Here is a 57,671-nt window from a genome sequence, read left to right on the forward strand (position 1 = left end):
GCTGATGATGACCGCCGTGCGCACCGCACTGCGCCTCCTGGCGCCATCGCACGATAGTCCGCGCGATATCCTGATTGCTCTGAACGACTTCATCGAGACACATCACGCCGGAGGACCATTCGTCACCGCCTGTTGCGGCGTGCTCGATCCGGATTCGGCACGGCTGACCGTCGCCTCGGCGGGACACACGCCGCTCTTGCATCGCCGAGGATCTGATCGTCCCGCGCGTCACATCCGACCCAAAGGCCGTCCCCTCGGCGTCGGGCTCAGCGGCAATGGCCACCACACCTTCGCCGACAGCTTGGAAGAAGAGGTCGTCGAACTGGGCGCGCATGATCTCTGCCTGCTCTACACCGATGGTCTCAGCGAAGCGACCGATGGCGAGGGGCGCGAGTTCGGGGCGGAAGGAATCGAAGGTTGCCTCGATGGAGTCCGAACCCAAACGGCCGCAGAAATTGTCGAATTGGTCATGGGACGGTCGGCAGACTTAGTCACCTCGGCGACCTTCACCGATGCCGCCTCCGCGACCGACGATGTGACCCTCGTTGTCCTGAAGCGTACCGCCACCCTTTTGGCCGCAGGTCGAACGGGGGAGAGTATCGATTCCAAATCCGTGCCCGGACGTTGAAGATGCCATATCGGCAGTCACAATCGCTTGCCCGACAATTTGATAGAATAAACTTGGCCGCCCATGACAGCCATGCCCGTTATCTAACAAACCCCAAGCCCCCATCCTCGTAAAACGATTAGCACTCAGGAAGTTGGAGTGCTAAGATGTAATGACAAGCCCCGGCGATCGAGTAGTGTGAGGTCACTCACCCGACACGATGCCGGCTCGCGTCTGTGAGGCAAATGCGTGGTCACCATGGATCAACTCAACGATCGTGAACGGCAGATTCTCCGCATGCTCATCGAGCATTTCGTGACGACGGCCGAGCCGGTCGGGTCACGCGTTTTGGCCATGCGCTACGGCCTTGGCATTTCGGCGGCGACCATTCGCAACACGATGCAGGACCTAGAAACGCGCGGGCTGATTCGTCAGCCGCATACCTCCGCCGGACGGGTGCCGACCGACGAGGGATACCGTCAGTATGTCGAGGACCTTCTCGACCCCAAGCCGGTGCCGAAACGTTTGGCTGAACGTTTACGCGACGAGATCGCGAATGTGCACAGCCGCGCGGTCGATGAGATTCTCGATCAGACCGCGCATGTCTTGGCGTCGGTGACGTCGCAGATCGGTGTCACCCTGGCGCCCAGTTTTGAGCAGGGCGTCATCTCGCGCATCGAACTGGTGCCGGTCGCCGAACGACGGATGCTCCTGGTTTTGGGAATCGAATCGGGGTTGGCGCGCACTATTTTATTGGAAGTGTCGGCGGAAATCGATCCCAAGTCGGTTGAGTCCACTGAACGCGCGCTCAACGACCGTCTCGTCGGCCAGCCGCTCAGTTCGTTGAAAACCAGCGCGCCGGATCGCCTGCGCGGCGACCAGCGCGCCGATGCGCGTCTCGTGAAAATGTTCTTCGATGCGGCCGATGATCTGACGACGCGTCCGCCGGGGGAATCGCTCCATGTCAACGGCACGAGCAATCTCTTCGCGCAGCCCGAATTCGCCGATCACGAAGCGCTCTCGGGTCTCTTGCGCGTCATCGAGCAGCGCACGCCCCTGATCGAGCTGCTTCAGCGCCAGGGCATGGGCGAGGGCATAGTCGTCACCATCGGACGCGAAGCCAAGCTGGCGGGCGCCGAGGGGTGCTCGCTCGTCTCGGCGAACTACACCGCCGGTCAGGTCAGCGGCACCATCGGCGTGGTCGGGCCGACGCGCATGGAGTACGCAAAACTGGTGTCAATCGTGGATTACGTAGCGAAACTGCTCTCTGAGCAGATGGAGTCATGAGCAAGGAGAAGGACCAGACGAAGGATGAACGAACTGTCGGCGTCGAACAGATCGACACCGAACACGAGGACCAGCATGTCGCCGCGAGTGAATCCGGCGATGGGACCGTGACGGTCAGGACATCCGGATCGCCGGCGGTCACGCCCGAACCGGAGTCGGTCGACTGGCAGGATCGCTACCTGCGGCTGGCCGCGGAATTCGACAATTTTCGGAAACGTTCGGCGCGTGAGTATGCGTCGATCATCGCCAATGCCGAGTGCGATCTCATCGCCGAATTGACCGAGGCGCTCGACAATCTCGAACGCGCCCGCACTGGCGATCATACCGGCGAAACAATCGACGAGTTTGTGCGCGGACTCGATCTGATCCGCGATCAAATCTGGGAAGCGCTCGCAGCGCGCGGATTGGAACGCATGACCGTTGTCGGCGAAAAGTTCGACCCCGGATTACATGACGCCATGATGCGCATGCCCTCGAATGAGTACGAAGAAGGAGTGATCGTACAGGAAGTGGCTCCGGGCTACCGCCTTAAGGACAAGGTCCTGCGCCACGCGCGCGTGATCGTGTCGCAAGGCAAACCGGAGGAGGGGAAGGAATCGTAGGGGCACCCGTTCGCTACGCTCAGGACAAGCGGCGTGCCGTGCCCAGTCAGCTCAAGAGTCGAAGATCCCGCACAGCCGGGCTGTCCCGCACAGATGAATTGCAAACGATGAAGAAAGGATAATGTCATAATGGCCAAAGTCATAGGAATCGATCTGGGAACGACCAACTCCTGCGTCGCCGTGATGGAAGGCGGGCAGCCGACGGTCATTCCCAATGCGGAAGGCGGACGGACCACACCGTCGATCGTCGCCTTCACCAAGGATGGCGAACGTTTGGTCGGACAGATCGCCAAACGTCAGGCGATCACCAACCCGGAGAACACCGTGTTCTCCATCAAACGGTTCATGGGACGCCGGCACTCCGAGGTCGGGTCCGAAGAAAAGATTGTGCCCTATCGCGTGACCGAGAACGCCTCAGGTGATGTGCGCGTGATTGCGGGCGGCAAGGAATACGCCCCGCCGGAAATCTCCGCTTACATCCTGCAGGAGCTGAAGAAAACGGCGGAGAACTATCTGGGCGGCCCCGTGACTCAGGCGGTGATCACGGTTCCCGCTTACTTCAACGATTCGCAGCGTCAGGCGACCAAGGATGCCGGACGCATCGCCGGTCTCGAAGTCCTGCGCATCATCAACGAGCCGACCGCGGCATCGTTGGCATACGGCCTGGACAAGAAGAAGGATGAAAAGATCGCGGTGTACGATCTGGGGGGCGGTACATTCGACATCTCGATTCTCGAATTGGGCGACGGCGTCTTCGAAGTGCGCTCCACCAACGGCGACACGCATCTGGGCGGCGACGATTTCGATCAGCGCATCATCGACTGGATGGCCGATGAATTCCGCAAGTCGTACACGATCGATCTGCGCAAGGATCGCATGGCACTGCAGCGTCTCAAAGAAGCGGCGGAGAAGGCCAAGATCGACCTGTCCTCGACGATGCAGACCGCGATCAATCTGCCGTTCATCACCGCCGATCAGACCGGACCCAAGCATCTGGAGCTGACACTGTCGCGCGCCAAATACGAATCACTGGTTGACGATCTGCTCCAGCGCACAGTCGGCCCGTGCCGGCAGGCGCTCAAGGATGCCGGCGTCGCGGCAGCCGACATCGATGAAGTCGTGCTGGTGGGCGGCATGACCCGCATGCCGAAGGTTCAGCAAATCGTCAAAGAACTCTTCGGCAAAGAGCCGCACCGTGGCGTCAACCCCGATGAAGTGGTCGCGATCGGCGCGGCGATTCAGGCCGGCGTGCTGGCGGGCGATGTCAAAGACGTGCTCCTGCTGGATGTCACGCCGCTGTCGCTCGGAATCGAGACGTTGGGCGGCGTGATGACCAAGCTCATCGAGCGCAACACCACGATCCCTACGAAGAAATCGCAAATCTTCTCGACTGCCACCGACAATCAGCCGGCGGTCTCAGTGCATGTCCTGCAGGGCGAACGCGAAATGGCGGTCGACAATCGCACGCTCGGGCGTTTCGATCTGGTCGGAATCCCGTCGGCGCCGCGCGGTGTGCCGCAGATTGAAGTGTCATTCGACATCGATGCCAACGGCATCGTCAATGTCTCCGCCAAGGATTTGGCGACCGGAAAAGAGCAGAAGATTAAAATCGAGTCGTCAAGCGGGCTGACCGAGCAGGAAATCAAGTCGATGGTCAAGGACGCCGAGGAGCACGCCGAGGACGACAAGAAGAAGAAGGCGTTGATCGAGGCGCGTAACAAAGCCGACCAAATGGTCTACACCACCGAGAAAACACTGAAAGATCACGGCGACAAAGTCGGCGCCGATGAACGCAAAAAGATCGAAGAGGCCATCGCCAAGGTGAAGTCGGTGCAGACCGGCAGCGATGCCAAAGCCATCGAGGACGCGGTCGAAGAGTTGATGCAGGCATCCCACAAGCTCGCCGAGGAGATGTACAAACAGGCATCGCAATCGCAGACCGCCGCCGGTGATGCAGGAAAACCGGATGCATCCGGCTCCGATACGAAACCGACGGGCGACGCCAAGGATGGCGGAGTAGTCGACGCCGATTACGAAGTGGTCGATGACAAGGGGAAGTAATCCCCGCGCATGGGATGCTGATGGGATGGTGATCTCAACTGGCTGTCGGCGTGGATAAACGCGACTACTATGAAATCCTGGGCGTCGGGCGTGATGCCGATGCCGAAGCGATCAAGCGCGCCTATCGCAAGCTGGCGGTAAAGTTTCACCCCGACAAAAACCCCGGTGACAAGGCCGCCGAAGACAAATTCAAAGAGGCGACCGAGGCCTACGAAGTTCTCAAGGACCCCAAGAAACGGCAAGTCTACGATCAATTCGGCCACACGGGATTGTCGGGTGCCGGGGCCGCAGGTACCGGCGGGTTCGGCGGGTTTGACATTAACGACGCGTTACGCGCCTTCATGCGCGACTTCGGCGGCGGCGCATTCGAGGATCTGTTCGGTGGATTGGGTGGTGGGTCGCGTCGCGGACGCAGCGGCCCGGTCGCCGGTGCCGATTTGCGCGTTCGCCTGAAACTGACGCTCGAAGAAATCGCGGCGGGTGTCGAAAAGAAAATTCGCATCAAGCGCAGGGTGACCTGCGAGACCTGCAACGGGAGCGGCGCCAAACCGGGCGCGGGAACGACCACTTGCCCGCAGTGCCGCGGAGCCGGTGAAGTGCGGCAGGTGTCCCGCTCGGTCTTCGGGCAGTTCGTCAACATCAGCACCTGTCCGCAATGCCGGGGCGCCGGCGAAATCATCGAGACACCGTGCGTGACCTGCCACGGCGACGGGCGCGTCGACGGCACCTCGACTATCACGGTCAAAGTCCCCCCCGGTGTTTCCGAGGGCAACTACATCACCGTGCGCGGCGCCGGCCATGCCGGACCGCGCGGCGGTCCCTCAGGCGACGCACAGGTTTTGATCGAGGAAACGCCGCACGAATACCTCGAGCGCCATGGCGACGACCTGCTCTATCGTTTGCCGTTGAGCTTTTCGCAGGCGGCGCTCGGCGATGCGGTGGTCGTACCGACGATCAATGGCTCGGTGAAACTGAAGATTCCCTCGGGCACGCAGTCGGGCAAGATGTTCCGCTTGCGCGGCAAAGGACTGCCGCACTTGCGCGGTTTCGGCACCGGCGATCAACTGGTTCAGGCGATCGTCTGGACGCCGACCGAACTGTCGCGCGAAGAGAAGGAACTGCTCGAACGCTTCTCGACGCTCAACGGCGGCCAGCCCCCCAAAGCCGACAAGAGTTTCTTCGACAAACTGCGCTCCACCTTCGGCGGCTGAGCGCGCGATAATCAGCCATCATGTCCCGCCATGTGCACGCCGCGCGTCCAGGCGAGGCGCATCCTGGCGCGGGCCGCCGGTCTTCGTCGGTATCCTCACTTGACGCTCCGGTCGAATCTGTCTTGCTTAAATGATCGATCGGTTGTGCTTGCCGGCACGCTGCGTGTCGAGCCGATGCCATGACGACGACCTACCAAGCGCGCCAACGTTTGGCCGATGCGCCGGGATTCTTTTGGACACCCCCCGATGAGATTCAAAACGGCTGCGTGCGGCTCTTCGGCGACGAGGCGCGCCACGCGCGGACTGTATGCCGCGTGACCGCGGGCGAAATGATCACCGTCTGTGACGGCGCCGGGAACGCTTACGACTGCGAAGTCGAGTCCAGCGGCACGCGCGAACTCTTCGCGCGCGTGATCCGTCAGCATCGGGCGCTCGGCGAGCCGATCGCGCAGGTGACGCTGGCGGCCGGTGTCGGACGTCCTGCCGTGTTCGACTGGATCGTCGAGAAAGCGGTCGAACTCGGAGCCGTGCGCATCATTCCGTTGCGCGCGCATCATTCGCCCTCGTCGCTGGGCGGACACGATGCCGCGAAACGTCGTGTCACGCGCTGGCGACGGCTGTCGCTGGCGGCGATGAAGCAGTCGCTGCGCACCGTATGGCCGCCGATCGAGGACATGCAAACACCGGATGAATTGGCCACGACACTCGGCCAATACCATTGGGTCTGGCTCGGCGATCCCGAGGGCGGCTCGATTACGGGAACTGACGATCGGCCGCCGGGGCGGCGTCAGGTCCTGCTGATTGTCGGCCCGGAGTCGGGCTTCACCGCCGACGAACGGCGCGTCTTCATCGATGCCGGAGCGCGGGCCATGTCGCTGGGCGAGCGACGCCTCCGTGCCGAGACCGCGGCGTTGGCGGCGTTGACGCTCGTCATGCACCGCCTGGGGGATATATGACAGACGAGAGACCGTACAACGAACACTGCATTTTCTGCCGCATCATCGCCAAAGAGATGCCCGCGAAGATCCGGTACGAGTCCGAACATGTCGTTGCCTTCGAAGACATCAATCCGCATGCGCCGACACATGTTCTCATCTGCCCCACGGGTCACTACCCCACATTCCTGGAATCGCCGCCGGATGTGCTCGCCCAATTGGACGCAGCAGTCAAGGGGATCGCAGAAGAACTCGGCTTCGGCGAACGTGGATTCCGTCTCGTGGTCAACAACGGGCCCGAATCGGGGCAGATCGTGTTTCACCTGCACTACCACTTTCTCGCCGGAAAAAAGATGGGCGGATTCTGACTCGATCAGTTAATCGAAGTCTGCATCTCGTCGGCTTCTCGATTGGCATGGCTGGTACTATCAAGGAGTCGATCGATCGAGTACCGTCCTGACCCAAGCCACATCAACGTGAAGTAGCAGAGCGCATAGAGCGTCGGCAGCTCCTGCCGTCGCCAGCCGTCGTCGGTGTGGACGATGATCGCCGCGACCAGCATCGTGACCAGCAGGGGTATGGCCGCCAGACGTGTCGTCAGCCCCAGCATCAACGCCACCGAGCAGAAAAACTCAGCGAAGACCGCCAAGGCCATGCTGACCTCGGGACCCACACCGATGGGGTTTCCGAAGCTCGATGCCCGCTCACCGAAGCCGGTCAGCTTTCCCCATCCATGAGTGAGCATCGTCGATCCCAGCCCGATGCGAAACACCAGCAAGGCGGCATCGACATGCCGACCGGAAGTCCTGGTACACACGACTACCCGCCACAGTTTTTTCATCATCGACTCCATTCGCTGAATTGTCGTGGCAAAAGTCGCCGGGATTGCGACTCGCGCTCATGGTAACAACAACCGACGGATGTCGGCGGCAGTTTCCACGATGACATCGGCGCGGGAGAAATCCAGCGCCCGCGTCGTGTCGTTGGGAAAGGCGATGACACTCATTCCTGCCGATTGGGCGGCTCCGACTCCCACATCGGTATCCTCGATGGCGACACAGAGCCCCGGTGACACTGCCAATCGGCGTGCCGCCTCCCGGTAAATGTCCGGTGCCGGTTTCGGCGCCCTGACATCATCGCCGGAAACGACGCTGTCAAAGTGTGAGACGATCCCGCCGTCAGCGAGAACTCGCGCGATGATCTGGCTGAGCGCGGATGAGCACACCGCCAGGCGATATCCGGTCTCTCGAAGGTCGGCGATGAGCTTGAGGATGCCGTCGCGCCAGGGCTGGCCCCGCTCGGCAATGATCTCTGTGTAGATCGCCTTACGCTCAGCCACAAGCTCCTCGACCGTCGACTCCAGAGCGCATCGATCCTTAAGAATCTCGAACATGCGGCGGTCGGTGGAACCGAGAAACTCGCGGTTGTCGTCCCGCGTGAACCCGATGCCCCGCCCGGCGAGCATACGGACAGCCGATTCAAAGTGGACCGGCTCCGAGTCGACGATGACGCCGTCCATATCAAAGATGACGGCCGTGAATCGAGTCTTTCCGATCATCAGCGCAAACGCCTCGTCAAACGGGGCTAACGGTATCTCGTAACATATTGATGGTTAATGAGATACGAAGGTCACGCAATCGATTTCGCGATCCGATTGACAAGGACCGGTCCCCATAGGATATTACTGTGCCGATCAATCAGAACAATGGGTGATCTGCGTAATTGTCTGTGGATGGATGATATGACACGACTTCACTCACCTATAAATGGGGCCGTTGCCCGGCGAAAGGGGTTGAACGGTTGAATGACGGGCGTTCGCGTACGCGACGATGAGTCGTTTGAACGCGCCTTGAAACGTTTCAAAAAAACGTGCGAAAAGGCCGGTATTCTGTCTGACATCAAAAAGCATCAGCACTTCGAGAAACCATCGGACCGGAAAAAGCGCAAGCTGAATCAGGCCAAGCGCCGCATGCGGAAGCGGCACTACAGTAACGAATAGTGTATCGCCTGCCGGGAAGGGGATTCGAGGCACAATAAGAGTGGGCCTCGCGAGGAACTGATTCGAATTGATTCGACTCTCTCCATCGTAACGGAGTGAGGTTCTCAACGTGCGGCACCGCCGTTCGCGGTGCAAGGGGGGCACATGAATCTCATCGACATTCTGCTGCTCATTGGCGTCGCCGCCTGCATGGGCTGGGGCGCCAAGAAGGGGTTCGTGCGGATGATCATGATCACCGCCGGGCTTGCCGCCGCCATTGTTCTGGCGGTGCACCACAACGATTCGTTCTCCACCCAACTGGCGGGGTTTCTGAATGCCTCGGCCATGTGGGTCACGATGGCGGCGTTCATCCTCTCGTCGATGCTGCTCTTCGCGTTGTTCCGCATCGCGGCCAAGATGTTTTACCGGGTCGCCAGCGTCCAGCAGCTCGGCAAGCAGGACCAATTCGGCGGAGCCCTGGTCGGCATCGTCTTCGGCTGGGTGATGATGGGATACCTTGTCTTCCTGGCGCTGTTTCTGCCGCTGCCGTATACCGTCGAGGGCAGCTTGGAGCAGAGTCTGCTGTCGTTGCGCATGGCGTCGGCGGTCCCTTTCCTCTATGAGACAACCGCCAAGCTGCACCCGTCCCAGGACAGCTTCGTCGTCAAGATGGAAGACTCGCTGGACGGAGCGATGCGCAGCGTCCGCAAGGATCGACCCGGACGCAAAGTCAACCGCGCCATTGAAGAGGCGCGGGTCGACGACTACCTCGACCGGATCGACCGCTATTTCAATTCCGACTATTGATCCGCTCCCGCGACCACGAGCTTCGAAGCCCTCGCCGGGATTCCGGCGGGGGCTTTTTGGTCGATCGGCCCCTTGCCCTGTGTCGACCGCCGGGCGCCATCATTTTTCTTCGCGTTGACGGCAACGCGGGCCGAGGCGATGTTATATTTTGACGCCATGAGTGATGCCGTCATTGCCGGCGCGCAGGATTGCGCCATCCTGGAGTTCGACAAGATTGTCAACGCCACACTGGCACTGTGCGCATCCACAATGGGGCGGGAATGGATCGCCCGTCGCCGGCCAACGGCGGACCTGCGGCTGCTGGATCGTCGGCGCGACGAACTGGCAGAAATGCTCACCGTGCTGCGGTCCGGAACATTCCCGAGTCTGGGTCTGCCCGACCTTCGCCCGTCTCTGGAAAAAGCCGCACGGGAGGGATCGTTCCTCGATGCCCCCGAATTTCTGATCGTTCTGGAGTTTCTAACCGGCATCGACACGCTCCTGCGTTTCACCAAAGTTTCCAACGTCGCCTGTCCGCATCTGGAGGAGTACTTCGAAAATTTGAGCGCGGCGTACCCCTTGCGCTCGGCCCTTCAGCATGCCATCACGCCCGAGGGCGACGTCGCCGATAACGCCTCGCCGGAGCTTTCACGCATCCGCAGCGAAAAACGCCGCGTGCGCGATCGCATCGTCGGGCGTCTCGAACGGCTGTTGGCGTCACGGGTCAGCGATCCGTCACGCACCGATGACATCATCACGTTGCGCAACGACCGCTTTGTCATCCCGATGCGCGAAGGCGATCCGGCCGCCAACGACGGCATCATTCAGGACCGCTCCGGCTCCGGTGCGACGCTCTTTGTCGAGCCGATGGGTGTCGTCGAACACAACAACGCCCTGCGCCGCCTCGACATGGAAGAAGGGCGCGAGGTCGAGCGCATCCTGCGCGAACTGAGCGACATCTTGCGTGCCCATCGCGATGCACTGGCCGGTGATGTCGACGCCATCGGCGCGCTCGATGCGATCGCCGCGCTGGCGCGGTTGTGTCTGAAGATCGACGGGGTCGTGGCCGAACGCCGCGATGAGGCCTCCCTGCGGCTCGTCGACGCGCGCCATCCGCTGCTCGTACTCAAATCGTTGTCGTTACACCCCGACCAGCGGTTCCCCATTGTGCCGATGACTGTCGAACTCGGCGATCACCACACGACGATCATCATCACCGGCCCCAACACCGGCGGCAAAACCGTGGCGCTCAAGTCCATCGGCCTGCTGACTCTCATGGCCCAGGCTGGCTGGCCGGTTCCGGCCCGAGAGGGGACCGCACTGGGCGTATTCGATTGCATCATTGCCGATATCGGCGATGAGCAGTCGATTGAATCTTCGCTGTCGACCTTTTCCTCACACCTCTCGCGCATCGGCGATGCGTTACACCGCGCAACCTCACACACACTGGTACTGTTGGATGAACTCGGCGCCGGGACGGATCCGAAAGAAGGCGCAGCGCTGGGCGAGTCGATTGTGTCCACGCTGACCGAACGCGGGACCCGGCTCGTCGTCACGACCCATCACACCGCCTTGAAGACGCTGGCGCAGCACGACGCCCGCATCGAGAACGCATCGCTCCTGTTTGATTCGAAGACGCTCTCGCCGTCATACGAATTTCGTGTCGGGCTGCCGGGGGCGTCGTATGCCATCGACATCGCGCGACGGCTGGGGCTGCCGGAAGACGTTGTCGCCCGCGCGTCGTCGCTGTTGGGCGAACAGGAGAAAGACCTCTCCGCCATGCTCAAAGAACTCGATGAACGACTGGAATCGTTGCGAAAGCGCGAGAGCGAGGCGGAGCGCCACCGCATGTCCGCATCCGAGCTTGAGGAATTCTATCGCGGACAGATGAAAAAGTTCGAAGCGAAGGAATCGGAGCGCAAGAAGGAAGCGCTGGCCGAAGCCGAACGCATCGTGACCGGGACGCGACGCGAAATGGAACGGCTCGTGCGCGAAATCCGCGAATCGCAGGCCGACGCCCAGCGTGTCAAAGCGGCACACAAGGAAATCAGCGAACGATTGTCGGAGATCAGCCGCACGAAAGAGGAGATAATCGCGCCGCCGCCCGAACCGGCCACCGGACCGCTGGCCATCGGTGACACCGTGTGGATTGACGTCTTTGAGCAGGAAGGCGAACTGGCCGACATCGACGACGGACGCGGCAAAGTCAAAGTCCGTGTCCGAAATTTTCTGTACAATCTCGACCGCAGCGCCATCCGAAAGGTTCAATCGGCAGCCGCCGCGCCGGCAAAGCCGCGAACGACGGTCCCGGTGTTTCTCCCGCCCGACGTGGGGGGCGAACTCTCGTTGCGGGGGTATACAGTCGATGAGGCCCTCCAGCGTCTGGATCACTACCTCGACGACGCCCGTCTCGCCGGTTTGACCGAGGTGCGTATCGTGCACGGACGCGGCGAAGGAATTCTCCGCCGCGCGGTCGGCGACTACCTGGGACGCGATGCCCGGGTCGCAGCCAGGCGTTCAGGGCACTGGAATGAAGGAGCCGACGGAGTTACCATCACGACGCTGCATCCGTTGTGAGAGCCATGGCCGACGACATCATCAAAGAACAAATCAAGGAAGCGACCGACATCCTGAGCGTCATCGGGCAGTTCGTGACGCTGAAGAAGCGCGGCGCCAATTGGCTCGGCCTGTGCCCTTTTCATACCGAAAAAACCCCATCGTTCAATGTCCATCCGACGCGCCAGTTCTTTCATTGCTTCGGCTGCGGCAAAGGCGGGGACGTTTTCAGCTTCCTTATGGAGCACGAGGGATGGAGTTTTCCGGAGGCGCTGAAGTATTGCGCCGACCGCGCCGGCATCCGGCTGCCGACGCGGGACGATCACGACGACGAGCGCTCAACTCAACGACGCGCCATGCAGGCAGCGCTGTCACTGGCGGATGCGGTGTACCGCCGCACGCTGTTTTCCCCTGAGGGAAATGCCGCGCTCGATTACCTCCACAAGCGCGGATTTGAAGACGCTGTGCTCAAGACGTCCGGCGTCGGATACGCCCCGAATTCCTACGACCGTCTCCTGAAAGCGGCCAAAGCGCAGGGCATCTCCGAGAAAGCGCTGCAGGCGGCCGGATTGATCGGCATCTCACAAAAGAGCGGACAGCCGTATGATCGGTTCCGAAACCGCGTGACATTCCCCATCCAAAGTCTGTCGGGCCACACGGTCGCGTTCGGCGCACGGGCCCTGGCGGCCGACGACGAACCCAAGTACCTCAATTCTCCCGAAACGGATCTGTACCACAAGGGTCGCATCCTCTATGGACTCTCCTGGAGCCGTGAGGCGATCCGACGCGCCGACTGCGCCTTGATCGTCGAAGGGTATCTGGACTGGCTGCGCTTGTTCGCGTCCGGTCTCGACAATGTCGTCGCAGTCTCCGGTACTGCGATGACCGACCACCAGGCCGTGCTGCTGTCGCGATTCTGCCGACGCATAATCCTGATCTTCGATGCGGATTCGGCTGGCCAGCGCGCCGCGTTACGCGGGATCGAGGTCGCCTTCAACGCCGGTGTCGGTGTCGATGTCGTCGAGCTGCCATCCGGAGACGATCCCGACACCTTCGTTCGGCGCGAGAGCGCCGAGAAGCTGCGTGCGATGATTGATGCGGCGCCAACCATCGTCGAGTACCGTGTCCGGCAGGCCCGTCAGCGCGACGGACGCTTCGATTTTCTCGCCCGCGAGCAATTGACCAAGGAACTGGCTGAGCTGGCGCGACGACTCGACGACGCCGACCGCCGCGAGACATTCATCGGCGAGGCGGCAGGATTCCTCGAGATCGATGAAGCCCACTTTCGTCAGTCGGTCGGATCACGTTCCGCGACGACATCGGTCGGCGGCCAAAGCCCGTTACGGATTCGTCAGATCCCCACGCGTGACGAAGAGTTGTTGCGCATCCTGGCCGACGATCCCGAACGGGTGGCGCAGGCGCGTGAGGCGATCGTGCCCGATGATTTCCGGCAGTCGCTCCACCGACGGATGTATGCGGCGTTGTTGGAGTGGGAGGCAAAAGGCGATGCACGGCCGTCGCCAGAGCAGTTGGGCCGGCAACCCGACGAAATCGCCGAATGGTCGCGGCTGTTCGCGTACGATACCAATCCGGATGCCGCGCAGCAGGTCTTCCGGGACGCCCTCGGAGAGTTCTCCCGACGCCATCGCGCGGTCCCCCGATTGAAGAGTCTGATCGCCCAGGCCGAGAAGGCCGGCGACACCCAGACCGCCAACCGGCTCACCGAGGAACTGGCAGCGCAGATGCGTCTGGACACCCGCGATGACCCCGCTGACAAGGCGACGACGGCTGCGGGAGTTCAGTCGCGGTAGTCGGGGCAAAAAAAGCTTGACCATGCCGCCGAACTGTGGCAATGTTTGAGTTTACCACTGGGACGGGCTCGATGCAAAGTCGCAGGTTCAGGGCCCATAGCTCAGCCGGTTAGAGCAGCTGACTCATAATCAGTTGGTCCCAGGTTCGAGTCCTGGTGGGCCCAGGATGACTGGTCAAGTCCGTACGAACGATGGGACACACGCTCAATGGCAATGGGGGACAACGTGTCAGGAGAGTACTGGTCGGGCGATTAGCTCAGTTGGTTAGAGCGTTCGGTTCACATCCGAAAGGTCACTGGTTCAAGTCCAGTATTGCCCACCATTTCGGCGACGTTCGATGGTTGAAGATCAACTTGGGAAACAGTCGGAGTTTCGCCAGACCCCCTGCGAGCGGGTCTGGTCTCGACAAACGACTGACGTGCGCACCGAATCGGTGCGCTTTTTTTGTCTCTGGGTGACGGCCTGATGATTGAAGTCATCGACAGGAGTTCGCGCGTGATGTCGAACAACAGCATCGAGTTGCTCCTGAAGCTGCAGGGGTTGGACTACCAACTGCTGGAGCTGGAGCGGTCCAAAGAGTATTTGCCGGACATGATCGGCAACTTGCGCGCCGCGATTACGGCGGCCGAAAAAGATCTCGCCGAGGCGCAGGATCAGATGGAAGCGACGCAGTTGGAGCAGAAACGGCTCGAGCTGCGGGTCAAAGAAAAAAATGCCGACCTGGAACGGCTCCTCAAGCAGATGATCGACATCAAGACCAACAAAGAATACGATGCGCTGACGCGGGAAATCGAGCACATCAAATCCGAGATCGCCCGCTCCGAGGAAGCGATCCTGGCCGCCATGGAGCATTTCGACAATCTGACCAAAGCGATTCAGGAGAAAAAGGCCGCGACGGATGAGATCAGGTCCTCCAATGGCAGCCAATTGGAGTCGATCCAAAGCGAAGTCGATTCGGTCGGCGAGAAGATTCGCATCAAGGAGGACGAGCGACGCAACGTGCTGGTGCGCCTCGACGACACGCTGGTCTCCACCTACGAGCGGGTGCGCAAGGGACTGGGCGGCGGCGCGGTCGTGCGCGTACGTCACCGCGCCTGCTCCGGATGCTTTGCCACGCTCCCGCCGCAGTTGATTCAGGAAATCCGGCGCGGCGAACGACTGATTACCTGCTTTACCTGCGGGCGCATTCTCATCTGGGACGACGACGAAAGCGAATAGCCGCCGCTGATCGTATCAGGATCGCACACAATGGTCACCACCCGATCGTTGCAGGCAACGCACACGGTGCAGGACAATGGCCGTGACCGTCACACCCGCATTGGCCCCGAAGCGCTGACGTTCGATGACGTCCTGCTCGTTCCGGCCAAGTCCGATGTCCTGCCCAATAACGTCGATGTCTCCACGCAGCTTGGTCCGATCACCATGCCGCTGCCGATAATTTCGGCGGCCATGGACACGGTGACCGAGTCACGGCTGGCGATCTCGCTGGCGCGGCTGGGCGGGATGGGCACGCTCCACCGCAACATGCCGATCGATCGCCAGGCGGCGGAAGTCGGACGCGTGAAGCGATCCGAAAGCGGTATGATCACCGATCCGATCACCCAGGGGCCGAATGAACCCCTGAGCCGGGCCGTTGAAATGATGCGGCATCACGCGATCTCCGGAATCCCCATTACCGAGGAAGGCCGTCTGGTCGGCATTTTGACCAACCGCGATCTGCGGTTCTGCAAGGACCTCTCGGTGCCGATCCGCGACGTGATGACGAAGCCGCCCCTGATCACGGCGCCGGAGGGCACGACCCTCGATCACGCACAGGACTTGCTCCATCAAAACCGCATCGAAAAACTCCTGTTGGTCGATGGCGCCGGCAAGCTGCGCGGAATGATCACGGTCAAGGACATCATGAAGAGCCGTCAGTTTCCCCACGCCTGCAAGGACGATCGGGGACGCCTGCGGACGCTCGCCGCGGTCGGTGTCGGTCCGCAGGAGGGCCTCGCCCGGGCCCGCGCGCTGGTCGCCGCCGATGTCGACGGGCTGTGCATCGACACATCGCACGGCCACACCAAGGCGGTGCTGGAGACCACCGCGTTGCTCAAACGCGAATTTCCCAACACGCTGCTGATCGCCGGTAATGTCGCAACCGCAGAGGGCGCGCACGATTTGATTGCGGCGGGAGCCGACGTCATCAAAGTCGGCATCGGCCCCGGTTCGATCTGCACGACACGCGTCGTGACCGGCGCGGGCATGCCGCAATTGACCGCGATTCTCGACTGCTGCCACGAAGCCGCCCGCAGCAACAAGACTGTGATTGCCGACGGCGGCGTGAAGTTTTCCGGCGACATCACCAAGGCCCTCGGAGCCGGCGCGTCCGCCGTGATGATCGGCTCGCTCTTCGCCGGTACCGAGGAAGCGCCGGGCGAAAAGGTCCTCTACGAGGGCCGGTCGTTTAAGGTCTACCGGGGGATGGGCTCCGTCGGCGCCATGACCGAAGGTGCGCGCGACCGCTATTACCAGGCCGATCGCGAACTCGCCAAGCTTGTCCCCGAGGGCGTCGAAGGGAGAGTCCCCTACAAAGGAGAGCTGGCCGAATCGGTCCACCAGTTGATCGGCGGTGTGCGCGCCGGCATGGGAATCTGCGGAGCGCCGAATCTGCGACACCTGCGAGAGAATGCCCGATTTGTCCGGGTGACCCAGGCCGGATTGCGCGAAAGCCACCCGCACGATGTTGACATCATGAAAGACGCACCGAATTACCCCCGCGTTTAGTCTTGTTTCGCTTCCCGAGAAACCAATCGTCCGCTGTCGCGTTAAAACTCAAGAGAGCGGTCACTCCCGTCGCGGTGAATTGCGTTGCAACACTTCGAATTCGGGAGTATGTTGATTGTGAAGGGCGCCCCGTCCCTATTGTCTCGTAAGTTATTGTTGTATTGTGATATAAAACTTAAACGAGGAGCATGAGAGATCGCGAGCCGGTGGGTCAGACGGTCGCGTTCCTGTCCGCATGGATGGGAATGAGGAAAGTCCGGGCTCCACAGAGCAGGGTGCCTCCTAACGGGAGGGCGGAGTAATCCGACGGAAAGTGCGACAGAAAACGACCGCCTCGTGCACCACGCATGGGGCAAGGGTGAAAAGGTGGTGTAAGAGACCACCGGCGCGAGGGGAAACCATCGCGGCCGCGTAAACCCCACCCGGAGCAAGGCCAAGCAGGGAAGAGGGGTGGCTCGCCCCGTTTCATTCCCGGGTAGGCCGCACGACCGTCTCGGCAACGAGACGTCCAGATCAATGACCGCCACGTCCCGCCTCCGGCGGGGCGACAGAACCCGGCTTATTGCCCGCCGGCTCACAATCACTCATCCGACCAGACAGGAGGATCCCCTGCGGTCTCTGCAATGGGACTTCGCTCCTGATCCACCCGCCGAGTGCGTTGATGAATTGGCGCGCTCATGCCAGTTGCCGCGCGCGATTGCGCACCTGCTGGCATCGCGCGATCTGAATACGGTCGACTTGGTGCGTCGGTTTTTGCATCCGACACTCGCCGATCTGCACGATCCGTTCTCGCTGCCCGGGATGCAGGGCGCAGTCGACCGCATTACCGAGGCCCTGCACGATCGTGAACAGATCATGGTGTATGGCGACTACGACGTCGATGGGATCACATCGACGTCACTGTTGTATCTGGTGCTCAACCGACTCGGCGCTGAGGTCGTCTACTATCTCCCGAACCGGCTGATCGAAGGTTACGGTCTCTCGGTCGAGGGCGTCGATCAGGCGGTCGCCGCCGAAGTCAAGCTGATCATTACCGTCGACTGCGGGATTACCGCGGTCGAGGAAATCGACTACGCCAACAACCGCGGCATCGAGGTCGTCATCGCCGATCACCACGAACGCGGCACACACCTTCCGGCCGCAACGGCGATCGTCAATCCCAAGTTGGCTGAGGGCCCCATCGACGAACTGGCGGCGGTCGGCGTGGCCTTCAAACTGGCACAGGCGCTGTATGCACAGTTGGGACAGGACGTCGCCGAGCTGGAAGAGCACCTCGATTTGGTCGCGCTGGGCACCGCCGCCGACATCGTGCCCTTGATCGGCGAAAATCGGATTCTCACCAAGTTCGGCCTGCAACAAATCGAGCGCACCCGCAAGCCCGGACTCAAGAAACTCTGCGACAAGGCGGACATCGTCGGCAAAACGGCCACCACCGGGCAGGTGCTCTTCATCCTGGCGCCGCGCATCAATGCCGCCGGGCGTCTCGGTGATGCCCAGTCCGCCGTGCGCCTGATGTCGACGCTCGACGACTCCGTCGCCGAAGAAATCGCACAGCAGTTGGAACGCCACAATCGCGACCGCAAGAAGCTCGATGAACACACGCTGCAACAGGCGCTGGCCCAGGTCGACGGCACTGCCAGTTTGCAGACCGACCGTGCCATCGTGCTGTGGTCGCAGGGGTGGCATCAGGGCGTCATCGGCATCGTGGCGTCACGGCTGGTCGAACGATTCCACCTGCCGACTGTGATGATCGCCGTCGATGGCGACGAGGGCAGGGCCTCGGCCCGTTCGATCCCGACATTCGATGTGTACGAAGCGTTTCGCGCCTGCGATGATCTGCTGCTGCGCTACGGCGGCCACAAATACGCCGCCGGCATGTCGATCTCCCGCGAGCGCATCCCCGAATTCGCCGAACGGTTCAAGCGTGTCGCCGGGGAACGCCTCACCAACGAAGACTTAATCCCGCGACTGAAAATCGACGCGCGTCTGGAGCCCAGCGAACTCGACGAGACCTATATGGACTGCCTCGATCAATTCGCGCCGTTCGGACCGCAAAACCCGCGTCCGGTCTTTCTGGCAACCGGTGTCGAGTTGTCGGGATCGCCGATTGTCGTCGGACGCGGCCATCTGAAGTTTCGTGTGATGTCGGGCGGACGCGTCTACGACTGCATCGGCTTCGGCATGGGCGACCGCGTTCACGAGCTGGCCGGCCGTCCCGACCGTTTCGAGCTGGCCTACATCCCCGAACGCAACGAATGGGACGGCCTCATCCGGTTGCAATTGCGTGTCAAAGACTTTCAGGTGGCGTAGTGTGCCGCCGTCGGCGGGAGTCAGGGGAAATACATGTTGCGTCGTTCGATCATCGCGACGGCTGTTGTGTCGGGCTTATTGGTTCCATCGCCTTGCTGGTCCACGCCGTTGGAGTATCTGGAATTCAGGGCTGCGCAGAATTGGACGTATGATGGCTATCCGTACGACGGTTGGTATCCCTCACACTCAATTGGGATTGGCGCGGAACTCTCTGTTGTGTACCCGGCATCCGTCAACATCGGCTTTGAGCTCCGACAGATCGAGGGACAGATTCGAAGTTCGTACGATTCCCCTGACCATGGGCAGAAACGATTCAGACACATCGCTCTGCCTCTGTTGATCATGCTGAACTCCAACAGGGCATCGTACGGATTCGGCATTGGGTTGGGCCCCAGAGCGGACATCCTTCTCGACACTTGGTCTTCCCAATGCGATTGTGAAGTCGAGGGTTTCCGCGCTCTCTCAATGGGTTATTCATTCGCTACGCGACTCCATGCCTATCTTGGGCGAGTGTCCGTGACGAGCACACTTCGATACAATCATTCAAACCGCCTTTGGCGATCAAATGAGGAGGGCAGTTACTTCGCACTGCGAGGACAGTTAGAGTCACTCGAATTGTGGTTTGGTGTCGGCTTGCGAGTGTCGCCGTCGTTCCTGGAAGGGAATCAGGACCGGAGTGAATAGCCCGCGCGTGCACACTACGTTGGTGTTACGCCAACTAACTGCGATTGGCGCCATCATCCGCCCGCGAAGGCGCGTGGCGGGCACAGCAGCAAGGACGGGATCATGAGTAGTCGCTTGATATTGATTGCACTCATAGCGAGTGCTACAAACTGTTATGATCGACCTTCGCTGCCGACTACACTGAATCCACCAGAAATCCCGAAAGCGGATTACGTGCGAGTGTTGAATGAAAACCCAGGCAATCCTCCACTCTCTCCCTACTCTGCGGGTGGTACTGCAGTTCACTTTATACTGAAAGACTCATGTCTTGTCTGGATTGAGATATATGACACCGTGGGAACGCGTCTAACCGTCATGGTGGACTCGGTATTGGGTCCGGCTGAGTACGTTGCCGGGTGGTTTGGAACCGACAGCGTCGGTAATGAAGTTTCAAGCGGGGTGTACTTCTATCGGGGGCATTTTTGCGATACTACTTACACGCGCAAGATGGTACTCCTGAGGTAGCACCAAGACTCGCGTTGACCACGGTTTCCTCCCGACGTATATCGAGCACTGTGAAGACCGCGGCCCTTCCAAGAGGAGCGACATCAACCCTCCTCTCGCGCTTCCAATCCGGCGACCGGGCCGCGCTGGGACGGCTGATTTCGTATGTCGAGGACCGCTCCGACGGTTACCACACTCTGCTTTCGAAAGTGTTCAAACACGAAGCGGCCGCGTACCGCATCGGCGTGACCGGGCCTCCGGGAGCCGGGAAGTCTTCACTGGTCAATCGCCTTGCGTTGAAGCTTGCGAATGATGGTCACTCGATCGGCGTCATCGCGGTCGATCCGACCAGTCCCTTCACCGGCGGCGCGGTCCTCGGCGATCGCATCCGCATGCAGTCGCTCTATGGGCACGACAACATCTTCGTGCGGAGCATGGCGACACGCGGTTCACCGGGGGGCTTGGCATCGGCGGCGAAAGATGTCTGCGTCCTGATGGAGGGTTTTGGTTTTGACCTGATCTTCGTCGAGACCGTCGGCGTCGGTCAGGTCGAGCTCGATGTCGCCTCGGTTTGTGACAGCGTCATGGTCGTATTCGTCCCGGAATCGGGAGATGCCATCCAGGCGATGAAGTCAGGACTGATGGAGATCGCCGACGTTTTTTGCATCAACAAAGCCGACCGTCCCGGCGCCGACCGGGTCAAGGCCGAGCTCGAAAGCGTGCTGGAAATCCGACGTGAAGTGCAACGTTCGATTGCAGCCCCCGACAGCCCGCCTCCATCGCTTTGGAATCCGCCCGTCGAGATGGCATCGGCGCTGAAGGATGAAGGAATCCCAGCGCTGTGGCAGGCCGTCGAACGGCATCGCGCGTTTCGCAAATCACAGGAACCCCAGGGCCACCGTCGCAACCGTGCCCGCGCCGACCTGCTGATGTCGATTGCGGAATTGTCAAGAACCGGGCTTGAAGCAGAGCTTTATGACACGCCCCGGATCGACGATGCCGTTGAAGCGATTGTGAGTGGGCAATCCGACCCGTACACCAGCGCCCGCAACCTCTTCGGGCAGTGGCGGACCGGCGGACAATGAGCCCAAGCCCTGTCCCAAGAGACTGCGATCATTTGGAATGCGAAGCTGTTATATTAAATTGAGCGCCGTATCAGAACGCTGAGCGACTTTTGGCAAGGACGGTCCGATCGCATGGCCCCGACCTCTCAACGAACAAAGCCCAAACGTGACAAGGGCATTCTGCACAAGCTCCCCAAACGGCAGGAGCTATCCTCAGAGGAACGCTGGCGAAACGAGGTGATCGACGCCGACCGACTCGACGGCCGCAAATTCATGACCGTCTCTTCAGTGCCGGTCAAGTCGCTCTATACTCCCGACGATGTCGCCGGCATCGACTTCGACAGCGAGATCGGCTACCCCGGCTCGCCGCCGTACACGCGCGGCGTGCATGCATCGATGTACCGGCAACGCCTGTGGACCATGCGGCAATTCTCAGGGATGGGCACACCCGCACAGACCAATGCGCGGTATCACTTCCTGCTCAAACAAGGACAGATGGGTCTGTCGGTGGCCTTCGACCTGCCGACGCTGATGGGCTACGACTCCGACCATCCGCGCTCCAAAGGCGAAGTCGGCGTCTGCGGTGTGGCGGTCGATTCGCTCAAAGACATGGAGACGATCTTTCGCGGGATCGATCTGGGCCAAATCTCCACCTCGATGACCATCAATGCGCCCGCCGCGATCATCCTTGCCTTCTACATTGCAGTCGCCGAGAAGCAGGGAGTCAAAACCGGGCAACTGCGTGGCACGCTGCAAAACGACATTCTCAAGGAGTACATCGCTCAGAAAGAGTGGATCTATCCGCCCGAACCGTCGATGAAGCTGATTGCCGACACGATCGAGTTCGGCACGCGGCAGATGCCGCAGTGGAACACGATCTCGATTTCGGGATATCACATTCGCGAAGCCGGCGCGACCGCCGTGCAGGAACTGGCGTACACGCTCGCCGATGGCTTCGCGTATGTCGAAGCGGGATTGGCGCGGGGTTTGGACATCGATGAATTCGCGCCACGGCTCTCATTTTTCTTCAACTCGCATCTGGATTTCTTCGAGGAGATTTGCAAATACCGCGCGGCGCGCAAGATTTGGGCGCGCCACATCCGCGAGCGCTACCATGCCAAAGACGAACGTTCCTGGAAGCTGCGCTTCCACACCCAGACCGCGGGCGTCTCGCTGACCGCGCAGCAGCCGGAAAACAACATAGTCCGTGTCGGCTGGCAGGCGATGGCAGCCGCGCTGGGCGGCACACAGTCGCTGCACACCAACTCGATGGATGAAACACTCGCGTTGCCGTCGGAAAAAGCGGCGCTGATCGCGCTGCGCACACAGCAATTGGTCGCCTACGAGTCGGGCGTTGCCAATACGATCGATCCGTTGGCCGGTTCTTACTTCGTCGAGTCGCTCACCATGCAAATGGAGAAAGAGGCCGAAGCGATCTTCGAGGAAATCGAACGGCGCGGCGGTGTGCTGGCGGCCATCGATCAAGGGTATTTCCAACGTGAACTGGCGAAGTCGGCCTACATCTATCAGCAGGCCGTCGAACGCGGCGAGGCGATCATCGTCGGCGTCAACAAGTTCACCATGGATGATGAGAAGCTCGAAATCCCGGTCCTGAAGATTGAGGGGAATGTCGAAGCCGAACAGGTTGAATCGCTGCGCCAGCTTCGTCAGGCGCGCGACAACGACAAAGTCCAGCGCACCCTGGCCGAGTTGAAGGTAGCCGCGGAACGGGGCGACAATCTGATTCCGTCGTTCATCGAATGCGCCCGCGTGTATGCAACATTGGGCGAAATCGTCGATGTTCTGCGTGGAATCTATGGCGAGTACGAAGAACCGCCGATGATCTGAGCGCGGAATGTGATCTGTTCCCAATGGGAGAGGATTCAGTTCCCCTCTCCCTGTGGCCGAAGGTCTTGAGCGCAGCCGAAAGTGAGAGGGTTAGGGTGAGGGAAAGATGATTGTTGTGCGGGTCAGCCCTCGGGCTGACCCCCAGAGGTAACTCTGATAAACCATGCCTATTGACGGACTGAACATCTCGGAGCAAGCCATGAACTGGCTGCCGATGGTCGGCGCATTCGTCGCCGGAGTGATCGTGTGCGGCGCGATCTTCGCTGTCTGGCACATCCGTTCCAGACGCGCTGATAAGACCGAGGGCGGACGTGTACTCGGGGAGTCGGAACTCCCGATGCCGACGGTTCGCTGGCTCGACGGTGAATCCTCACCGACCGGACGGCGTGTGCTCGACTGTCGCGCGGTGGCGCTCGGCGTGCAACTGGCCACACCCGCCTCCGAGGTCATGGACAAGTTCATCGAGATCACGCATTCCGACGGCAGCGAACTGCAAGGCAACTCACCGCCCAATGCCTGGCTGGTCGATGTCGATTGGGATTTCGATGCCGACGAAGCCGACCAAATCGAGGACGGACTCTGTCCGCAGGTCACCGAGGATCTCTGGCGCATCGACTGCATCGGGCCGCATCTGTATTTTCGCCGCAGTTGGACCGGACAGTTGGTGTTCATGACCAACTACCATCGCATCCCCGCCGCGGGCGCGCGCATCACGCGCATCTGGACGCCCGGCGAAGAACCGTTCCGCGACCAAAGCCCCGAGTACATGTCGGCCTATGTGCGGCATCTGCTCGACACGCACCTGCTCAACATCGCCACGCCGTTTCCGATTCCGCCGGGATTCCCCGACGACCGTCAGAAGATCGCGGCGCTGGTCTTTTACTCGGTCGGACGGCGTGGCTGGCTGGCGGAGTATTTTGACAACACCGAGCCATCGACCGGCAGTCAGCCCGTCGTATAAACAGAGCGACGAAAGGATCGTCTGACAATGCCCGGCAAAATCCGCGTCCTCCTCGCCAAGCCCGGCCTCGATGGCCACGACCGTGGAATCAAAGTAATCGCGGCCGCACTACGCGATGCCGGATTTGAGGTGATCTACACCGGTCTGCGCCAGACTCCCGAAATGATCGCCGAGGCGGCGGTTCAGGAAGACGTGAACTTTGTCGGTCTGAGTATCCTCTCGGGCGCGCACATGACGCTCTTCCCCGAGGTCCAACGGCTTCTCAAGGAAAAGGGTGCGGGCGACATCCACCTGTTCGGCGGCGGGATCATCCCCGATCAGGAAGCCGCCGAACTGGAGGCCAAAGGCATCGGCAAGCTCTTCGGCCCCGGCACCGACACCCGTGATATCATCGAGTACATCCGCACGACCGCCCCGCGCCGACGCGAAGAGCCGGTCATGTAAACCACATCTCGCAGAACCCACCGCAGTCGCTGCGAACTCATCGCTGACAAAATCGCCCGCCGGAGCCAGACATCAGGCGGGTCGGCTTGATTTTCCCCTTGGGGCACAATAACATTGCTCCGGACACGACCCCGAACATGACAGGGAGAGGATGAATGAATCGATTTAACGTCGATGACCGTCAACAGGCAATCAGGGACATGGTGGCCGAATATGCCCAAAAAGAGATTGTGCCGTTCGCCATGGAGCTGGACCGGCGTCCCGAACCGCAGGCGTTTCCCTTCGACTACTACCGCAAGCTGGCGGCGCAGGGGTTCATCGGGTACCCGCTGCCGAAAGAATACGGCGGGCTCGGCAAGTCGTGCATCGAATACACCACGCTCTGCGAAGAGCTTAACTTCTGGGATGCGCCATCAGGACTTTTAACTGAAGTCGCCGTCCTCGCCATCGAGCCGATCGTCAACCACGGCAGCGAGGAACAAAAGAAGAAATATGTTCCCAAGTGCGTGACCGGCGAAATTATTCCCGCCTTCGCCCTGACCGAGCCAAATGCGGGTTCCGATGCATCCAACCAGCAGACCGAGGCGGTCATCGACGGCAACGATCACATCATCAACGGCGAGAAGATTTTTATCATGCACGGCGACGTGGCCGACTTGTTCGTCGTCTTCGGCAAAGTCAACGAACCCGGAGTGCGCGACAAAGTCTCGGCGTGGATCATCGAGGACAAAGGCAACAACGGCATCCGCAAGGAGCCGCTGCGATACAAGATGGGCATGCGCGCCGCCACGACCGGTCGCGTCTGGTTCAAAGACGTCCGTGTGCCGCAAAGCGCGATGCTGGGCGAACGCAACAAGGGATTCCGCTATGCAATGACCACCCTCGACTCCGCGCGGATCGGCGTCGCCGCGCAGGGACTGGGCATGGCCGAACGCGCGCTGCATGAATCGGTCGAGTATGCCAAAAAACGGCAGGTCTTCGGCCAGCCATTGGCCGGATTTCAGGCGATCCAGTGGATGATCGCCGACATGCAGACCCGCGTCGAGGCGACACGCGGGCTGGTGTACCGCGCGGCACAACTCAAAGACAAGGACGTCAAGTACACGCTCGACGCCTCGATGGCCAAGCTTTACGCCGCCGAGACCGCAAACTTCTGCGTCGACCGCGCCATGCAGATTCACGCCGGCTATGGTTACATCGGCGAATTCTCAATCATCGAAAAGCTCTACCGCGACCAACGCATCACCGAGATTTACGAAGGTACCTCGGAGATTCAACGTCTCGTTATCGCCGGATCGCTGCTGCGTTGAAATGGCCGGTCGGGCGGGGCAGGACCCATGAGCAGTCCGCGCGTCGAGACCATTTCGGTCGGCGACTGGCAGGTCGTCGCCATCGAGGAACGCCGCTTCGGCATGGACGGTGGCTCCATGTTCGGGGTCGTGCCGCGACTGTTGTGGAGCCGCAAGATTACGCCGGATGAAGAGAACCGCGTGCCGATGCGCGCCAATGTCTTCCTCGTCCGGACCGGCGATGCCAATGTCCTGCTCGACTCGGGACTCGGCAATTGCCTGGCCCCGATGGATCGCAAAATCTACGCACCGTTAGGCGAATCGACACTCGAGGATTCACTGGCCGCACTGGGGCTGTCCGTCGATGAGATCACCCACGTCATCCTCACCCATCTGCACACCGACCATTCCAACGGCGTATTTGCCGGACATCCCGACCGGCCGGATCTGCGATTTCCCCGGGCGCAGCATTTTGTCCAGTCCGATGAATGGGATGATGCGATGCACCCCGACGAACGGTCTGCCCCCGTCTATCACATCGAACGCTTCACACGCCTGATGGACTCCGGGCGCCTGACATTACTGCAGGGCGACCAGCAGGTCATGCACGGCATCAGCGTCGCGAAAACAGGTGGACACACGCGCGGACACCAGGGAGTTCGCGTGACATCGGCCGATGATCGCTTTTTCTACTATGCGGACATTGTGCCGACCCGTTTCCATCTGAAGGAGCCCTGGGTGTCGGCGCTCGATCTGTACCCGGTCGATACGATGAAGGCCAAACGCGCGCTGTTGTCGGAATGTTGCGATACCGACACTGTCTTAGGGATCTGCCACGATACGGAAGTGATGATGGCCCGCATCGTGCGCCACGAGAAGCGGATGGATGCCGCGCCGGTCGACAGCGTCCCGGTCCCCGTCGTCAGATGACCCATCACTCGCCCAGCGATCGTCTGAACCAGATGCGCCAGCAGGCCGTCTCGCCCGGCGGCGCCCGACGCGAAGAATCGCAGCACGCCAAGGGCAAGCTGTTGGCGCGCGAACGCATTGAGCTGCTGGTCGATGAGGGCAGCTTCGAAGAGACCGATCGGTTCGTGACGCACCGTTCGACCGACTTCGGCCTCGACACGCAGCGTCCGCTTGGGGACGGGGTCGTGACCGGATCCGGACGGATCGAAGGGCGAGTGGTGTTCGTGTTCAGTCAGGACTTCACAGTTTTCGGCGGATCGCTCGCCGAGGGCCACGCGCGCAAGATTTGCAAGATCATGGACCTTGCCGTGCGCACCGGCGCGCCGGTCATCGGCCTGAATGATTCCGGCGGCGCGCGCATCCAGGAGGGCGTCGTCTCGCTCGGCGGCTACGCCGACATCTTTCTGCGCAACACGCTCTACTCCGGCGTGATCCCGCAGATATCGCTCATCCTCGGCCCGTGCGCGGGCGGCGCCGTGTACTCGCCCGCGATCACCGATTTTGTCATTATGGCGCAGGGGACCTCCTACATGTTTGTCACCGGCCCCAACGTGGTCAAGACCGTCACTCACGAGGACATCGATCAGGAGGGACTCGGCGGCGCGTCGGTTCATTCGCAAAAAAGCGGGATTGCACATCTGGTCGGCCGCAACGATGCCGAGGCGATCCTGATGACCCGGCGGCTGATGAGCTTTCTTCCGCAGAATAATCTCGATGACCCGCCGCGACGGACCTGCGACGATCCGGTCGACCGTGCCGATGCCGAGCTTGATTCGCTGGTCCCCGTCGATCCGCAGAAGCCCTACGATATCAAAGACGCGATCACCCGCATTGTCGACGACGGCGACTTCTTCGAGTTGCAGCCCGACTACGCCGGCAACATCGTGATCGGTTTCGCGCGTTTGTCGGGACGGTCGGTCGGGATCGTTGCCAATCAACCCGCCGTTCTGGCAGGGGTGTTGGACATCGCTTCATCGCTCAAGGGCGCGCGGTTTGTCCGCTTCTGCGATTGCTTCAACATTCCACTGGTGGTCTTCGAGGACGTGCCCGGTTTCCTGCCCGGTGTGGCGCAGGAGCACGGCGGCATCATCAAGCATGGCGCCAAACTGCTCTATGCATTCTGCGAGGCGACCGTTCCCAAGGTGACCGTGATCACACGCAAGGCCTATGGCGGTGCGTACGACGTCATGAATTCCAAACATGTGCGCGGCGACTATAATGTCGCTTGGCCGACGGCCGAAGTGGCGGTCATGGGTCCCAGGGGCGCGGCCGAAATCATCTTTCGCCACCAGATCGCCGAAGCCGCCGATTCGGTCGCCGAAACCGAGCGTCTCACCGAAGAGTACCGCGCCAAGTTCGCCAATCCATACATCGCCGCCCAATACGGTTATCTCGACGATGTGATCGAACCGGCGGAAACGCGTTTTAAGCTGATCCGCGCGCTGGAATTGTTGTCCACCAAGCGCGACACCAATCCGCCGAAAAAGCACGGCAACATCCCTCTGTAGCGGCGGGAAGGGGCCCATCGAACATGATGCGACGTGTCCTCATCGCCAACCGCGGAGAAATCGCGGTGCGGATCATCCGCGCCTGCCGTCGCGCGCGGATCGAGTCGGTCGCAGTGTTCTCCGAGGCCGACCGTGCCGGACTCCATGTACGTATGGCTGATTTCGCCTATGCCATCGGCCCGGCCAGCCCCGGCGAAAGCTATCTGAACGTTGACCGCATTATCGCCACGGCGCATCAAGCCAGTGCCGATGCCATTCATCCCGGCTACGGTTTCCTCTCGGAAAACGCGGCATTCGCCGAACGAGTGCAGAAGGAAGGGCTCGTCTGGATCGGTCCGCCGCCGTCAGCCATCGCCTTGATGGGAGACAAAGTCGCCGCCCGCAAACTGATGCAGACGTCCAATGTCCCGGTCGTCCCCGGCTCCGATGGGCCGATCGGCGATGTGCAAAGCGCATTGCGCGAAGCACAGTCGGCGGGCTTCCCGATCCTGTTGAAGGCCGTCGCCGGCGGCGGCGGCAAAGGAATGCGGCTTGTCTCCTCACCCGACGAGTGGCAGACGGCATTCGAAGGCGCGTCACGCGAAGCGCAAAAGGCGTTCGGCGATGGACGGATGTTCTGGGAAAAGTGCATCGTCGGTTCACACCATATCGAGATTCAAATTCTCGGCGGGCCGGACGCTCGAACCGTCGCGTTGGGCGAGCGCGAATGCTCGATCCAACGTCGCCACCAAAAGGTGATCGAAGAGTCACCCTCGCCTCTGATGACCAAAGAACTTCGCGAGAGAATGTGCGCCGCGGCGGTGGCGGCGGCCCAGGGATGCGGGTACGTCGGCGCCGGGACCGTCGAGTTTCTTGTCGACGACCAGCGCAACTTCTACTTTCTGGAAATGAACACGCGGCTGCAAGTCGAGCACCCGGTCACCGAAGCCGTCACCGGGCTGGATCTGGTCATGGAACAGTTCCGGATCGCCTCGCCGGACGGCTGGACGCCCCCGGATTTGTCGGCCGCGCCATTCGGACATGCCATTGAATTCCGCATCTATGCCGAGGATCCGCAAAACAACTTCCTGCCCTCGCCCGGCGTGCTCTCGGTCTATCGCGAGCCGGATGGACCGGGTGTGCGCGTTGATTCAGGTGTCTATCAGGGATCGGAGATTTCAGTTCATTATGATCCGATGATATCCAAGCTCGTGGTCTGGGGACGCGACCGTGCCGAGGCAATTGCCCGCGCTGCCGCGGCACTGGAGGAGTACCTCATCGGTGGCGTCGCCACGACGATCGGGTTTCACCGCGATGTGCTCCGTCTGCAAGAGTTTATCGACGGTCACACGACGACCGACTTCATCGCCAAACATTTCAACGCGGACTTAGAGTCCGGCGCGCCCGATGAGTCACTGAGCCGCGCCATTGCGCTGGCGGCCACGCTCTATGTTTGCCGCCAGAGCGAACGGCATTCACGCACAGTCGGCGCCTCGCCCACGATGCCCGTCGGGTCCCGTTGGCTGACACGTGGGCGTCACGAAGCGACCGCCCGCTGGCCGGTCGGTTCGTTGCCGGAAGGGTTGTGACCGAATGAGAGCATACATTGTCGACACTGGATCGCGACGGCACCGCGTGGAGCTTCACTCACACGGCGCTGATGTCTCCCTCGACAACAAGCCCGCCGACTCGACCCATGTCTGGCTCGATGCCGGCGGACAAAACCTGCTGGTCATTCTCGACGGTCGCTCGCATGACTTTCGCATCGAATCCGGTGACGATCAATTCGTCGTTCTGACCTATGCCGGCCACCGGTACCAATGCCGCGTGCTCGATGAGCATCGGGCCGACTTGCAGCGGCGTGCCGGGATCATGGCGCAGCCATCCGGCCCATCGGTCGTCAAAGCGCCCATGCCCGGACTGGTCGTCAAAGTGCTGGTCGAAGCCGGGCGGCAGGTCACAGCCGGAGAACGTCTGTTTGTACTGGAAGCAATGAAGATGGAAAACGATGTCAAAGCCCCGCGCACCGGTACCGTCCAGTCGATCAACACCGCCGTCGGCGTGGCGGTCGAAGCCGGCGCGGCGCTGGCTGTAATTGTATAGTGACTTCAGTCTCACACGGTTCACTCTATGGGCTCTGATCCCCGGCAGCGCGAAACGACCTCCGGTATCCCGGTCCGGCCGCTGTATGATTCCCTGCCGTCAGGGTTTGCTCCCGAACACGCACTGGGTCGTCCCGGCGAGTTCCCGTTCACGCGCGGTGTCTATCCGGCGATGTACACGCAACGGTTGTGGACCATGCGCCAGTACGCCGGGTATGGCACCGCCGAAGAGTCCAACCGTCGCTATCGCTACCTTTTGGAGCAGGGCCAGACCGGGTTGTCGATTGCCTTCGACTTGCCCACGCAGATGGGATACGACTCCGATCACGCATTCGCCTCCGGTGAAGTCGGACGCACCGGTGTCGCCATCAGCGGCCTCTGGGACATGGAGATTCTCCTCGACCGGATCCCCTTGGACAAAGTCTCCATCTCGATGACGATCAATGCCACCGCCGCAATCCTGCTGGCGTTGGTCGTGGCCGTTGCACGGAAGCGCGGCATTGCGCTGGAGTCGTTGTCGGGTACGATCCAAAACGACATTCTCAAGGAATACATTGCGCGCGGCACGTACATCTATCCGCCGAAGCCGTCGATGCGCCTGATTGCCGACACGATTCGGTACTGCCACGATCACCTGCCGAGGTGGAATCCGATTTCCATCTCCGGCTATCACATCCGCGAAGCCGGTTCGACCGCCGCGCAAGAGCTGGCATTCACGCTGGCCAATGGCATTGCGTATGTCGACAACGCGTTGTCGGCCGGACTGGATGTCGACGCCTTCGCGCCGCGGCTCTCATTTTTCCTGAATGCCCACAACGACTTCTTCGAGGAGGTCGCCAAGTTCCGCTGCGCGCGGCGGATGTGGGCGGCGATCATGAAGAAACGTTTCGGCGCACGGAAAGCCGAATCGATGCGCTTTCGCTTTCACACACAGACCGCCGGCTCGACATTGACCGCGCAGCAGCCGCTGGTCAATGTCCCGCGCGTCACACTGCAGGCACTCTCGGCCGTGTTGGGCGGGACCCAGTCCCTGCACACCAATGCTTACGATGAAGCGCTGGCGCTGCCGACAGCCGAATCGGCCGAGTTGGCGCTGCGCACACAGCAGGTGATCGGATATGAGTCCGGCGCGACCGCCACCGTCGATCCGTTGGCGGGCTCCTATTATCTCGAAACGCTCTGCGACGAGCTCGAGAGACGGGCGCGGGAGTATCTGACGAAGATCGACGGGCTGGGCGGGGCGGTCGCTGCCGTTGAAAGCGGGTTCTTCGCGCGCGCGATCGAACAATCGGCGGCGCAATATCAACGCGAGATCGAATCGGGGGATCGCATCGTCATCGGCGTCAACAAGTTTCAAAAACATGGCGATGCGGCCCCGCCGAAATTCGCGCACTCCGACCCGGCGCTGGAACACGCCCAGGGCGAACGGCTCCGGGCTCACCGCGCGGGCCGAAACGACCGGGCCGCAAGCGTTGCCCTGGCCGGTCTGGAGTCGGGCGCGCGCAACGCCGATCACCTGATGCCGCGCATCGTCGAGTGCGTCGAAGCACACTGCACGCTCGGCGAGATCTCCGATACGCTGCGCGGTGTGTGGGGCGAATACGGCAGAGACAACGCCCGGTAGCTTCACGATGACGACTATCCGCTCAAAGTGCATCGCCCATGTGGGAATCGCGGTCGACGATATCGACGCGGCATGCCGGCTGTGGTGCGACACCTTCGGCGGACGACTCGCCGACCGCAAGCTCATGCCCGCACAGAAAGTCGAAATCGCGTTCATACGGTTTGGCAACGGCGCCATGATCGAGCTGTTGTCCGCGACCGCTCCGGACTCCCCGGTCGGACGCTTCCTTGCCCAACACGGCCCCGGCCTGCACCATGTCTGTCTGCGTGTCGACGACATCGAAGCGCGATTGGCGGAGCTGGCAAAGGACGGGTTTGCTTTGATCGACAAGCTGCCCCGTCCCGGGGCGGAAAACGACCGCATCGCCTTCCTGCACCCGTCGGGAACGAACGGTGTATTGATCGAATTATCCGAACGGCCCGGCGAGGAGTGATGACCGCGACGCCGCAGAGGTTGATCCTTGCCAGCAGCGCCCGTATCTTGATCGGCTGCCTCCGGGAGGCCGCATCCGCGCCATGAGCAAAGTCGTCGCCACTGCCGCAGAAGCCCTCAAAAAGGCGGGACTGCGCGACGGCATGACCATTATGGCGGGCGGGTTCGGACTCTGCGGCATTCCCGAGCATTGCATCGCCGCGATCCGCGACGCCGGCGTCAAAGACCTCACCGTCATCTCCAACAACGCCGGTGTCGACGATTTCGGGCTGGGACTGCTGCTCCAATCGCGACAAATCAGGAAAATGGTCTCGACATACGTCGGCGAAAACGACCTGTTCGCCAGGCAATTTCTCGAGGGTGTCCTGGATGTCGAGTTTGTTCCGCAAGGAACATTTGCCGAACGCATCCGTGCGGGCGGAGCGGGAGTTATCGCGTTTTATACTCCGACCGGGGTCGGCACACAAGTCGCCGAAGCCAAGGAAACGCGCACCTTTAACGGCCGCGAATATCTCATGGAATATGGGCTGACCGCCGACCTTGCCATCGTCAAGGCGCACACCGCCGACCGCATCGGCAATCTCGTGTATCGCAAAACCGCCCGCAATTTCAACCCGATGATGGCAACCGCGGGGCGCGTGACCATCGCGGAAGTCGAGAACATCGTGGAGACCGGCGCGCTCGATCCCGATCACATCCACACGCCGGGTATCTTCGTCGACTATGTGTTTCGGGGGGACCGCTTCGAAAAACGAATCGAACAACGGACCACGCGTCCGCGTTCATAACCGATGATGGCTGTCAATCTTCAGGAACGGATCGTTCGCCGCGCCGCGCGCGAACTGCAGGATGGTTTCATCGTCAACCTGGGCATCGGCATGCCGACTTTGGTGTCCAATTATATTCCCGATGGGATGACCATCACCTTGCAGTCGGAAAATGGCATGCTCGGAATCGGACCGTTTCCGTATGAGCACGAAGAGGACCCCGATTTGATCAACGCCGGTAAGCAGACCATCAGCGAGATGCCGGGAACCTCATATTTCTCCTCGGCCGATTCGTTCGCCATGATTCGCGGCGGGCATGTCGACGCGACCATCCTCGGCGCGATGCAGGTGTCGCGCCTCGGCGATCTGGCCAACTGGATGATCCCCGGCAAAATGGTCAAGGGGATGGGCGGCGCCATGGATCTGGTCGCCGGCGCCAAACGGGTCATCGTCACCATGACCCACAACGCCAAAGACGGCGCGCCGAAGATTCTGGAAGCCTGCAACCTGCCGTTGACGGGAAAACGGGTGGTCCATCGCATTATCACCGAGTTATGTGTCTTCGATGTTGATGCGGATGGGTTGACGCTCGTTGAGAAAGCCGATGAGATCGACTTGGAGGCATTGCGGCAGCGCACCGAATGCGCCTTTGATGTTGCCGAGGCCGTCAGGACGCTGGCGTGAGCTCTTGGCAGAAAGACTGATCTGGGGCACGTGTCATAGGAGAATGCCATGGCCGACAAGAAACCCAACGACGCTGTAATACTGTCCGCCTGCCGGACCGCGATCGGCGCATATCAGGGCGGTCTGTCGCCGTTGACCGCGACGCAAATGGGCGCGCTGGTCGTCAGGGAGGCGGTGTCGCGCAGCGGTGTCGATTCACAGACGATCGATGAAGTCATCATGGGACAGGTCGTGCAGGCCGGGTCGGGTCAGGCGCCGGCGCGTCAGGCGGCGATCCATGGCGGGATTCCCTCCGGCGTACCCTGCATGACGATCAACAAAGTCTGCGGCTCCGGCCTGAAGGCCGTGATGCTGGCGGCGCAATCGATCCGCGCCGGCGATCAAAACCTGATAGTGGCCGGCGGCATGGAGTCGATGTCGAATACGCCGTTCGTATTGCACGGAGCCAAGAAGGGGTTGCGCTTCGGCGATCAGACATTGAAAGACACGATGGTCCTGGACGGTCTGTGGGATTCGTTCAATGATTTTCACATGGGCAGCGCCGCTGAGTTGACCGCCCGCAAATCGAACATCAGCCGTGGCGAGCAGGATGAATACGCCGCACAGTCACATGCGAAAGCGGTCGCTGCAGTGACCGGTTGCGCCTTCAAAGCCCAGATCGTGCCGGTCTCCATTGCGCAGCGCAAAGGAGACCCCGTCGTCTTCGAGAAGGATGAGTGCCCGCGACCGGATACGACAGTGGCATCGCTGGCAAAGCTGCGTCCCGCGTTCGAAAAGGACGGCACCGTCACCGCCGGGAATGCGCCCGGTCTCAATGACGGCGCCAGCGCCGTAGTCGTCGCGTCGCGCAAAGCGGCCGAGTCGGGCGGACACAAACCGCTGGCGCGGATCGTCGATTATGCCGCCGCCGGCACCGATCCCGAACTGCTCTTCTATGCGCCCATCGACGCCGTCCGGAAGCTGTGTCAGAAAATGAACGTGGGCATCGACCACTTCGACCTGATCGAAGCCAACGAGGCATTCGCGGTGCAATGCATCGCCGACGGACGCGAACTGGGCTGGGACTGGAACCGCGTCAATGTCAATGGCGGCGCGATCGCTCTGGGGCATCCCATTGGCGCCTCCGGCGCCCGCATCCTGACGACACTGATTTACGCATTGAAAGACCGTGGTCTGAAGACCGGATTGGCGACTCTCTGTCTCGGCGGCGGCAACGCCCTGGCACTGGCCATCGAACTGGAATCATAGGACACGCACGTGTTTGACGACTCACTGACCGACGAGCAACGGGTTTTGCGTGATGCGGCGCGCGAGTTCTGTCAGCGGCGAGTTGTGCCGCGCGCCGAGCAGTTCGATCACGACGGCGCCATTCCCGACGACGTGTTTTCCGAGATGGCGCAATTGGGGTACTTCGGGTTGCGTGTGCCCGAATCCTACGGCGGCATGGATTGCGACCCGATCGCCTACACGCTGGTGATCGAAGAATTCGCCCGCGCCTGCGCTGGCCTGGCGATTACCATCTCGGTCCAGAATGCGCTGGTCTGCGGCGCAATCAAAAACCACGGGACGGAAGACCAAAAGAAAGCATGGCTCCCCCAACTGGTGGATGGCGCCCTGAGCGCCTACGCACTGACCGAACCGGGGGCGGGCACCGATGCCGGATCGCTGCGCGCTTCGGCCCGGCGCTCGGGTAACGAGTATGTTCTCAATGGTGAAAAGTGCTTCGTGACAAATGCTTCCCTGGCGAAGTTCATCGTAGTCTTCGCATCGACCGATCTCGACGCCGGGTCTAAGGGGATCAGCGCGTTTGTCGTGGCCTCCGACACAGCCGGCATCGGCATCGGCAAGCCGGAACGAAAGCTCGGTTTACGCGCATCGGATACGCGCTCGATTTCGTTTTGCGATGCGCGGGTCCCAGCCGGCAGCCGTCTCGGTGAGGAGGGCGCCGGTTATAAGATTGCGCTGTCGCAGCTTGCACATGGACGCCTCGGTGTCGCGGCGCAGGCCCTCGGCATCGGCGAGGCGGCATTCGCGGCAGCGCGGCAATACGCGCGCGAACGCAGACAATTCGGGCGCCCGATCGCCGAGTTTCAGGCCATCGCCTTCAAACTCGCCGATATGCGCATCAAGCTCGATGCCTCCCGGCTGCTGCTGGACCGCGCGGTGCGTCTCCAGGCCGCGGATAAACCATTTGCCCGTGAGGCAGCCGAAGCCAAAGTCTTCGCATCCGAATCGGCCAACTGGGTTGCCAATGAGGCCCTGCAGATACACGGCGGCTACGGATACATGGTCGAGTACCCGGTGGAACGCTATTTCCGCGATGCTCGCGTGACCACCATCTACGAAGGCACATCGGAGGCACAGCGTATTGTCATCTCACGCGCCATCCTCTCTCAGTAGCCAGGGTCACTGGTGGAGTTGCCGGGCCGAAGAGGTCCGGCGGGATATCCGCGCATTCTCCGAGCAGGAAGTTGCTCCTGCCGCCGACTGGATGGACACCCACTCCGATTTCAATCCCGCACTCTATGAGATGCTGCGTCAGCGCCAACTGCTCTCGCTGTTGTGCCCCGCGGAATACGGCGGCCCGGCCTATGACACGCTCTCGTACGCGGTCGTCGTCGAAGAACTCAGCCGCATCTGCGGTTCGACCGGCATCACGGTCGCCGCCGCCAACTCGCTGGGTGTTGCCCCGATCGACATGTTCGGCTCGCCCGAACAAAAACAGCGCGTGCTCCCCGGAGTCGGCACACAAGGGCATGTCGTCGTCTTCGGCCTGACCGAACCGGAAGCGGGCTCCGATGCCGCCGGCACGAAGACGACCGGCGTCCGCGATGGCGACAAATGGGTCATCAACGGCAGCAAGTGTTTCATCACCAATGGTCATTTTGCCGAGTGGATCATCTGCACCGCGGTCACGCAGCCGGGAATCGGCGCGCGCGGCATCTCATCGTTTCTTTTGCATAAAAGCACGCCCGGTTTTTCCGTCGGCAAGAAAGAAAAAAAACTCGGACTCCGCGGCTCCGACACCTCGACACTTCATTTCGATAATGTCCGACTCCCCGCCGATGCCATGCTCGGCCCCGACGGCAACGGGTTTCGGCAGTTCATGCAGACGCTCGATGCCGGACGCATCTCGATCGGCGCGATGGCGCTCGGTTTGGCACAGGGCGCATACGACATCGCCGTCAAGTACGCCCGGCAGCGTGTGCAATTCGGCCGGCCGATCGCCGATTTTCAGGCGATCCAGTTCAAGCTTGCCGATATGGCCACGCAGATCGAAGCATCGCGTCACTTGGTCTACCACGCGGCGTTTCTGAAGGACAGTGGCCAACCCTACGCGCGGCAATCGGCGATGGCCAAGCTGCACGCCTCTGAAACAGGACGGTTTTGTGCCGATACCGCGATCCAGGTCCTCGGGGGCTATGGGCTGCTGGCCGAAAACCGCGTCGAACGTCACTGGCGCGATGTCAAGCTCTGCGAGATCGGCGAGGGAACCTCCGAGATCCAACGCATTGTCATCGCCCGCCATCTGCTCCGGGAATCGGCGGGACTGCTCGAGAGTGAGACGGAAGCTTAGCCGCCCGACCCTTCCGGGGCTCCGGACTCCCTGACATACAGGGCGGGATCATGGCTCAAAATCGATTGTTCCGGGTTTGATCCGATCTTTACTTATGACGACCGGATCACGCAGTGCCGCGTCGTGGGATGGTGCCCGCTATGAGCATGGAAAAGGTCGATAAGATCTGGATGAACGGACGCTTCGTCGATTGGGACGATGCACGCATTCATGTCCTGTCGCACGTGGTCCATTACGGCTCGTCTGTGTTCGAGGGGCTGCGCTGCTACCGAACCAACAAGGGACCGGCAATCTTTCGTCTCGATGATCACACCAAGCGGCTCTACAACTCCATGAAGATTTACCGCATGGAGTTGGACTACACCCCCGACCAGATCAATCAGGCCATCATCGATTTGATCCGGATCAATCGGATCGAAGAATGTTACATCCGTCCGGTCGTCTACCGGGGCTATGACACGCTCGGCGTGCACCCCGCCAAGTGCCCCATCGAGATCGCGATTGCCGTCTGGAAATGGGGGAAGTATCTCGGCAGCGATGCGCTCGAAAAGGGTGTCGATGTCTGTGTGTCCTCGTGGCACCGTATGGCGCCGAACACATTCCCCGCGATGGCCAAGACCGGCGCCAATTACATGAACTCGCAATTGATCAAGATGGAAGCATTGGCCCACGGATATGTCGAAGGCATCGCGCTGGATCCCTATGGACATGTCTCGGAAGGATCCGGCGAAAACATTTTCCTGGTGCGCAATGGCGTTTTGCTCACCCCGTCGTTCGGCTCGTCAATACTTCCCGGCATTACCCGCAACACCGTCATCACGCTGGCGCAGGATATGGGCATCAGCGTCATCGAGGAAGAAGTCCCGCGCGAGGCGCTCTATCTCGCCGACGAAGTCTTCTTTACCGGTTCCGCTGCCGAAATCACGCCGATCTCGTCGGTCGACCGCATTCCCATCGGCAAGGGCGTCCGCGGACCCATCACGCGCAAGCTGCAGGACCGCTACTTCGGGATTCTCACCGGGAGCCAGCCCGACACCTACGGATGGCTGACGCCGGTCGAGATGACCAAGCCCGAAAAGGTCGCTCCGGCACACGCCGTGCGCTGACTTCGATACGTCTATCTTTCTCTACAGATATGATTCAGAAACATGGCGCGTCAAACTGCCCCGAATGACTCGGTGCTCTCTGTGTCGGGCTCCTGACAATCGGCTGTTGTCGCGGGTTGTCAATAAGGGCGCCGTGTCCTTGGCCCGCAATCTTCGACACCCGGCTTGCTTTCGACTCCGCGGCGTCGTATCTCGAAACCGTAGCAGCCGGTACGAAGCGAGGTATTGCCGTGAGCGCACTCTCCCAGTTTGATCCCGAAGTCTACGCGGCGGTCATCGGCGAGACCCGCCGCGAAGCCGAACAACTCGAATTGATCGCCTCGGAGAACTTTGTCTCGGAGGCAGTCCTGGAGGCGCTCGGCAGCGTGATGACCAACAAGTACGCCGAGGGGTATCCGGGACGGCGTTACTATGGCGGCTGCCAATTCGTCGATCAGGCCGAAAATCTGGCGCGTGAGCGCGCTAAAGCCCTCTTCGGGGCCGACCATGTCAATGTTCAGCCGCACTCCGGATCGCAGGCGAACATGGCTGCCTACCTGGCCGTGCTGCGACCCGGTGACCGCATCCTCGGGCTCAATCTCGCGCACGGCGGGCATCTCACCCACGGCCATCCCCTGAACTTTTCGGGATTTCTCTTTGAGGTTCACGACTACGGGGTTCGTCAGGATAACGAGACGATCGATTACGAGTCATTGATCGCGCGGGCCCGCGACGTGACGCCCAAGATGATTGTCGCGGGGGCTTCGGCGTATCCGCGCACGCTGGACTTCCGGCGATTCCGCGAAGCGGCCGATGCCTGCGGGGCGTTCCTGATGGTCGATATCGCCCACATCGCCGGATTGATTGTCGCGGGGCTGCACCCGTCGCCGGTGCCGTATGCCGATTTCGTCACCACCACCACGCACAAGACCCTGCGCGGGCCGCGCGGCGGCATGGTCATGTGCAAGAGCCAGTACAAGAAGGACCTCGACCGTACGGTCATGCCCGGCCTGCAGGGCGGGCCGCTCATGCACGTTATTGCCGCCAAGGCGGTCGCATTCAAAGAAGCATTGGAACCGTCGTTTGCGGACTACCAGCGACAGATCGTGGCCAATGCCAGGGCCATGGCAGAGCGTTTACAGTCCCACGGTCATCACATCGTCTCCGGCGGCACTGATACCCACCTCATGCTCGTTTCCTTCGTCGGAACCGGAATCACCGGCAAGCAGGTCGAAGAAGCATTGGATCGCGCCGCGATCACGGTCAACAAAAACGCCGTCCCATTCGATCCGGAAAAACCATTGGTCACCTCCGGGATCCGCATCGGCACTCCGGCGGTGACCACGCGGGGAATGGGCGTGAAGGAAATGGTGCAGATCGCCGACTGGATCGACCGAATCATCCACCATCTCGGCGATGATGGCGTCGAGCGCGCTGTCGCCGATGACGTCAGGGCGATGTGCCGCAACTTCCCGCTGTATCAATCGCGTTTGGGGCAATCCGCCGATGTCACGGCCGGAGCGATGGTGAATGGCTAATCCCGAATTCGCCGTTGTGCTGTCGACCGCGAAATCCAGGCGCGAGGCGGACACCATCGCCCGGCGCCTCATCGCCGATCGGGCGGCGGCCTGTGTCAATATCGTCGACAAGATTACATCGGTCTATCGCTGGAAGGGCAAAGTCGAAACGTCATCTGAGGTACTGCTGATCATCAAAACCCGCTGGCTCCTCGTCGATCAGGTGCAGGGCACGATCAAAGGATTCTCGTCGTATGAATGTCCCGAAGTGCTCGTGCTGCCGGTGATCGAAGGATCGGAAGAGTATCTGCGCTGGGTCACCGCATCGACGCGCACCGGCGATCGATAAACAATGAGGGCACGAAATGTATTTTCGCAGAACGTCGTCCGGATATGTCATCCGCCTGAAGAAGGGCGAGGAGATCCATGCCTCGCTGACCCGATTCATGAAGGCCATGGACATCGGTGCGGGATCGGTAACCGGCCTGGGTGCAGTGACCAAAGTCGCACTCGGTTACTTTCATGCCGACACGCGGGAATATGACCGTTTCGAGTACAACGACGAATACGAACTGGTCAGTCTCACCGGCAATCTCTCTTACGACGACGGCAACCCGCGCCTGCATGCGCATGTTGTGATCTCCGGTCCGGACATGAAAGCCATCTCCGGTCATTTGTTCGAGGCGAGCATCGCGGTGACCGGGGAGTTCTACCTGACGTTCGTCGATCAGCGCATCGACCGCGTCTACGATGACGAAACCGGTTTGAAGCTGCTGAATCTGCCAGAGACTCTGTAAACAGTGATTCCCTGTGACAGTCGGCCAGGGTGCCGACCCGGATGAGTATGCCGCCCCGCGCTCCCATCATCACGCTGACGAGCGATTTTGGCATGGCCGATGGCACCGTGGGCGCCATGATCGGCGTCATCAAGTCGATCTGTCCCGTCGCCGAAGTCGTCGTGACCGCCGCTGACGTGCCCCCGCACGACATTTCTCGCGGCGCCTGGGCGCTCCTGCAATCGGCCCCGTTCTTCCCGCCCGGATGCATCCATGTGGCCGTCGTCGATCCCGGAGTCGGTTCCGGACGGCGCGGGCTCCTTGTCCAAACGGAGCGCGACACATTTCTTGGTCCCGATAATGGGGTGCTGACTTGGGTGTTGCGTGGCCCGACCAATGTGACATACCGCGAACTGACGAATCGGAGTTACCGCCTGGCATCCGCGGGCGTTACATTCGATGGCCGCGACCTGTTTGCCGCGGCGGCCGCGCATTTGGCCGCGGGCGCAGACCCTTCGGCATTCGGCCCGACGATCGATGATCCGGTACGCTTGGAATGGCCGGACCCCGTGGTGAGAGATGAACGTGTCCTGGGAATTGTCCTGGTCAGCGATCAGTTCGGAAATCTCATTACGAACGTGCCCTTTGAGCAGGTCGCGGGGCTATTTGGCGATGCCGAACTGGTGGTGTCCGTCGGAACGATCACCGCAATCCCGATCGTTCCCTCCTACTCGCACATCCGTGAGGAATATGGCGCAGTTGTCAATGGCACCGGTCTTTTGGAAATCGCCGCGCATCGCGGATCGGCGGCCGCCAGGACGGGATTGCAACGGGGGGCTGCCGTCATCATCGCGCCGAGGGAAGCTGTGCCATGAATTGTCCGTTCTGCGGACACGATGAAGATCGGGTGGTCGATTCGCGCTCGGTCAGAGAGGGGCGCGGCGTACGCCGCCGCCGTGAATGCCTCGGCTGCAAAGAGCGTTACACCACCTACGAGTACATCGAAAAGGTCGAGTTGATGGTGGTCAAAAACGACGGCCGCCAGGAACCCTACGACCGCGGCAAGTTGATCGAGGGAATCCGCGTCGCCTGCAAGAAACGGCCGATCGGGGCCAAAAAGATCGAAGCAATGGTCGACGAGGTCGAAAAGCGCATCTATGGCCTGTCACGGGGCGAAGTCGCGTCGCAACAGATCGGCGAGCACGTGATGGACCTGCTGCGCGAGACCGACGAAGTGGCCTACGTGCGCTTTGCCTCGGTCTACCGCAAGTTTCAGGACAAGTCACAGTTCTTCGAAGAACTCAAGCAAATGCTCGAATAAACGGCATCCCGCCGATCCATGACTGCCGATCCCGGGGAAATGAGCTTTCTGGCGCACTTGGAAGAATTGCGCTGGCGTCTGATCAAATCGATCGCCAGCGTCCTCATCGTCTCCATTGTCGCATATTTCTTCTCTGACCGACTTCTGGAATGGCTGACCAGCCCGATTTCCGAAGTCTATTTCATGGGTCCGACCGAAGCGTTCTCGGTACGGATCAAGATTTCGCTCTTTGCCGGGCTGATCGTCAGCGTACCCATCATCCTGTACCAGGCTTGGCGGTTCGTTGCTCCGGGCCTGTACGCCCATGAGGTCTGGATTGCCATTCCTCTCGTTTTGAGCGCGACAGTGTTCTTTCTCGGCGGTGCGGCGTTTTGCTACCTCGTGGTTTTGCCCGTGGGTATGAAGTTTTTGATGGGATTCGGCACCGAGAAACTGCGACCGCTGATCGCCGTCGATCGCTATATCAGCTTTGTCACCTGGATGATGCTGGCTTTCGGCGCGGTCTTCGAACTCCCCATCGCCTCGTTTATACTGGGCCGAATTGGTCTGATTTCCAGTTCCGCCCTCCGTCGTGGGCGCCGGTATGCGCTTGTCACGATCCTCGTTGTCGCGGCCTTCATCACCCCGTCCCCGGACGCTTTCTCCCAGTTGATGTTAGCAGGCCCGCTTTATCTGTTATATGAAGTCTCCATATTGATTGTCCGCCTGACCGGTGTGCGCGGCTGAAATCTCCCGCCTGTGGCCTGTCGTGTCCGAGTGCGCCGTATACCCCGCTTGATCCTTTTTGGTTGACACCGGGACAAATCGACATTAAAATCGGATCAAAAGACGCGAGGAGCTTTCGTCGGTCCACCAGCAGGAGCATCAACTCCACAGTCGAGTGCGTTTGTGCCATTCGTATGGGTTATGGACGGGTGTCCTTGTCCTCCAAAGCCATTGAACTGATCCGTCAGCGCACAGCGACGCATCCGCTTTCGGTCGGGATGGGTTGGTCGTGCGTATGGTGTGGTACGACACTATCAGCATGACAGAAAGGTGGTGACAGGCTTGCCAGAAGGGACCGTGAAATGGTTTAACGACTCCAAGGGGTTTGGATTCATCACGCAGGAAGGCGTCGGCAAAGACATCTTTGTTCACTACACCGCCGTCCAGGGCGATGGATTCAAGACGCTCCGCGAGGGTGACCGCGTCAGCTTCGAAATTGTCGAGGGACCCAAGGGCCTGCAGGCGACCAATGTCGTCGCGACCTCACGCGCGGAGAGTTAGCCGGCTGATGTGACGTCCATTATCTGTGAGTCTCCGTTTCTCCGGAGCATCCTCCCGGAAACGAATTCCATAGCGCCTCACCAATAGACGTCTGACAGTCCTCAACACGGTCGGAGGAGAAATCTCCGACACAAAACCTCACGATTTGGCGCGCCCGAAACGGCGCGCCAAATCTCTAACCGACTTAACTCCAACACGTTAAAATCAACGCCCGTGCCGCGCGATTCAACGGTTACTTTAAGTCCTTGCCCGCTGCGATGACGCCCCTGATATACCCCGCGTGATCGTTGCTCGATAATGCGGCCCGGCGACCGATTTTTCGGGTATAGGGGATGGCTTGTCCGAAGACAATGGTGTGCACATGACGGATATCGAGCGATCGGTGGTGATACCATTCGACGGGCGCGATGAATTGTTGTCTGAACCCGTCCCGGTGATTCCCATCCAAAGCGAGGTCCCCTTTCCTTTGGCGGTCGTCTCGCTGAACTTTCGCACCCCGTATGCGCTTCAAGTCCTCGCGCAGATTCGGGAGCGTCCGACCCCGTTTTGGGCCGTCTGGACCACGACCGAATACGACCGGGAGCGATTGAAGAACTTGCTGCCCTCGGTGGGCATTGCCTGCCGGGTGCTGTCCTCACGCGAATTGGGGCCGGGGCGTTGGCGTGTCGACGTTGAAGGGCTCTCACGGGCACGCTTGGTCCGTGTCGAGGATTCGGCAACGGCAGTCACAGCGCTGATCGAAGCGGTCGTCGAGACCGTTGCCGATCCCCAGGTTGCGGCTGAGAAGATTCGAGTCTGCCACGACTTGCTGCTGGCGCTGGTGGAGCAGGGGGGCCAATACCCGATTGAGCTGGTCCGAGTCGCTGAACTGGCCCGTGATCAGGCAGACCGCTACTCGGATTTGTTGGCTGCCTCGGTTCACTTTCCCCAGGATGACAAGTGGCGTCTGGCCCAAATGCCCGACCCGATCGCCCGTCTCGATCTGTTGGCTGAGTTGTTGCGGGTCGAAGTTGCCGGTGCCGACCGCAAGCACGACCTGGATCGGCGCGCCGGGGCGGCGGTCGAAAAGCGGCAGCGTGTGGAGTTCCTCCGCGCCCAATTCGAAGCGGTCCGCAAAGAATTGGAGGTACTGGATGCCGGCGCAACCGAACTCGATCAGTTGGCCGATCAGATCGGACGTGCCGGCTTGCCGGCACCGGTGGCGCGTCGTGTCCGAAGCGAGCTGGAACGTCTGCGCGTCATCTCCACCGCGTCGGCGGAATACTCGGAGATTCGCAACTACATCGACTGGCTGATCAACATTCCCTGGACCGCCACGGCCCACGAGCGGACCGACATCAACGAGGTTCTTCGTGTATTGGACGAGGAAGTCTACGGCCAACGGCGGGCCAAGGAACGCATCTGCGAGTACATCGCCGTGCGACTGCAAACCGGGCAAACGACGCCCAATGTGCTCTGCCTCGTGGGTCCGGCGGGGGTCGGCAAGACCCTTCTGGCGCGCGGGATCGCCCGGGCCCTGCGTCGGCCGCTGATCTCCCTCAATGTTGGCCTGCTCCGATCAGAGGGGGTTCTGAAGGGAAACCGTCGCACCTTCCCCGGCGCAATGCCCGGACGGCTGCTTCGGCAGTTACGGGCGGTCGGGGTAACCAACCCGGCCTGTATTCTCGAAGACATTGACCGACTCGGCTCCGATAACGGCAACACCGACATTGCCGCTGTCCTAATGGAGGGAATGGACCCGGGCGTGAATCACGACTTTTGGGACTACTACCTCGAGTTTCCCTACGATCTGTCGCGCGTGCTCTACATCTGCACCGCCACCGATGCCGAGACAATTCCGGAGATGCTTGCCGAACGCATGGAGATGGTCGAGTTGCCGGGCTACCTGATGGAAGACAAGGCGGAGATCACATTTAAGTATCTCTGGCCGCGCCAGCTCGGTCTGCACGGACTTCCCGAGAGCGAATTCACATTGACGGTCGCCGCTGTCCAAAAGGTCATTCGCGAGTACACGCTGGAAGCCGGACTGAGCGAACTGAAGAAGGCATTGGAAGTGATCTGCCGGCACTTGGCGGCCGAGCGGGCCGGAGGGCAGCGTGGGTTCGTTCGCATCGGCGCCCAGCAGGTGGAAAAGTTGCTCGGTACTCCCGTTTACATCCCCGAAAAGGCCGAGGCGAAGCCGGAGATCGGTGTGGCCATGGGTGTTGCCTGGACTCAGACGGGCGGCGATATCATGCTCATTGAAGCCCTCAAAATGCGCGGCTCCGGCAATGTGATCTCGACCGGCTCCCTGGGGGAGGTCATGCGCGAGTCGATCCAGGCGGCTCACTCCTGGGTCCGGTCGCGGGCCGACTGGCTGGGAATCCGGCACGACGACTTCGGCAACTATGACATCCATGTGCACTTTCCATCGGGTGCCATCCCGAAGGATGGCCCCTCGGCCGGCATCACGATTACGGTCGTTATCGCGTCGGTCATGTCCGAGCGGGCGGTCCGTAATGACTTTGCCATGACCGGCGAGGTGTCATTGCGGGGAAAGGTCCTGCCCGTCGGGGGTATCAAGGAAAAGGTCGCCGCGGCCCATCGTGTCGGGATTCACAGAATGATCGTGCCCCGGCAGAATATCAAGGACCTGCAGGATGTCCCGCGACGCATCTCCAAGGAGATGGAATACGTCCCGGTGGAGACCGTCGATGAAGTCTTCACTCATGTGTTGCTGAACTTCGATCCGGCCAAGGCGAGTCTGGAGAAGCTGCTGCGCATGGAGCTGGTCCGACGGCAGTCGTCCGGGCGCAAGGGGGCCAGGACGAAGAACAAGTCAACCGTCAAGTCACGTGGCCGTATCAAGACGCAGGTCGGCAAGCGACGCGAGAGACGTTGACAGACGCTCGCTGGCAGTGCATTAACAACGCGAGGATCGGCCGGTGAATTGTTTCAACCGTGGAAAGGGTATGTTGTCCATGACAAAGGGAATGTCGGCAAAAGTGTTGACGACGGCGCTGCTCATCGCCGCCGTGTTGGCCAGAGTGACCCCGGCAGCCGCTTCGGCGTCGAATGACCCGCTCATGCAGGCCATGGAATCGGAGTTGTCACGCTCAATGCAGCGGCTCAAGCTCGATGACTTTGATGCGCCGTATTTCATCTCCTATCGCCTGACCGAAATTCAAGCGGTCTCGATGGAGGCCTCTTACGGGGCGCTGGTCTCCTCCGGGGGAGAGAACTACCGCGGACTGGTCGTCGACGTGCGGGTCGGCGACTATGCCCAGGACAACAGCACCGACGATGACAGCTTCTATTTCAACCCACGCGACACCGACGCCTACCGTTTCTCGCGCAGCTACGCGCCGATCGACAACGACACGGCGGCGCTGCGGCACGAGTTGTGGCTGATCACCGATTACCAGTACAAGAGCGCGCTGGAGGAATACATCGCCGAGCGCGGCGGACAGATCCAAAAAATCGAGAAGCAAGACGCGCCCGAAGACTTTTCGATGGTCGCCCCCGTGACGATCAGCGAGCCGATCGACACGCTGTCGTTCGACGTCAAACGCTGGAAAAACGTCCTGCGCGCGATTTCCGCCCGGTTCAAACGCGAGGAGCTGATCTACGACTCCGACATCGAACTGCGCGCCATCGCCCAGACACGGTACCTGCTGACCAGCGAGGGGACGCGTCTGCGCACCAATGATCACAACTATTCGTTGTCGATGTCCGCGCATGTGCGCGCCGACGACGGCATGCCGATCGACCTCAGCTACGTCGTCAAGACACACGATATGGCTTCGCTGCCCGACTCGCTCTCGATGGCACAGTCGGCCGATTCGCTCTCGGAGCTGCTGTTGTCGCTGCGCGAGGCGCCGGTGATGGACCCCTACACCGGTCCCGCCATCGTCCTGCGCGGCGCCTCCGGCGTGTTCTTCCATGAAGCGCTCGGTCATCGTCTCGAAGGCCACCGGACACGTCGCGAATCGGAGGGGCACACCTTCAAGGATAAGCTGGGCTCGCGCATCATTCCGGAATTCTTAAGTGTGTACGATGATCCGACCCGCCAATACGCCGCGGGCGTGGACTTATACGGCAGCTATGAATTCGACGATGAAGGAGTCCCGTCGCAGAAGGCGCAATTGGTCTCCAACGGCGTGCTCGAGAGCTTCCTGATGTGCCGGACACCGATTCACGGCATCGCGTCCTCGAACGGACACGGCCGCGGCGACATCTGGCATCAACCCGTCAGCCGAATGGGATCGCTATTCGTCGAATCGAGCTCCCCGATCACTTTCAACGATCTGAAATCGCAATTGCTCGATCAGTGCCGCCGGCAGGGCAAAGAGTACGGCTTGGTGTTCGAGGATATCGAGGCGGGGGAGACCAATACATCGTCTTACGGCGTGCAAACGCTCCGCGTGAGGCCGCGTGTGGTCAAGAAAGTCTACGTCAGCGACGGACGCGAGGAACTGGTCCGGGGAGTCGAATTGATCGGGACCCCGCTGGCCGTCCTGGAAAGCATCGTGGCGGCATCCGACGATCTCGGAGTATTCAACGGGGTCTGCGGGGCCGAATCGGGCTGGGTACCGGTCTCGGCGGTCGCGCCCAGTGTCCTGATTTCGGAAGTCGAAGTTCAACGACTCGACCGCAATCTCAAGCGGGGACCGATCCTCCCGCCGCCGCTCCACAGCGTTGACCCCTGAGGATCAATCCGTTGCTGTCGATGGTGTTGTGAGAATCGCCGGCACTAAGTTTGTTCGGGGAGCATACGAGGGCTGTACAGAATGGGCGTCGATTTGGCCCCATGCGCCCGAATAGATTCCCGACGGCGTTGAGTTTTTTTCAACACACGTCATCATGATCGCGTATTTCGATTGAGAGATTGGCCCGCCCACCCTCGCGTGTCATGGGCGGCCCCGATTACCTGCTTCGTTTGTAACGCGCTGAACAACGATTCTGTGAACCGGATCGGCATCCGCGATTCGTGTTCCTCCTGCCCGCCAGTCGGCGCCCTTCCCACCGCAGGTGTGGTGTCCGTATCCGGGAGGTGTCTGTGCCGAAGCGCAAAACCATTCCATTTCAGCGTGATCGCGAAAAGGAAAGCTGGTCGTTGTACGGCCTGCAGGGATTGCAGCCCGACCGATTCGCTCGTGTGGTCAAAAAGATCATCGACGGCGATTACCTCGTTGTTCGCCCTGCAACGCGGCCCTCGATGAGCGCCTGACGCCGTGCACGAATACGTTTTCGCCCCTTGGCCGCCATCGACCCCCTCCCGCGGTTGTACCGCTGAGATCATTGCTGGTGGCCCGCATGCATCGGCCGGTCGATCTCCGGCGGCCGCCTTGATGTGATCCCCTAACATCTGTCCTTCCATTCCGTTTGCCTCCCGTGTTCGACTGAAAGAGCGTTGCTGGCATCCGCCCAATAGGTTTAATTGCGGCCCTTTGGGACACCGTGTTCCGATAACGGCTCCGGAGCGTCGCAATGATCGTGACTCACGTCTACCAAGCTGATCATGGCGTCGTCCGCCGCGAGGGAATCGAGCCGTTCGACGAACTCATCAAGAATCCGGAAGTCGTCTTCTGGGTCGATTTTCTGCGCCCGGCCGATGAGGAGTCGTATGTCCTGACCGGCGACTTCGGATTCCATCCGCTGGCCATCGAGGATGCCATCGGCGAGGAAGCCGGCCCCAAAGTCGATGATTACGACAGCTACCTGTTCGTCGATTTTCGCATCGCCGACTATGAAGTAGCCGCCGGCCTTCGCGTCCAGGCCGTGCACGTGTTTCTCCTGCGCAATGGCGTCGTGACCGTCCGCGATGAGGCGATTCGTCCGCTCGATGCGGTCGCCCGACGCTGCCGCACCGAGGAACGCATCCTCTCGCGCGGAGCCGATTTCTTCCTGCACACGCTGCTGGACCACATGGTCGATCATTACGATGTCACGATGGAGAAAATCGAAGACGAGGTCGACCGCGTCGAGGATGAGGTGTTCCGGGACGCCGACGATGCGATCGTCCGCCGCGTGTTCAACCTCAAGCGCGATCTGTCGCATCTGAAACGCGTCGTGACGCCCCTCCGCGAGATGCTCGACCGATTCTCCCGTTCCCGTTTCCCGCTGATCGGCTCGAAGGCGCGCGTGTACTACCGCGACGTGTTCGACCACATGCAGCGCATCAACGAATTGGCCGACTCCTTTCGCGACACGCTCAATTCCGTGCTGGAGGTCTATTTCTCGACCGTGCAATCGAAGACCAACGAGACGATCAAGGTGTTGACGATCATCTCGACGATCCTTTTGCCGTTGACATTCCTGACGGGTCTGTATGGAATGAATTTTGCCCGTATGCCCGAGCTCCACTGGGTCCATGGCTACAAGTTCTTCTGGGGGATCACCATCACGGTCGTCGTCGGAATGTTGTGGTTTTTCAAACGGCGCAAGTGGATTTAGCGGCGGACCGCCGGGAACTCGCGGACGCCGATTATATTTACGACTGGATTTCGTATGAACTGCCGTCAGCACCGATGATGACCGCCGATCCGATCCATACCGGCAAGATTGCGGGACGCAAGCGTCTCTACCTCGATACCCTTTACGATCCCGATCGCACCGGCCGATTCTTCCAGTGGCCGCATCCGTCGCCCGAGGCGTTCATCTCTTGTGCACGACGGGTCACGTGCAACGACACAGTCGACCGCGCACGGATTACGAGACTCCTGCTCCGTCAGAATGAAGCGCTCGACGCACCCGGTGCGGCCCTCGACAATGCGCGCAAGCTCGCCGATCCGAAGTCCGTGTGTGTGTTCACCGGGCAGCAGGCGGGGCTGCTGGGGGGACCGTTGTACACGCAATACAAGGCACTGGCGGTCATCGGCTGGGCGGCCCAACTTGAGAAGCAGTTGGGACGGCCGGTTGTCCCGGTATTCTGGATGGCGGCCGACGACCACGACTTCGAAGAAATCCGCTGGACCGCGTTCCCTGATACTCAAAACGACGTGCAGCGTCTGCAACTCGATGTGCCCGGCCTGCCCGAGCGCACCCCCGCCTCTCAGATCACGCTCGGCGATGACATCCATCGTGTCCTGAACGAATTGCAATCATTACAGCTCAAAACGGAGTTCAGCGACTCGGTTACAACTGCGCTCCACGAGGATTACACGCCCTCGCGCACGATGGTCGAGGCATTTGGGCGTTGGATGACGCGCATGCTGGGTCCGCTGGGGCTGGTGATGTTCGATCCGTCTGATCCCGAAGCCAAATCGCTCTCCGCGCCGTTGGTAGCGGAAGAACTGCGCGGCCCCGACGACACCGCCTCGGCGCTCGCCGACATCGGCTATCGCCTCGAGGAAGCGGGGTATCACAAGCAGGTGGCGCATCCCGACGGGCACACGCACCTGTTTTACATTGCCGAGGGACGGCACGCGTTGCGGTTTGCCAACGGCCGGCTCTGGACCGATCCCGAAGGCGGAGACCGGGCGCGCCCGAGCGGCGAGTGGGTCTCAATTCTCGAACGGAATGCGACCGCCTTTTCGCCGGGCGTGCTCTTCCGCCCTGTGGTTCAGTCGTATCTGTTTCCGGTCGTCGCGGCGGTGTGCGGCCCGTCGGAGATCGCCTATTGGGCGCAGGCGCGCAGCTTGTTCGACCGCTTCGATCTGACCATGCCGGTTGTGCTGCCACGCGTGTCCGCGACGATCACCGAAAGCAAAACCGTGCGCGCGGTTCAATCCCTCGGGCATCATGTCGCCGACTTCTTCGGTGACATCGAAGCGCTGATCAACCGGCACTTCGAGCAGTCGTTCCCGCAGGATTTGGAATCACGATTCGCCGATGAACGCGCCGCGTGGCGCCGGCGTCTGGACGAACTCAAAATGACGGTCTCGACGTTCGAGCCGACGCTGGAAAAGTCATTCGACGTCGGTGCGGGCCGGATTCTTTCGATGCTGGAACAGCTTGAGAAAAAAGCGTTTCAGGCGCACAAGCGAAAGGGCGAAGAGATTCGCGCCAAGTTTTACAAGTTGGCCGCACACCTGTATCCGGAGGGCCAGCCCCAGGAACGTATCTTCGGGATCGCCTACTATCTCAACAAGTACGGCTTCGGGGCCATCGAACGCATTCGCAGGCAACTGCGTACCGACACGCCGGACCACCAGCTCCTCGTGCCATAGCCGCCACGCCGATGCCCGCCTCCGATTCAGCTTCCCGCCCGCTTAAGATCGCGATCACCTGCTATCCCGTGCCGGGCGGTTCGGGCATCCTCGCCACCGAACTGGGTGTCCGTTTGGCCGCGCGCGGCCACGAAGTCCACTTCATCAGCAGCGCGTTGCCGTACCGTCTCGAACAGCTCAATGCCGCGCTGTACTTTCATCAGGTGGTCACACCGAGCTACCCGCTGTTCGAGCACGCACCGTACACTCTGTCGCTGGCGTCGAAGATGATCGAGGTCGCCCAGCGTGAAACGCTGGACGTCCTCCATGTCCACTACGCGATTCCGCATGCCGTGTCCGGGTATCTCGCGCGGCAGGCGATGGGGCCGACGGCGCCGCGCGTGCTCTGCACGCTCCATGGCACCGATATCACGCTGGTCGGGTCGGACCGCTCGTTCTGGGAGATCACGCGGTTCGCCATCGACGCTGTCGATGGGGTGACCGCTGTATCCCGGTTCTTGAAGGATAAGACCGTCAGCGTCTTCGGCACGCAGCGTCACATCGAAGTCATCCGCAATTTCGTCGACACGTCACGCTTCTACCCGCGCGCGGCCGATTTATGCCGTCAACGGTTCGCCGATCCCGGCGAGAAAATCGTCGCGCACCTCTCGAATTTCCGTCCGGTCAAGAATGTAACCGGCGTGGTCCAGATGTTCGCCCAGGCGAGTCGGACCGTCCCCTCTCGGCTGCTCATGATCGGCGATGGGCCGCAGACCGCGGATGCGACCGCAGTGGCGCAGGCGCTCGGCGTTGCCGACAAGGTCTCGTTTCTGGGCAATCGTGAAGACATCGCCGACATACTCTGCGCCGCCGATGCCTTCCTGCTGCCGTCGCACTATGAGGCATTCGGATTGGCGGCTCTCGAAGCGATGGCGTGCGGCGTGCCGGTGGTTGCCTCGCGCGTCGGGGGTGTTCCCGAACTCATTGAGGATGGCAAGACCGGTTTCCTGGTCGACCCGGATGATTATGTCGGCGGCAGCGAACGTCTCTCCGCGATTCTGACAGACAAGAATCTCCATGAGTCGTTGCGGGCCGGCGGCCTGCAGCATGTCAGGGACAACTTCACCGCCGATGCGGTCGTGCCGCTGTATGAGGACATGTACCGGCGACTCCTGAGGCAATGAAGACCACGAACACCTGATGTCGGTCCCTCCGCTGGACGCATCGGGTGGGGACAAAGCACCGACACGATGACCAACAGCTCCAATAGACGGAGAATTCGCGGAGACCATATGACCAACGAGCAGAACACCACCGTCGACGCATTGGCCCTGGCGGCGCACCGCGACGACATCGAAATCACCTGCGGCGGACTCTTAATCAAGCTGGCCGACAAGGGATACCGTACCGGCATCGTCGATTTCACGGCGGGGGAGATGGGCACACGCGGCAGCGCTGCCGAACGCGAGGCCGAGGCGGTTGCGGCAGCACAGATCATGAATGTCGCTCACCGAGAGAATCTCAACATGCCCGATGCCCGGCTCGACAATACGCTGGAGAATCGCCTGATGGTCGCCGACGTTCTTCGACGCCTGAGGCCGAAGTTGGTCATCCTTCCCCATTGGGAACAGCGCCATCCCGACCATCGTGTCGCGGGGGCGATCGCCTACGACGCCTGTTTCCTGGCCGGACTCAAGAAGCTCGATCTGCCCGGCGAACCGCACCGTCCCCACAAAATCCTCTACACGGCGTTCTTTCGTCAGCCGCCGTATTCGTTCATCATCGACATTACCCAGCAATTTGAGCGCAAGAATCACGCGGTGGCGGCCTACGCGACCCAATTCGGCACGCGCGAGCAGGGTACACGCGAAATCTATGCCCCGGGGATCAGCATCTATGATCTCATGGACACCGAGGCGCAGCAACTCGGACGGCTGATACGCAAACGCCACGCCGAGGCGTATGTGATCAAGGAAGCAATGGAAGTCGACGATCCGCTGACGATGAGCGTCGCGTCGATTTGACACGTCGCATTGTCGCGGATGGGTGTGTCACGAACCCCGTTTCGATGCCACTCTCGAATCCCTATATTTGTCCCGGAAGAGGATTCGGTCTGGTGGCCGGCGCGGACTTCAAATCCGTAGGCGACTTCGCAGACGCGAGGGCGCGGTGGGTTCGATTCCCACCCCTTCCGTTTGATTCGACTCGACACTCCCACGCGTGATGGCTCATATGTCTGCCCGCCCCCCCTCTGTCGAAGTGCTGGTTTCCAACGAGCGGCTTGCCGATCTCGTCAGTCAACACGGACGCCCGATCATCACAGACCACGTGCGCGCCGTCCTCTCCGGTGTGCGGCGGCAACAGAATTCCCCGACCGATTGGCCCAATGTTGATGAACTGATTGATGCTGTCCGGACGCGCGCCGAGACTCCATTCGGATTGCAGCGTGTCATCAATGCCACCGGCGTCCTGCTGCACACCAATCTCGGACGCGCACCGTGGAGCCGTTTCATGGTCGATCAGATTGCCGAACGTCTCGCCGGGTATGTCACGCTCGAATACGATCTCGAGAGCGGGACACGCGGCGTGCGTGGTGCGACAGTGGAAGCCGGGCTGGCCGCGTTGGCCGGTGCCGAGGGTGCGCTGATCGTAAATAACAATGCCGCGGCAGTGTATCTGGCACTCACGACCCTGGCCTGGAATCGCGAAGTCGTCATTTCGCGCGGTGAACTCGTGCAGATCGGCGGCGGATTTCGCATCCCTGAGGTGCTGGCGCGCAGCGGCGCCGTCCTGCACGAAGTCGGTACGACCAACAAGACTTCACTGCGCGACTACGAAGCCGCCTGTGGACCGCAGACCGGTTTGATTCTGAAGGTCCACCGGTCCAACTTCGTGCAGAAGGGTTTTGTGGAAGAGGTTTCTGCGTCCGATCTGGCCGCGCTGGGAAAGCGTAAGTCCCTCCCGGTCGTGTGGGATATCGGTTCGGGAGCCGTCGACGGCGTCGATGTTCCCGCTCTCTCCGGCGAACCGACGCTCCGCGATGCCGTGGCCAGTGGAGTGCATCTTGCGACCGGTTCGGGCGACAAATTGCTCGGCGGTCCCCAGGGAGGTCTGATCCTGGGGGAATCGGATTTGATCAAACGTCTCCGTGCCGACCCGCTCTATCGAGCATTTCGGCCGGGGAAGGCCACGTTGCTCGCGCTGGAATACATCGTAGCGGCGCACCGCAGCGGGCGCGCCGGGCAACTGATCCCGTTGTATCAGCTCGCGGCAGTGACGGCACACGAGCTGCAGCGCCGTGCCGAACGATTGGCCGCCGTCGCGAATGAATTCGGATGGATGTCGAAAGCGGTCACGACGAACGACACATTCGGCGGCGGCGCGGCCCCGGAAGCCGTGCTGCCGGGATGGGGACTTCGTCTTACGGGTCGAGCGTCGGCCGACGCCCTGGAGGCACGCGCGCGGGCACACACCCCGCCGATCGTCGGGACCATCACAGATGGCGCGCTTGTTTTCTCACTGCGCACGGTACTTGCCGGCGAGGACGCGGAAATCGAGCACTTCCTTCAGGTGGCATCGACCAGGTAACCCCCGACGAATCCAGGACTATCGCACCGTCATGTTTGTAATGGGAACCGCCGGCCATGTCGATCATGGCAAATCGACACTGGTCAAGGTGCTGACCGGGATCGACCCCGACCGCCTGCCCGAAGAGAAAGAGCGCGGCCTGACCATTGATCTGGGCTTTGCCTGGATGACCACACCATCGGGACGCAGTATCGGCATCGTCGATGTGCCCGGTCACGAACGCTTTATCCGCAACATGATCGCCGGTGTCGGCGCGATCGACTTCGTCCTGTTGGTCATCGCCGCCGACGACGGATGGATGCCGCAAACTTCGGAGCATCTGGCCATTCTCGAATACATGGGAATCGAGTGCGGGATTGTGGCGCTCACCAAGTGCGATACGGTCGAACGCGATTGGCTGTATCTGGTGCAAACCGACATCGCCGCGCGACTGAAGCCGTCCGCCCTGGAATCGGCTCCGATCGTTCCGGTCGATTCGATTTCGGGACATGGGTTGGACGATCTGCGCGCCGCCATCGATGCGCTGGCCGGATCGCTGTCGCCGCGCCGCGACATCGGCCGTCCGCGGTTATACATCGATCGCGTCTTTGCGATGACCGGACGCGGCGTCGTCGTCACGGGCACCCTGATCGACGGCGCACTGCAGGCGGGCCAACAGATCACGATCGCACCGGAGAGTTTCGGCGCCCGCATACGCGACCTGCAGATCCACAAGCAATCGGTCGCGCGCGCTCAGGCGGGTCATCGCGTGGCGGTCAATCTGTCGGGCGTCGAACGCGCGCAAATGCGCCGGGGACAGTGCCTGGTCGCGAACGACGACACCGATACGTACGATCGCTTGTGGGCGGACGTCAGCGTGTGGGCCGACTCCGTCTCGCCATTGGAAACCGGACGCCAGGTGCTGGTGCTGTTGGGAACGTCCGAAACTGAAGCGTCCGCATTCCCGCTCGATACGGAGCAGATCGCGCCCGGATCGGTCGCGCTGTGCGAACTGCGATTGAAGGAAGCGATTACTGTGCGTCTGCTCGATCACTTCGTCCTGCGCTGGCCGACGCCGCAGGTCACCGTGGGCGGCGGGACCGTGCTGGATCTCGGCGGAGACAAGCGGATGCGCCGTCAGGAGCGATTCATCGCGGGATTGCAGCGACGACGTGATCGGAGTCTGATGACGTTTCTTGAGACGGATCTCCAGCGGATGGGATACGTCGCGCACAATGAAGTATTGAGAACCGGATTGTGGACCCGCGATCAAATCGCGCAGGGGCTGGATGACTTGATTGCTGCCGGTGCCGTGCAAGATCACGGCGGGCTCCTGTTTTGGTCCCAACAGTTCGGAACATGGTCGGACGCTATGAAACAGACGCTCGCTGACACGCTCGCGCAACATCCGTACCTCCCCGGCCTCAACCTGAGCGAGTGGGCAAATCGTGCGCGCGTACCGGCGCCAGCGGCCGAGAAGATCGCGTCGGCCATGCTGGCAAGCGGAGCTGCGAAGCGTAACGCCGAAGTGTTTAGTCTGTCGGGCCATCAGCAGGCATTGCCGCGGGAATGGGCAGGTGATGAATCGCGGCTGTGGCAATCGCTGTGCGACGGCGGCGCGCAGCCGCCGACGCGCCCCGATCTTGAAGCGCAATCGCCGCACGCACGGGCGATCATCCAGTACTGGATCGACACCGGCCGCGTGATCAACCTGTCCGATGGGGTGATCTTCCCGTCGGAGTCGTTCGATGCGATCAGGCAACAAGTCATCGGAGCGCTGCAGTCCGAGGGCGCGCTGACGGCCGGGACGCTCCGTGATCTGTTGGGCACGACGCGAAAGTATGCCGTCCCCATTGGCGAGCAATTGGACCGCGAGGGGCTGACCCGACGCGAAGGCGACACGCGCGTGTTGGTCAGGTGCGAGGGAGTATCACGGTGACGAATTCGCCGACGCTGCGATTCATCAACGGATCCATCGTGACGATGGACGTCGACCGTCCGGCCGTCGGCGAAGTCGTAACCCAGGGCGGGCGCATCGTCTGGATCGGAAACAGCGGAGATGCGCCCATCGAGTTCCGGCGCGCAAGGACGATTGATCTGAAAGGGCGTCTGCTGCTGCCCGCCTTCACCGATGCGCACACCCACTTTCTCAAATGGGCACTCAGTCTCGATACCGTCGATTTGACCGGCGCGACTTCGGTACAGACAGCCCTGAAGCGAATCCGCGGGCATGCCCAGCGATCATCGTCCCGCAGTCAATGGCTGACCGGCGCCGGATTTGATGTGAACCTCTGGGGAGGCGTGTCGCCGACGCGTCACATGCTCGACAGAATATGCCCGGACCGCCCGGTGGTGATGGAGAGCCACGACGAGCACGCGATGTGGGTCAACTCCGAGACGTTGCGTCGCTGCCGGATCGATCGCGCGACGCCTGATCCCGACGGCGGCCGCATCGTACGCGACGCACGCGGCGAGCCGACCGGCATGGTCCTGGAAACCGTCTGCAACAGAGTCTGGGAGGCGCTGCCCAAGCCGACACACCGTGCCATGGAACGGGCCGTTCTCGCCGCACAGCGACGCGCGCACGCGGTGGGTGTCGTCGCCATCGGCGACATGGGCGTCCCGGAGACGCTCTCGGTGTTTCAGTCATTGCACGACAGTGCCCGGCTCCGCCTCCGATTGTGG

Annotated in this window: 50 protein-coding genes, 3 tRNA genes and 1 other RNA gene (2 of these 54 running past the window's edge); 52 read left to right on the forward strand and 2 right to left on the reverse strand. The window is 61.1% G+C overall.

What is annotated here, in order from left to right:
* The 7 genes from VGB22_04780 to VGB22_04810 all read left to right on the forward strand — a co-directional run.
* Window positions 1-628: the end of a SpoIIE family protein phosphatase gene (locus tag VGB22_04780; protein HEX9750588.1), read on the forward strand. The gene continues 1,391 nt to the left of window position 1, outside the view; 628 of the gene's 2,019 nt are visible here — the last part of the coding sequence; its start codon lies beyond the left edge, outside the window; it ends in the stop codon at window positions 626-628.
* 237 nt (window positions 629-865) lie between these two features.
* Window positions 866-1,894, forward strand: a complete 1,029-nt coding sequence (gene hrcA, locus VGB22_04785) for a heat-inducible transcriptional repressor HrcA (GenBank protein ID HEX9750589.1) — start codon at window positions 866-868, stop codon at window positions 1,892-1,894.
* Window positions 1,891-2,496 carry a nucleotide exchange factor GrpE gene (locus VGB22_04790; GenBank protein HEX9750590.1) on the forward strand — a complete coding sequence of 202 codons (606 nt, stop codon included), beginning with the start codon at window positions 1,891-1,893 and terminating at the stop codon, window positions 2,494-2,496. Before hrcA ends, VGB22_04790 begins: the two co-directional genes overlap by 4 nt.
* A 129-nt stretch (window positions 2,497-2,625) precedes the next feature.
* Entirely contained in the window at window positions 2,626-4,557 is a 1,932-nt protein-coding gene (gene dnaK / locus VGB22_04795; GenBank protein ID HEX9750591.1) for a molecular chaperone DnaK, read from the forward strand.
* A 50-nt stretch (window positions 4,558-4,607) separates the two neighbouring features.
* Window positions 4,608-5,768: a molecular chaperone DnaJ gene (dnaJ, locus tag VGB22_04800; GenBank protein ID HEX9750592.1), complete on the forward strand. Its 1,161-nt coding sequence runs from the start codon at window positions 4,608-4,610 to the stop codon at window positions 5,766-5,768.
* Between the two features lie 179 nt (window positions 5,769-5,947).
* A complete protein-coding gene (locus VGB22_04805) occupies window positions 5,948-6,724 on the forward strand; it encodes an RsmE family RNA methyltransferase (protein HEX9750593.1) in 777 nt (258 codons plus the stop codon).
* Entirely contained in the window at window positions 6,721-7,071 is a 351-nt protein-coding gene (locus tag VGB22_04810) for a histidine triad nucleotide-binding protein (GenBank protein HEX9750594.1), read from the forward strand. The genes VGB22_04805 and VGB22_04810 overlap by 4 nt, the downstream gene beginning before the upstream one ends.
* 5 nt (window positions 7,072-7,076) lie before the next feature.
* Here the strand turns inward: VGB22_04810 and VGB22_04815 are convergent, their stop codons facing one another.
* Window positions 7,077-7,547 (reverse strand): DoxX family protein, encoded by a 471-nt coding sequence (locus VGB22_04815; protein ID HEX9750595.1) that lies wholly within the window; start codon window positions 7,545-7,547, stop codon window positions 7,077-7,079.
* 54 nt (window positions 7,548-7,601) lie between these two features.
* The gene (locus VGB22_04820) at window positions 7,602-8,261 is read right to left on the reverse strand and encodes an HAD family phosphatase (protein ID HEX9750596.1); all 660 of its coding nucleotides are present in this window, start codon (window positions 8,259-8,261) and stop codon (window positions 7,602-7,604) included.
* Between the two features lie 246 nt (window positions 8,262-8,507).
* Here VGB22_04820 and rpsU point away from each other — a divergent pair, with 246 nt between their 5' ends.
* The 45 genes from rpsU to VGB22_05045 all read left to right on the forward strand — a co-directional run.
* On the forward strand, window positions 8,508-8,702 hold the full coding sequence (gene rpsU / locus VGB22_04825) for a 30S ribosomal protein S21 (GenBank protein HEX9750597.1): 195 nt from the start codon (window positions 8,508-8,510) through the stop codon (window positions 8,700-8,702).
* 144 nt (window positions 8,703-8,846) lie between these two features.
* A complete protein-coding gene (locus VGB22_04830) occupies window positions 8,847-9,488 on the forward strand; it encodes a CvpA family protein (protein ID HEX9750598.1) in 642 nt (213 codons plus the stop codon).
* 156 nt (window positions 9,489-9,644) lie between these two features.
* Window positions 9,645-12,044, forward strand: a complete 2,400-nt coding sequence (locus tag VGB22_04835) for an endonuclease MutS2 (protein ID HEX9750599.1) — start codon at window positions 9,645-9,647, stop codon at window positions 12,042-12,044.
* 5 nt (window positions 12,045-12,049) lie between these two features.
* Window positions 12,050-13,834 (forward strand): DNA primase, encoded by a 1,785-nt coding sequence (gene dnaG, locus VGB22_04840; GenBank protein HEX9750600.1) that lies wholly within the window; start codon window positions 12,050-12,052, stop codon window positions 13,832-13,834.
* Window positions 13,835-13,924: 90 nt separating this feature from the next.
* Window positions 13,925-13,998, forward strand: a tRNA-Ile gene (locus tag VGB22_04845).
* 81 nt (window positions 13,999-14,079) lie between these two features.
* Window positions 14,080-14,156 (forward strand) — tRNA-Val (locus tag VGB22_04850).
* 143 nt (window positions 14,157-14,299) lie between these two features.
* Window positions 14,300-15,052, forward strand: coding sequence for a C4-type zinc ribbon domain-containing protein (locus VGB22_04855; GenBank protein HEX9750601.1), 753 nt, complete (start codon window positions 14,300-14,302; stop codon window positions 15,050-15,052).
* A 30-nt stretch (window positions 15,053-15,082) separates the two neighbouring features.
* The gene (gene guaB, locus VGB22_04860) at window positions 15,083-16,600 is read left to right on the forward strand and encodes an IMP dehydrogenase (GenBank protein ID HEX9750602.1); all 1,518 of its coding nucleotides are present in this window, start codon (window positions 15,083-15,085) and stop codon (window positions 16,598-16,600) included.
* 203 nt (window positions 16,601-16,803) lie between these two features.
* Window positions 16,804-17,177: RNase P RNA component class A (gene rnpB / locus VGB22_04865), an RNA gene on the forward strand.
* An 89-nt stretch (window positions 17,178-17,266) separates the two neighbouring features.
* Window positions 17,267-18,910 carry a single-stranded-DNA-specific exonuclease RecJ gene (recJ, locus tag VGB22_04870; GenBank protein ID HEX9750603.1) on the forward strand — a complete coding sequence of 548 codons (1,644 nt, stop codon included), beginning with the start codon at window positions 17,267-17,269 and terminating at the stop codon, window positions 18,908-18,910.
* A gap of 1,238 nt (window positions 18,911-20,148) precedes the next feature.
* On the forward strand, window positions 20,149-21,162 hold the full coding sequence (meaB, locus tag VGB22_04875; protein HEX9750604.1) for a methylmalonyl Co-A mutase-associated GTPase MeaB: 1,014 nt from the start codon (window positions 20,149-20,151) through the stop codon (window positions 21,160-21,162).
* 111 nt (window positions 21,163-21,273) lie between these two features.
* Window positions 21,274-22,989 carry a methylmalonyl-CoA mutase family protein gene (locus VGB22_04880; GenBank protein HEX9750605.1) on the forward strand — a complete coding sequence of 572 codons (1,716 nt, stop codon included), beginning with the start codon at window positions 21,274-21,276 and terminating at the stop codon, window positions 22,987-22,989.
* Between the two features lie 163 nt (window positions 22,990-23,152).
* Window positions 23,153-23,950: a hypothetical protein gene (locus tag VGB22_04885; GenBank protein HEX9750606.1), complete on the forward strand. Its 798-nt coding sequence runs from the start codon at window positions 23,153-23,155 to the stop codon at window positions 23,948-23,950.
* A 27-nt stretch (window positions 23,951-23,977) separates the two neighbouring features.
* Complete coding sequence (locus VGB22_04890) at window positions 23,978-24,394, forward strand: cobalamin B12-binding domain-containing protein (protein ID HEX9750607.1); 417 nt, start codon at window positions 23,978-23,980, stop codon at window positions 24,392-24,394.
* Between the two features lie 155 nt (window positions 24,395-24,549).
* The gene (locus VGB22_04895) at window positions 24,550-25,704 is read left to right on the forward strand and encodes an acyl-CoA dehydrogenase family protein (protein ID HEX9750608.1); all 1,155 of its coding nucleotides are present in this window, start codon (window positions 24,550-24,552) and stop codon (window positions 25,702-25,704) included.
* Between the two features lie 27 nt (window positions 25,705-25,731).
* Window positions 25,732-26,613, forward strand: a complete 882-nt coding sequence (locus VGB22_04900) for an MBL fold metallo-hydrolase (protein HEX9750609.1) — start codon at window positions 25,732-25,734, stop codon at window positions 26,611-26,613.
* On the forward strand, window positions 26,610-28,160 hold the full coding sequence (locus tag VGB22_04905; protein HEX9750610.1) for an acyl-CoA carboxylase subunit beta: 1,551 nt from the start codon (window positions 26,610-26,612) through the stop codon (window positions 28,158-28,160). The genes VGB22_04900 and VGB22_04905 overlap by 4 nt, the downstream gene beginning before the upstream one ends.
* 23 nt (window positions 28,161-28,183) lie before the next feature.
* On the forward strand, window positions 28,184-29,728 hold the full coding sequence (locus VGB22_04910; GenBank protein ID HEX9750611.1) for an acetyl-CoA carboxylase biotin carboxylase subunit: 1,545 nt from the start codon (window positions 28,184-28,186) through the stop codon (window positions 29,726-29,728).
* A gap of 4 nt (window positions 29,729-29,732) precedes the next feature.
* A complete protein-coding gene (locus VGB22_04915) occupies window positions 29,733-30,242 on the forward strand; it encodes a biotin/lipoyl-containing protein (protein HEX9750612.1) in 510 nt (169 codons plus the stop codon).
* 27 nt (window positions 30,243-30,269) lie between these two features.
* Window positions 30,270-31,865 (forward strand): methylmalonyl-CoA mutase family protein, encoded by a 1,596-nt coding sequence (locus tag VGB22_04920; protein ID HEX9750613.1) that lies wholly within the window; start codon window positions 30,270-30,272, stop codon window positions 31,863-31,865.
* Between the two features lie 7 nt (window positions 31,866-31,872).
* Entirely contained in the window at window positions 31,873-32,298 is a 426-nt protein-coding gene (gene mce / locus VGB22_04925) for a methylmalonyl-CoA epimerase (GenBank protein ID HEX9750614.1), read from the forward strand.
* A gap of 82 nt (window positions 32,299-32,380) precedes the next feature.
* Complete coding sequence (locus VGB22_04930; protein ID HEX9750615.1) at window positions 32,381-33,085, forward strand: CoA transferase subunit A; 705 nt, start codon at window positions 32,381-32,383, stop codon at window positions 33,083-33,085.
* Window positions 33,086-33,088: 3 nt separating this feature from the next.
* Window positions 33,089-33,748: a CoA transferase subunit B gene (locus VGB22_04935; protein HEX9750616.1), complete on the forward strand. Its 660-nt coding sequence runs from the start codon at window positions 33,089-33,091 to the stop codon at window positions 33,746-33,748.
* Window positions 33,749-33,796: 48 nt separating this feature from the next.
* Window positions 33,797-34,996, forward strand: a complete 1,200-nt coding sequence (locus VGB22_04940) for an acetyl-CoA C-acetyltransferase (protein ID HEX9750617.1) — start codon at window positions 33,797-33,799, stop codon at window positions 34,994-34,996.
* A 9-nt stretch (window positions 34,997-35,005) separates the two neighbouring features.
* Window positions 35,006-36,148 (forward strand): acyl-CoA dehydrogenase family protein, encoded by a 1,143-nt coding sequence (locus VGB22_04945; GenBank protein ID HEX9750618.1) that lies wholly within the window; start codon window positions 35,006-35,008, stop codon window positions 36,146-36,148.
* Window positions 36,117-37,325 carry an acyl-CoA dehydrogenase family protein gene (locus VGB22_04950; protein HEX9750619.1) on the forward strand — a complete coding sequence of 403 codons (1,209 nt, stop codon included), beginning with the start codon at window positions 36,117-36,119 and terminating at the stop codon, window positions 37,323-37,325. The genes VGB22_04945 and VGB22_04950 overlap by 32 nt, the downstream gene beginning before the upstream one ends.
* 140 nt (window positions 37,326-37,465) lie before the next feature.
* Window positions 37,466-38,431 (forward strand): branched-chain amino acid transaminase, encoded by a 966-nt coding sequence (locus VGB22_04955; protein ID HEX9750620.1) that lies wholly within the window; start codon window positions 37,466-37,468, stop codon window positions 38,429-38,431.
* A 230-nt stretch (window positions 38,432-38,661) separates the two neighbouring features.
* A complete protein-coding gene (glyA, locus tag VGB22_04960) occupies window positions 38,662-39,948 on the forward strand; it encodes a serine hydroxymethyltransferase (GenBank protein HEX9750621.1) in 1,287 nt (428 codons plus the stop codon).
* Window positions 39,941-40,276 carry a divalent-cation tolerance protein CutA gene (gene cutA / locus VGB22_04965; GenBank protein HEX9750622.1) on the forward strand — a complete coding sequence of 112 codons (336 nt, stop codon included), beginning with the start codon at window positions 39,941-39,943 and terminating at the stop codon, window positions 40,274-40,276. The genes glyA and cutA overlap by 8 nt, the downstream gene beginning before the upstream one ends.
* A 16-nt stretch (window positions 40,277-40,292) precedes the next feature.
* Entirely contained in the window at window positions 40,293-40,724 is a 432-nt protein-coding gene (locus VGB22_04970; protein HEX9750623.1) for a PPC domain-containing DNA-binding protein, read from the forward strand.
* 47 nt (window positions 40,725-40,771) lie between these two features.
* Entirely contained in the window at window positions 40,772-41,578 is an 807-nt protein-coding gene (locus VGB22_04975) for an SAM-dependent chlorinase/fluorinase (GenBank protein ID HEX9750624.1), read from the forward strand.
* Window positions 41,575-42,024: a transcriptional regulator NrdR gene (gene nrdR / locus VGB22_04980; GenBank protein ID HEX9750625.1), complete on the forward strand. Its 450-nt coding sequence runs from the start codon at window positions 41,575-41,577 to the stop codon at window positions 42,022-42,024. The genes VGB22_04975 and nrdR overlap by 4 nt, the downstream gene beginning before the upstream one ends.
* A gap of 18 nt (window positions 42,025-42,042) precedes the next feature.
* A complete protein-coding gene (tatC, locus tag VGB22_04985) occupies window positions 42,043-42,750 on the forward strand; it encodes a twin-arginine translocase subunit TatC (protein HEX9750626.1) in 708 nt (235 codons plus the stop codon).
* 321 nt (window positions 42,751-43,071) lie between these two features.
* A complete protein-coding gene (locus VGB22_04990; protein ID HEX9750627.1) occupies window positions 43,072-43,290 on the forward strand; it encodes a cold-shock protein in 219 nt (72 codons plus the stop codon).
* Between the two features lie 415 nt (window positions 43,291-43,705).
* Window positions 43,706-46,171 carry an endopeptidase La gene (lon, locus tag VGB22_04995; protein HEX9750628.1) on the forward strand — a complete coding sequence of 822 codons (2,466 nt, stop codon included), beginning with the start codon at window positions 43,706-43,708 and terminating at the stop codon, window positions 46,169-46,171.
* A 70-nt stretch (window positions 46,172-46,241) separates the two neighbouring features.
* The gene (locus tag VGB22_05000; GenBank protein ID HEX9750629.1) at window positions 46,242-47,978 is read left to right on the forward strand and encodes a metallopeptidase TldD-related protein; all 1,737 of its coding nucleotides are present in this window, start codon (window positions 46,242-46,244) and stop codon (window positions 47,976-47,978) included.
* A 350-nt stretch (window positions 47,979-48,328) separates the two neighbouring features.
* Complete coding sequence (locus VGB22_05005) at window positions 48,329-48,499, forward strand: hypothetical protein (protein HEX9750630.1); 171 nt, start codon at window positions 48,329-48,331, stop codon at window positions 48,497-48,499.
* Between the two features lie 260 nt (window positions 48,500-48,759).
* A complete protein-coding gene (gene corA / locus VGB22_05010; protein ID HEX9750631.1) occupies window positions 48,760-49,725 on the forward strand; it encodes a magnesium/cobalt transporter CorA in 966 nt (321 codons plus the stop codon).
* Between the two features lie 74 nt (window positions 49,726-49,799).
* Window positions 49,800-51,440, forward strand: coding sequence for a bacillithiol biosynthesis cysteine-adding enzyme BshC (gene bshC / locus VGB22_05015; protein ID HEX9750632.1), 1,641 nt, complete (start codon window positions 49,800-49,802; stop codon window positions 51,438-51,440).
* An 11-nt stretch (window positions 51,441-51,451) separates the two neighbouring features.
* A complete protein-coding gene (bshA, locus tag VGB22_05020; GenBank protein HEX9750633.1) occupies window positions 51,452-52,603 on the forward strand; it encodes an N-acetyl-alpha-D-glucosaminyl L-malate synthase BshA in 1,152 nt (383 codons plus the stop codon).
* Window positions 52,604-52,711: 108 nt separating this feature from the next.
* The gene (bshB1, locus tag VGB22_05025; GenBank protein HEX9750634.1) at window positions 52,712-53,443 is read left to right on the forward strand and encodes a bacillithiol biosynthesis deacetylase BshB1; all 732 of its coding nucleotides are present in this window, start codon (window positions 52,712-52,714) and stop codon (window positions 53,441-53,443) included.
* 74 nt (window positions 53,444-53,517) lie between these two features.
* Window positions 53,518-53,613: transfer RNA gene (locus tag VGB22_05030), tRNA-Sec, on the forward strand.
* 38 nt (window positions 53,614-53,651) lie between these two features.
* Window positions 53,652-55,007 carry an L-seryl-tRNA(Sec) selenium transferase gene (selA, locus tag VGB22_05035; protein ID HEX9750635.1) on the forward strand — a complete coding sequence of 452 codons (1,356 nt, stop codon included), beginning with the start codon at window positions 53,652-53,654 and terminating at the stop codon, window positions 55,005-55,007.
* Between the two features lie 31 nt (window positions 55,008-55,038).
* Window positions 55,039-56,925: a selenocysteine-specific translation elongation factor gene (selB, locus tag VGB22_05040; GenBank protein HEX9750636.1), complete on the forward strand. Its 1,887-nt coding sequence runs from the start codon at window positions 55,039-55,041 to the stop codon at window positions 56,923-56,925.
* Window positions 56,922-57,671, forward strand: the start of a protein-coding gene (locus VGB22_05045) for an amidohydrolase (GenBank protein HEX9750637.1). The gene runs 846 nt beyond the window's last position; the window shows 750 of its 1,596 coding nt (coding positions 1-750); it begins with the start codon at window positions 56,922-56,924; its stop codon lies beyond the right edge, outside the window. The genes selB and VGB22_05045 overlap by 4 nt, the downstream gene beginning before the upstream one ends.

It is taken from the genome of Candidatus Zixiibacteriota bacterium (assembly GCA_036397555.1).
Taxonomy (GTDB): Bacteria; Zixibacteria; MSB-5A5; order WJJR01; family WJJR01; genus DATKYL01.

Excerpts from the sequence above, each read along its gene's own strand:
- VGB22_04955 (HEX9750620.1), top strand. The coding sequence starts at position 37,466 with ATGAGCATGGAAAAGGTCGATAAGATCTGGATGAACGGACGCTTCGTC.
- VGB22_04915 (HEX9750612.1), top strand. The coding sequence starts at position 29,733 with ATGAGAGCATACATTGTCGACACTGGATCGCGACGGCACCGCGTGGAG.
- VGB22_04970 (HEX9750623.1), top strand. The coding sequence starts at position 40,293 with ATGTATTTTCGCAGAACGTCGTCCGGATATGTCATCCGCCTGAAGAAG.
- VGB22_04940 (HEX9750617.1), top strand. The coding sequence starts at position 33,797 with ATGGCCGACAAGAAACCCAACGACGCTGTAATACTGTCCGCCTGCCGG.
- dnaG (HEX9750600.1), top strand. The coding sequence starts at position 12,050 with ATGGCCGACGACATCATCAAAGAACAAATCAAGGAAGCGACCGACATC.
- selB (HEX9750636.1), top strand. The coding sequence starts at position 55,039 with ATGTTTGTAATGGGAACCGCCGGCCATGTCGATCATGGCAAATCGACA.
- cutA (HEX9750622.1), top strand. The coding sequence starts at position 39,941 with ATGGCTAATCCCGAATTCGCCGTTGTGCTGTCGACCGCGAAATCCAGG.
- guaB (HEX9750602.1), top strand. The coding sequence starts at position 15,083 with ATGGTCACCACCCGATCGTTGCAGGCAACGCACACGGTGCAGGACAAT.
- mce (HEX9750614.1), top strand. The coding sequence starts at position 31,873 with ATGACGACTATCCGCTCAAAGTGCATCGCCCATGTGGGAATCGCGGTC.
- VGB22_04805 (HEX9750593.1), top strand. The coding sequence starts at position 5,948 with ATGACGACGACCTACCAAGCGCGCCAACGTTTGGCCGATGCGCCGGGA.
- rpsU (HEX9750597.1), top strand. The coding sequence starts at position 8,508 with ATGACGGGCGTTCGCGTACGCGACGATGAGTCGTTTGAACGCGCCTTG.
- VGB22_04935 (HEX9750616.1), top strand. The coding sequence starts at position 33,089 with ATGATGGCTGTCAATCTTCAGGAACGGATCGTTCGCCGCGCCGCGCGC.
- VGB22_04835 (HEX9750599.1), top strand. The coding sequence starts at position 9,645 with ATGAGTGATGCCGTCATTGCCGGCGCGCAGGATTGCGCCATCCTGGAG.
- VGB22_04810 (HEX9750594.1), top strand. The coding sequence starts at position 6,721 with ATGACAGACGAGAGACCGTACAACGAACACTGCATTTTCTGCCGCATC.
- VGB22_04900 (HEX9750609.1), top strand. The coding sequence starts at position 25,732 with ATGAGCAGTCCGCGCGTCGAGACCATTTCGGTCGGCGACTGGCAGGTC.
- nrdR (HEX9750625.1), top strand. The coding sequence starts at position 41,575 with ATGAATTGTCCGTTCTGCGGACACGATGAAGATCGGGTGGTCGATTCG.
- VGB22_04910 (HEX9750611.1), top strand. The coding sequence starts at position 28,184 with ATGATGCGACGTGTCCTCATCGCCAACCGCGGAGAAATCGCGGTGCGG.
- VGB22_04820 (HEX9750596.1), bottom strand. The coding sequence starts at position 8,261 with ATGATCGGAAAGACTCGATTCACGGCCGTCATCTTTGATATGGACGGC.
- VGB22_04895 (HEX9750608.1), top strand. The coding sequence starts at position 24,550 with ATGAATCGATTTAACGTCGATGACCGTCAACAGGCAATCAGGGACATG.
- corA (HEX9750631.1), top strand. The coding sequence starts at position 48,760 with ATGATCGTGACTCACGTCTACCAAGCTGATCATGGCGTCGTCCGCCGC.
- VGB22_04790 (HEX9750590.1), top strand. The coding sequence starts at position 1,891 with ATGAGCAAGGAGAAGGACCAGACGAAGGATGAACGAACTGTCGGCGTC.
- hrcA (HEX9750589.1), top strand. The coding sequence starts at position 866 with ATGGATCAACTCAACGATCGTGAACGGCAGATTCTCCGCATGCTCATC.
- bshA (HEX9750633.1), top strand. The coding sequence starts at position 51,452 with ATGCCCGCCTCCGATTCAGCTTCCCGCCCGCTTAAGATCGCGATCACC.
- VGB22_04890 (HEX9750607.1), top strand. The coding sequence starts at position 23,978 with ATGCCCGGCAAAATCCGCGTCCTCCTCGCCAAGCCCGGCCTCGATGGC.
- VGB22_04855 (HEX9750601.1), top strand. The coding sequence starts at position 14,300 with ATGATTGAAGTCATCGACAGGAGTTCGCGCGTGATGTCGAACAACAGC.
- VGB22_04815 (HEX9750595.1), bottom strand. The coding sequence starts at position 7,547 with ATGATGAAAAAACTGTGGCGGGTAGTCGTGTGTACCAGGACTTCCGGT.
- VGB22_04885 (HEX9750606.1), top strand. The coding sequence starts at position 23,153 with ATGCCTATTGACGGACTGAACATCTCGGAGCAAGCCATGAACTGGCTG.
- bshC (HEX9750632.1), top strand. The coding sequence starts at position 49,800 with ATGATGACCGCCGATCCGATCCATACCGGCAAGATTGCGGGACGCAAG.
- VGB22_04880 (HEX9750605.1), top strand. The coding sequence starts at position 21,274 with ATGGCCCCGACCTCTCAACGAACAAAGCCCAAACGTGACAAGGGCATT.
- bshB1 (HEX9750634.1), top strand. The coding sequence starts at position 52,712 with ATGACCAACGAGCAGAACACCACCGTCGACGCATTGGCCCTGGCGGCG.
- dnaK (HEX9750591.1), top strand. The coding sequence starts at position 2,626 with ATGGCCAAAGTCATAGGAATCGATCTGGGAACGACCAACTCCTGCGTC.
- VGB22_04920 (HEX9750613.1), top strand. The coding sequence starts at position 30,270 with ATGGGCTCTGATCCCCGGCAGCGCGAAACGACCTCCGGTATCCCGGTC.
- selA (HEX9750635.1), top strand. The coding sequence starts at position 53,652 with ATGTCTGCCCGCCCCCCCTCTGTCGAAGTGCTGGTTTCCAACGAGCGG.
- VGB22_04905 (HEX9750610.1), top strand. The coding sequence starts at position 26,610 with ATGACCCATCACTCGCCCAGCGATCGTCTGAACCAGATGCGCCAGCAG.
- VGB22_04930 (HEX9750615.1), top strand. The coding sequence starts at position 32,381 with ATGAGCAAAGTCGTCGCCACTGCCGCAGAAGCCCTCAAAAAGGCGGGA.
- VGB22_04830 (HEX9750598.1), top strand. The coding sequence starts at position 8,847 with ATGAATCTCATCGACATTCTGCTGCTCATTGGCGTCGCCGCCTGCATG.
- VGB22_05000 (HEX9750629.1), top strand. The coding sequence starts at position 46,242 with ATGTTGTCCATGACAAAGGGAATGTCGGCAAAAGTGTTGACGACGGCG.
- tatC (HEX9750626.1), top strand. The coding sequence starts at position 42,043 with ATGACTGCCGATCCCGGGGAAATGAGCTTTCTGGCGCACTTGGAAGAA.
- VGB22_04975 (HEX9750624.1), top strand. The coding sequence starts at position 40,772 with ATGCCGCCCCGCGCTCCCATCATCACGCTGACGAGCGATTTTGGCATG.